Here is a 54,908-nt window from a genome sequence, read left to right on the forward strand (position 1 = left end):
GGCTCGACGAGCGCCTCGCTGATCGGCGCGGGCGGATTCTGCACGGGCAGCAGCCCGCAGCCGGACAGCAGTGCGGCGGCCGCGAGAGCGACCATGACCGTCGACGACGGGAACGACATGCGGGATGCGGGAAACGGAAGTCCGCCGCTCATTGACACTCACTCCATGGGTCGGGGGGCGGGCCGTCAGGCTCGCGTCTGGCGATGGATGGCGGGTGCGGGCGGCGCACCACGCGAGGTGAGAGTTTAACGTGTCTTCCTTTCAGCACCCGATTTCTGCCGAGGAATGGGAGCGGGGCGCGGGGATTGCGCCGAACGGCCGCAACGGGAAGGAGCGGGGAAGGGGGCGGAAGCGCGCCTGACCGCGTGGCGGCGGACAGGCGGCGTCGGTGGTGGACGGGCCGGGCGGCCCTTGGAACGTCAGGCGTCCGGGTACCACGCGTCGCTGAATTCGCTGACCTGCACGTCGGTCAGCTCGGCGCGGGCGGCGAGCCATGCGCGCACGGTCTCGCGGTCGGCGTCGGTGGTCGTGCCGCGCGGCGCGCCGGAGATCACGTATGCGCCGATGCCTTCGTCGGCGGATGCGACGGTCAGCAGGCCGTTCGCTTCGACGAAGTCGATGAAGGCATCGATCAGCTGGCCGCGCTCGAGGTCGGACAGCTCGGTGCGGTATTGCGCGGTCGCGTTGAACGCGAGCTCCTGGAATTCGCCGATGTGGAGCTTCTTGCGTTGGCGGCGGTTGTGGCTTTTGCTCATGGTGTAGGTGCTGAGTGAATGCGGGGTGGAAAAGCGCAGCGCACCGGCGGGTGCGGAACGATTTGAGGCGTGCTGCCGTGATGCGAGATGATACGGGAAGGTTAGCGCTGCCGTCCGCGCCGCCAAAGGAGCATCGTCGGTTTACCTAAACAAACCTCAATATTTCGGGGCGGCCGCTGTTCGTCGATTGCGGATCGTCATCGGGCGGGCCCCATCGGGACTGATCGGGCGCTCCTGTCGTGCTCCAGCGCTCCGATCGGGCGATGCTACTTGCCGGTGCAGCATTTGTTCGGGCAATCGGGTTCAAACGAGATTTCTACGCGCCGCCCGTTGTCCACATCGCCGTGCGAATAGACTCGCGCACTCGTTTTGACGGTGCCACGCAGGAAGCCCAGTTGCTCGAGCAACGTTCGCCCTGCTTCCAGGCGAGACCGAGCAAGTTTCGATGCCTGGTGCTCGGCTTCTTCAGCGTGGCCGCTGACGAGTGTTGCTTCGTCAGTGGTGTGATTGGCGTAAGTGATCTGCTGATCGATTATCCAATTCGTCAGGCGAACGATCTCTGCATTCGGAACCGTCGAGCTGTTCGCGGGAAAATAAATATCGAAATTCTCGCTTGCGGTGCATGCAAATGAGGAATTGGATAGGGCGAGAAGTAGCGGGGTAAGATATTTATGCATTGTAGATTACATATCCTGCGATGCTGTCGGCATTGTTGATTGCCTGTTCCGGATTTTCGGTTCCAAGAGTCAAACACTTGTCCATGAAGTAGCGGTGATCTTTGGTTCCCATGGTGTCGCTAAAGTGACTCGCTTCATGAATCAACGTAGAAAAGACGGAATCCTTTTCCCACGAGAAATCACGCATTGTGCAGAAATCGGCATGTATCGCGATTGTATGGGTTGCTGTGTCCGGCGAGCAAACCTCAGCGACGACACCGGACGTATTGGGATTCGGAACGCACCCGATATATTGGTATCGGGCACCGTCCCAGCGCATGAAGTTTGATCCGGTAAGCTTGTTTAAGACTCTGACGATTGCGCTCAAGCCGCTAATCAGCGTCGCCCGCGTTGCGTCGTCGCTTCTGCCAAACCATTGTTGGACGCGGGCTTTATCGGCAGTGGACCAGCGCTGGAGATCCTTCATCCTTGCCTCGACAAGCGCCACAGCCTGGTTGCGCTTGTTCAGCACCATTTCCCGAAATTCCTTGTTGGTCATGTTCGGGCATATTTGTTCGGTGTTGATCGTGACGTCGACCGTGGAGCCCGGATTCGTGTTGGTGACCGCGCCGGAATGAACGAGGAACCACTCGCCACCATCATTCACGTCGAACTTGTTCGGCATGTCAGTTTTCCTTCGTATAGATCTTCAAGGATGCCGCAGAGCCGGTCCGGATGCGGTTGGTTTGCCCATGCGCGTCGGTGATGCCCGTGAATTCCTGCCCGGTATCGGTCACGACTCGATAGCGGACGTTCTGCAGCGCGCGGCCCCACTGATCGCGCAGCGTGTATTGCTCGTCATGCACCGCAGCTCGCGCGATTTCAACGATCGACTGCTCAGCCGTCCTCGTCGCGGCCTGTCCGCCGCCGTCAGTCGAGTAGTAGAACGTCGTGGAGGGCGACGCGCGGACGCGGTTCTGTCGGCACGGACATAGGACCCAATCCAGATCCTTGACCATGGCCTTTCCATCATCCAGCCATGTGCTGGCGCTGCCTCGTATGGGAAACAGCCCTTTGCAGTTGCCGCAGGTTGCCTGGTCGCCATCGCGCGCCATGGTGTTGCCGCGCTCGTCGTAGTGCGTTGACGAACCGCTAGCGACATAGCCGCCGGTCGTCGTGAGGCTGCCTTTGACTACCAGTTGTTCGAACATGATCGTGATCGATGGGAGTTGAGGGGCTTTCCGCGAAACAACTCGCTGATGCTCGCGGTGACACGACAAATTTTCATGCGCAGCGAGGCGATATTCACGCTCGGAGGGCGGATTCAAACAAGTCTCGTTGTCGAGAAATTTGCACTTGCGCGTGTGCTTCGTCGACAAACTGAGTTCAATTCGGTCTTGGTTCATGGCTTAAATGGTCGTTTGCCCGTTAATTCTCGAAAAACAGATCAAAAGGGAGAATTACGCAGAGTATTGCCAAGTGTTAAGTGGCGAGCGGAACGGAAAATTCGGATCGAACGACGCCCGCGGCTCCAATTTCTCGGGCGCCCGATTCGTCGAATGCAATTTTTCTGCGACACGGCTCGACGACGCGCGTCTGGTCCGAACGTCGTTCGAGAACTGCGACCTGAGCGGCGTCGATTTCCGAGGGGCGAACCTGGAAGGCGTGGATTTTCACGGCGGCACGTTCTGGAGCGCACCCGACGGATCGGTGCTGGACCAAACGAAGTTCGACGACACGCCGGAGGCGCGCCGTACGATCGAACGGAGCACGATCGCGAGAAAGGACCGGATCGAATGGTGCCCGGTTGCCCCGCGCGCCGACGCAGAACCGGCTTCGCTCGTTTCACGCACGAGGCTGAAAGGCAGGCCGGGCGAAGTCGTGCCGCGGAGCGGCTGGTGGATCAGCCCGGCGCTCGGGAGCGAGCAGGGGCGGCGCTATTTCAGCGCCGGAGAGAAGTTTCCGGACATCGAGTCGACCAGCTGGGGGCGCGTGATCTGGAGTTACAACGCCGACGATCAACGTTGAGACCGACGCGCGCCCGTCCCGGACGAGACGGGCGTGCCATCAGCGCTACATCAGCACGATATCGTACTGCTCCTGACTCAGATTCGACTCGACCTGCAGCGACACCGGCTTGCCGATGAAGTCGATCAGCATCGCGAGATGCTGCGACTCCTCGTCGAGGAACAGGTCGATCACCTGCTGCGCGGCGATCACGCGGAATTCGCGCGGATTGAACTGGCGCGACTCGCGCAGGATTTCGCGCAGCACGTCGTAGCACACGGTGCGCGCGGTCTTGACCTGCCCCTTGCCCTGACAGGTCGGGCACGGTTCGCACAACACATGCGCGAGCGATTCGCGCGTGCGCTTGCGCGTCATCTCGACGAGCCCCAGTTGCGAGAAGCCGTTCACCGTCACGCGCGTGCGGTCGCGCGACAGCGCCTTCTTCAGCTCGGAGAGCACCGCGTCGCGATGCTCGGCGTTCTCCATGTCGATGAAGTCGATGATGATGATCCCGCCGAGGTTGCGCAGCCGCAGCTGGCGCGCGATCGTGTGCGCCGCCTCGAGGTTGGTTTTGAAGATCGTGTCGTCGAAGTTGCGCGCGCCGACGTAGCCGCCGGTGTTCACGTCGATCGTCGTCATCGCCTCGGTCTGGTCGATCATCAGATAGCCGCCCGACTTCAGGTCGACGCGGCGCGACAGCGCGCGCTGGATCTCCGTCTCGATGTTGTACAGGTCGAACAGCGGCCGCTCGCCGGTGTAGTGATGCAGCTTCGGGCTCACCGCCGGCGTGAACTCGGCCGCGAATTCCGCGAGGCGCTGGTACGTCTCGCGCGAATCGACCTGGATGCGCGTCGTCTGGTCGTTCGCGAAATCGCGCAGCACGCGCTGCGCGAGATCGAGATCCTGGTACAGCAGGCTCGTCGCCGGCAGCCGCTGCGCCTGCGCGACGATCGTCGCCCAGGTCTTGCGCAGATACGCGACGTCGCCGGCGAGCTCCTCGGAGCTCGCATCCTCGGCGATCGTGCGCACGATGTAGCCGCCTTTCTCGTCCGGCGGAACCACAGCGGTCAGCCGCGCACGCACGGCCTCGCGCTCGGCCTCGCTCTCGATCTTCTGCGAGATGCCGATGTGCGGCTCCTGCGGCAGGTAGACGAGCGTGCGGCCCGCGATGCTCACCTGCGTCGACAGGCGCGCGCCCTTCGTGCCGATCGGGTCCTTGATCACCTGGACCATCAGCGTCTGACCTTCGAACACGATCTTCTCGATCGGCTGGTGCGGCGCGCCCGACTGCGGCTCGCCCGCGAGCCGCGGATGCCAGATGTCAGCGACGTGCAGGAACGCCGCGCGCTCCAGGCCGATGTCGATGAACGCCGACTGCATGCCGGGCAGCACGCGCACGACCTTGCCGAGATAGATGTTGCCGACCCGCCCGCGCGACAGCGTGCGCTCGACGTGAAGCTCCTGCACCGCGCCTTGCTGCACGAGTGCGACCCGCGTTTCCTGCGGCGTGAGGTTGATCAGGATTTCTTCGTTCATGGTGGGATTCAGAAGGCGACGCGCGCGGCACGGAGCAACGCGGCTGTCTCAAAAAGGGGCAGACCCATGATACCCGAATGGGAACCGGCGATTCGCTCGACGAATTCGGCCGCACGGCCCTGGATCGCGTATGCGCCCGCCTTGCCGAACGGTTCGCCGGTTTCGACGTAGCGCTCGAACGCGTCGCGCGGCGCGGCCGCGAAGCGCACCGACGAGCGCGACAGCGCCGGCGGCAGCAGCGCGCCGTCGGCGCCGATCACCGCGACGGCCGTCAGCACTTCGTGTTCGCGGCCGGCGAGACGCGTCAGCATCGCGAGCGCGTCGTCGGCGTCGGCCGGCTTGCCGAGGATCGCGCCGTCGATCGTCACCGTGGTGTCGGCGACGAGCACGGGCGCGGCCGGCTTGCCGCTCGCGACGAGCCGCGCACGCGCGGCCTCGGCCTTCGCGACCGTCACGCGCTGCACGTACGCGTCGGCCGCTTCGCCGGCGAGTTCGGCTTCGAGCGCCTCGGCGTCTTCGTCGGGGCGCGGCAGCAGCAATTCGAAGCGCACGCCGATCTGCTGCAGCAGCTCCTGGCGGCGCGGGCTTTGGGATGCGAGGTAAAGGATCGGGAAAACTGCGGGGGACGTGCTGGACGGCATGGTGTCGTTATCTCGGTGAACGCGCGCGGCGCGCGTCCCGAGGACGACGCGTCATGCGCGGTGGTAGGGGTGATTCTGCGTGATGCTCCACGCGCGGTAAAGCTGTTCGGCAAGCAGCACGCGCACCATCCCGTGCGGCAGCGTCATGCTGGAGATGCGCAGCAGCAGATCGGCGCGCGCCTTCAGTTCCGGATCGAGCCCGTCGGCGCCGCCGATCACGAACGCGACGTCACGGCCGTCCTGCTGCCAGCCGGGCAGCGCCTGCGCGAGCTGCATCGTGGTCCAGTCGCGGCCGCGCTCGTCGAGCGCGACGATGCGCGCGCCCTTCGGCAGCGCGGCCTCGATCTTCTGCCGCTCGGCCGCCATCACGCTTTCCGCGCTGCGGCCGCCCGAACGCAGTTCGGGCTTGATCTCGCGCAGCTCGATGCGCAACTCCGGCGGCATCCGCTTCGTGTACTCGTCGAAGCCGGACGCGATCCAGCCGGGCATCTTGTGGCCGACAGCGAGGATGTAAAGCTTCATCGAAACGACCGACTGCGACTCAGCGGCGGCGGGCCGCCGTCTTGCGCGCCGGACGGGCGGGCGCTTCCTCTTCCTCGTCGTCGCCTTCGCTCGCGGTCGCGAAGCCGCTCTGGCCCTTGTCGCCGCCGAGCTTCATCCGCACCGGCTTGTCGCCCCAGATTTCCTCGAGGTTGTAGTACTGGCGCAGCGCGGGCTGCAGGATGTGGACGACCGCGTCGCCGCAATCGACCAGCACCCATTCGCCGGTGTCCTCTCCCTCGGAGCTGACGATCTCGCCGCCGGCTTCCTTGACCTTGTCGCGCACGCTCGAGGCGAGCGCCTTGGTCTGGCGGTTCGACGTGCCCGACGCGACGATCACGCGGTCGAACAGTTCGGTCAGATGGCTGGTGTTGAACACCTTGATGTCTTGCGCCTTGATGTCTTCGAGAGCGTCGACGATCACGCGCTGCAGTTTGCGGATATCCATGGAATCAGGAATGGTAGAGACGATGTTGAAGAATATAGGCCCAGACGGCGGCCGGCACATGCTCGGCCGACGCGTCGGGCATTTGCGCATGACGCGCGATGCATTCGCGCAGGTGCGCACGGATGTCGGTTGCGGCGATATCGAACGCGAGCGTCGTATCGATCAGCAGACGCCCGGATGGCGTCGCCTTCAACTGCTCGGCATCGGCCCGACGCCGCGCAATTTCGCGTGCGACGTCGGCCGACGCCGCGCCGAGGTCGAAGCCGGGGCGCGTCGACGCGCACACGTGCGCGTAGTCGAACAGCTTGCGCCAGTCGCGCCAGGTGTCGAGGCGCACGAGCTGGTCGGCGCCGATCAGCAGCGACAGCGATGCATCGGGGCCGATGCGCTCGCGCCAGCGCGCGAGCGTCTCGACCGTGTAGGTCGGCCCGGCGTGCTCGATCTCGTCGGTCGCGACGGTGACCGCGACGCCCGGCAGCGCCAGCGAGCCGGCCGCGGCGCGGGTCATCGCGAGCCGATGCTCGGCGGCCGACACGTCGCGCTTCTGATACGGCTGTCCGGCCGGCAGCAGCACGAGCTCGGTCAGCTGCAGCACGTCGGCGAACCGGCGCGCGAGTGCGAGATGGCCATCGTGGATCGGGTCGAACGTGCCGCCGAGCAGGCCGATACGTTGTGACGGCGGCTGCGACGGCGGCTGCGACGGCGGCTGCGGGGCGGGGCGGGCGGAGGTGTCCAGAAAAACGTGTCCTGTCGTTGAGGCGGTCGGTCAGACCCAGTCGCGCGGCACGAGGAATTCCGCGAGACGCGCTTCCGCCGAGCCGGGCGCCGGTTGCCAGTCGTAGCGCCAGGTGGCCACCGGCGGCATCGACATCAGGATCGACTCGGTCCGGCCGCCGCTTTGCAGCCCGAACAGCGTGCCGCGGTCGAACACCAGGTTGAATTCGACGTAGCGGCCGCGCCGGTACGCCTGGAACTCGCGCTCGTGCTCGCCGTACGGCAGCGCCGCGCGGCGCTCGACGATCGGCAGATACGCGTTCAGGAACGCGTCGCCGACGCTTTGCATCATCTCAAACGAGCGTTCGAAACCGGGTTCCGAGAAATCGTCGAAGAAGATCCCGCCGATGCCGCGCGTCTCGTTGCGGTGCTTCAGGAAGAAGTACTCGTCGCACCAGGTCTTGAAGCGCGGGTAGAGCTCGGCGCCGAACGGGTCGAGCGCGGCCTTGCAGGTCTGGTGGAAATGCCGCGCGTCGTCCTCGAACGGATAAACCGGTGTCAGATCCATGCCGCCGCCGAACCAGAAGACCGGCGCTTCGCCGGCCTTCGTCGCGATCAGCATGCGCACGTTCATGTGGACGGTCGGGCAGTACGGGTTGCGCGGGTGCAGCACCAGCGACACGCCGAGCGCCTCGAAGCCGCGGCCGGCCAGCTGCGGGCGCGCGGCGCTCGCCGAGGGCGGCAGCGCGTCGCCCGCGACGTCGGAAAAACCGATGCCCGCGCGCTCGAACACGCGGCCGCCTTCGAGAATCCGCGTGCAGCCGCCGCCGCGCAGCCGCTCTTCAGGGCCGCGCTGCCACGCGTCGGTCGCGAGCGGCGTGCCGTCGAGCGCGCCGAGCGCGTCGGCGATGCGTGTCTGCAGGCCCTGGAGATACGTGCGCACGCGCGCTACGTCGTAGGTCGAATCGGTCATGTCTGGACTGGGCGCTCCCGCCGCAGGCGGGAGTCGCAAAAAAGGACGTCTGCCGGCCATTCTAGCGAACCCGGCAGCAGGGGCCGCCGGCTGCTCGCGCAGCGCGGCGGTGGCGGCATCACGTGCTCTTGCGGTTCAGCGCGCGAAAGCCGATGTCGCGGCGGTACTGCATGCCTTCGAAATTGATCTGATTGATCGCGTCGTACGCATGCTGCTGCGCTTCGCGCACCGAATCGGCGAGGCCGACCACGCACAGCACGCGGCCGCCGGACGTGACGAGCTTGTCGCCGTCGAGCGTCGTGCCCGCATGGAACGTCACCGCCTGCTCGGTTTCGGCCGGGATGCCGTTGATGCGGTCGCCCTTGCGCGGCGCATCCGGATAGCCGTGCGCGGCCAGCACCACGCCGAGCGCGGTGCGGCGATCCCAGTCGAGCTCGACCGTGTCGAGCGTGCCCGCGATCGCCTGTTCGACGACCTTCGAGAAATCGCTCTTCAGGCGCGCCATGATCGGCTGCGTCTCGGGGTCGCCCATCCGGCAGTTGAATTCGAGCGTGCGCGGATTGCCGTCCTTGTCGATCATCAGGCCCGCATACAGGAAGCCCGTGAAGCGGATGCCGTCCTTCTCCATGCCGCGCACCGTCGGCATGATGATCTCGCGCATCACGCGCGCATGCATTTGCGGCGTGACGATCGGTGCGGGCGAATACGCGCCCATGCCGCCCGTGTTCGGGCCGCGGTCCTCGTCGAGCAGGCGCTTGTGGTCCTGGCTGGACGCGAGCGCGAGCGCATGCTTGCCGTCGACCATCACGATGAAGCTCGCTTCCTCGCCGTCGAGGAATTCCTCGATCACGACGCGCGCGCCCGCATCGCCGAGCTTGTTGCCCGACAGCATCATGTCGACTGCCGCGTGCGCCTCTTCCAGCGTCATCGCGACGACCACGCCCTTGCCGGCCGCGAGGCCGTCGGCCTTCACGACGATCGGCGCGCCCTTGGCGTCGAGGTACGCGTGCGCGGCGGCTGCATCGGAGAAGGTTTCGTAGTCGGCGGTCGGAATGCCGTGGCGCTTCATGAACGCCTTCGCGAAATCCTTCGAGCTTTCGAGCTGCGCGGCTTCGCGGGTCGGGCCGAACACCTTCAGGCCGCGCGCGCGGAACAGGTTGACGATGCCGGCCGCGAGCGGCGCTTCCGGCCCCACCAGCGTGAACGCGACGCCTTCGCTTTCCGCGAAATCGGCCAGCGCGTCGAGCGACGTGATGTCGACGTTCTTCAGACGCTCGTCCTGCGCCGTGCCGCCATTGCCCGGCGCGACGTAGACCATCTGGACGCGCGGCGATTGCGCGAGCTTCCACGCCAGCGCATGTTCGCGGCCGCCGGAACCGACGACGAGTAGTTTCATGGGATTCCCCGCAGACTAGAAAACAGGGCGGCCGGCACGCTCAGGCGCGCCGGCCGCGAAATCGGTCGGGCCGCCGTCGCCATGAGGCGCACGGCGGCCGGCATCTCATTCCTCGACGATGACGGCGTTCGTATACACCTCCTGCACGTCGTCGAGGTTCTCGAGCGCGTCCAGGAGCTTCTGCATCTTCGCCGCATCGTCGCCGGTGAATTCGACTTCGTTCTGCGGCTTCATCGTCACTTCGGCGAGTTCGGCCTTGAAGCCGGCGGCTTCGAGCGCATCCTTCACCGCCGAGAACGCCTGCCAGTCGCACAGCACTTCGATCGAGCCGTCGTCGTTGGTGCTGACGTCGTCCGCGCCGGCCTCGAGCGCCGCTTCCATCAGCGCGTCTTCCGACGTGCCGGGCGCGAACAGGAACTGGCCCACGTGATCGAACATGAACGCGACCGAGCCGTCGGTGCCCATGTTGCCGCCGAACTTCGAGAACGCGTGGCGGACTTCGGCAACCGTGCGCGTGCGGTTGTCGGTCAGCGTGTCGACGATGATCGCCGCGCCGTTGATGCCGTAGCCTTCGTAACGGATTTCTTCGTAGTTCGCGCCGTCCGCGCCGCCGACGCCGCGGTCGATCGCGCGCTTGACGTTGTCCTTCGGCATGTTCGCGTCGGCCGCCTTGTCGACCGCGAGACGCAGCCGCGGGTTCGAGCTCGCGTCGCCGCCGCCGAGGCGCGCCGCGACCTGGATTTCCTTGATCAGGCGGGTCCAGATCTTGCCGCGCTTCGCGTCGGCCGCTGCCTTCTTATGCTTGATGTTGGCCCATTTCGAATGACCAGCCATACCTTTCTCCGTGCCCGGGCGCGTGGCGCGGGCGATTGTGCCAATGTGTCGTTGAATCGGCGGCCGTATCGGCGGGCGTGATGCCGCGGGGCCGCGCGTGTCGAGTGGAACGGGATTTTATCACGCGCAGACCGTCGCTTCGGGGCCGCCGCGCTTGGCCGAACGGCCGGCGCGGGGCCGTGCGGCCCCGTGCGGCAATGCGGGTCAGTTCTTGGTGCCGAACAGGCGGTCGCCCGCGTCGCCGAGGCCCGGCACGATGTACGCGTGCTCGTTCAGGTGCGAATCGAGCGACGCGACGTACAGCTTCACGTCCGGATGGGCGTCCTGGAACACCTGCACGCCCTCGGGCGCGGCGACCAGCGCGACGAACACGATGTTCGCGGCCGGCACGTTGCGGCGCTTGAGCACGTCCACCGCATGCACGGCCGAATAGCCGGTCGCGACCATCGGGTCGCACAGGATGAACACGCGGTCTTCCAGGTCGGGCAGGCGCACCAGGTATTCGACCGGGCGGTGGTCGTCGGCGCGGTACACGCCGATGTGGCCGACGCGTGCCGACGGCACGAGGTCGAGCAGGCCGTCCGACATCCCGATGCCGGCCCGCAGCACCGGCACGATCGCGAGCTTCTTGCCCGCGATCACCGGCGCGTCGACCTCGACGAGCGGCGTGGCGACGCGCCTGGTCGTGATCGGCAGGTTGCGGGTGATCTCATAGCCCATCAGCAGCGTGATCTCGCGCAGCAGCTCGCGGAACGTGCGCGTGGACGTGTCCTTGTCGCGCATGTGGGTCAGCTTGTGCTGGATCAGCGGGTGATCGAGGATGAAGAGATTCGGGAAACGGCTGTCCTGTTTCATGACGGGGTGCCTTGACGGCAAAAGGGAATGGGGGGCGAAGCCGGCGCCGGGCCGGCCGTCGCCGATGGCCGCAATTTTACCAAGGCGGGCCAGCCAATCCGGATATTATCGACGTCTCACGACAATCCGCGCGCCGCACCGGCCGGCGGCCGCCCGTTCGCGACCGTTCGCCGGTCCGGCGCCGCGGGCCGGCCTACCGCGGCGCGCGTCGCCATGAAGGAATCGACGATGGATCTCGGCATCGCAGGAAAGACCGCGCTCGTCTGCGCGGCGAGCAAGGGCCTCGGGCGCGGCTGCGCGGAAGCGCTGGCCGCCGAAGGCGTGAACCTCGTGATCGTCGCGCGCACGCGCGACACGCTCGAGCGAACCGCGGACGAGATCCGCGCGGCGTCGAACGTGTCGGTCGCCACGGTCGCGTGCGACATCACGACGCCCGACGGCCGCGCGGCCGCGCTCGCCGCGTGCCCGCAGCCGGACATTCTCGTGAACAATGCCGGCGGCCCGCCGCCCGGCGACTTCCGCGACTTCTCGCGCGACGACTGGATCCGCGCGCTCGAGTCGAACATGCTGACGCCGATCGAACTGATCCGCGCGACCGTCGACGGGATGATCGCGCGCGGCTTCGGCCGCATCGTCAACATCACCAGCTCGGCCGTGAAGGCGCCGATCGACGTGCTCGCGCTGTCCAACGGCGCGCGCTCGGGGCTGACCGGCTTCGTCGCGGGCCTCGCGCGCAAGGTGGCCGGGCAGGGCGTGACGATCAACAACCTGCTGCCGGGGCTGTTCGACACCGACCGGATCGCGACCACGCTTGCCGCGGCGGCGAACGCGCAGGGCGTGACGGTCGACGAGCTGCGCGCGCGCCGCACGCGGGACATCCCGGCCGGGCGGCTCGGCACGCGCGCCGAATTCGGCGCGGCATGCGCGTTCCTGTGCAGCGTGCATGCCGGCTACATCACGGGCCAGAACTGGCTGCTCGACGGCGGCGCCTATCCGGGCACGTTCTGAGGCGCCGCGCCGCTTCTCCCCACGACGACAACCGAACCAAGAAGGAATCGCAGATGAGCAAACCCCGCATCGCATTGATCGCGCACGACGCGAAGAAGGACGAGATCGTCGCGCTCGCGGGCCAGTACCGCGACACGCTCGCGCAATGCCGGCTGGTCGCGACGGGCACGACCGGTGGGCGCATCGCCGCCGCGCACGGGCTCGAGGTCGAGCGCAAGCTGTCGGGGCCGCTCGGCGGCGATCTCCAGATCGGCGCGGAGCTGGCCGACGGCCGCGTCGACGTCGTGGTGTTCCTGCGCGACCCGATGACCGCGCAGCCGCACGATCCCGATATCACCGCGCTGGTGCGCGCGTGCGACGTGCACGACGTGCCGGTCGCGACCAACGTCGCCACCGCGCGGATGCTGCTCGACGATCTGGCGCGCAACATGCAGGACGTCTGCTAGGCGGCAACCTGCAGGATTGCCCCTGCTCGCGGCAGGGCCGTGCGCTGCGCGCGGCGACGCGCGAGAATCGGGCGTCGGGCGTCGGGCGTCGGCCGTCGACCGTCCACCGTCGGACTGCGCGACGGCCGCCGGCGCGTGCCAGCACCGGCCGTCGCCGGCCCGCGCGGCGGCGCGCGAACCTTCCCTTCAAGCATTCACCCACGAGGAGCGAAACGATGCCGAAAGCAATCCGATACGACCAGCCGGGCGGCCCGGAGGTGATGAAGTGGGTCGACGTCGAGGTCGGCGAGCCGAAGGCGGGCGAGGTCCGCATCCGGCAGCACGCGGTCGGCCTCAACTACATCGACGTGTATTTCCGCACGGGCCTCTATCCGCAACCGCTGCCCGGCGGCCTCGGCATGGAGGCGGCCGGCGAAGTGACGGCCGTCGGCGAGGGCGTGAGCGCGCTCAAGGCCGGCGACCGCGTCGCCTACGTCGGCCAGCCGCCCGGCGCGTATGCGCAGGAGCGCGTGATGCCGGCCGAGCGGCTCGTGAAGCTGCCCGACGCGATCGGCTACGACGACGCGGCGTCGGTGATGCTTCAGGGGCTCACCGCCCACTACCTGCTGCGCCGCACCTATCCGGTGAAGGCCGGCGACACCATCCTGATCCATGCGGCGGCCGGCGGGGTCGGGCTGCTCGTGTGCCAGTGGGCGAAGGCGCTCGGCGCGACCGTGATCGGCACGGTCGGCTCCGACGAGAAGGCCGCGCTGGCGAGCGCGCACGGCTGCGATCATCCGATCGTCTACACGCGCGAGAACTTCACGCAGCGCGTGAAGGAGATCACCAATGGCGCGGGCGTGCCGGTGGTCTACGACTCGATCGGCAAGGACACCTACATCGGCTCGCTCGACTGCCTCGCGCCGCTCGGCTACTTCGTCAGCTTCGGCAATGCGTCGGGGCCGCTGCCGCCGATCGACTCGAAGGAATTCTCGTCGCGCGGCTCGCTGTTCTTCACGCGCCCGACGCTGTTCTCGTACATCGCGAAGCGCGCCGATCTCGAAGCCGCGGCCGCCGAGCTGTTCGACGTGATCCTGTCGGGCAAGGTGAAGACCAGCATCAACCAGCGCTATCCGCTCGCGGAAGTCGGCCGCGCGCACGCCGACCTCGAGTCGCGCAAGACCACCGGCTCGACCGTCCTCGTGCCGTGACGCCGCGCCTGCGTGCCGGCGCTGCGCCGGCACGCAGCGTGGCGACGCTGGCGGCGGCCGAACGTGCGGCCGCCGGCGCCTCTTCGATTCCCTCGCTCCCGCGCGCCGGCCATCTCGCCGCTGCTGCGCCGGCCGCTCGCCGCGCGCCGCGTTTACGCGTTTTTTATACCGCCCCGATCACCTTTGACCCGTCCTTTACGCACGTTCCCATAAGGTTCTAGTCGTCCGATTACGACGACGGAGAACACAAAAATGGATGGGGTTTTCATCGGCGCACTGGTGCTGTTCACCGCGCTGATCCTCGGCTTGCTTGCCGGTTGCGAGAAGCTCGCGCAATCCGGCCGCGGGGGACGCGCATGACCTGGATGCTTTGGCTCGCGGGCGCCTCGACGGCCCTGCTGTTCGCGTATCTCGTGTTCGCGCTGCTGCGCGCGGAGGACATCGAATGAACGCGAACGACGTGTTTCAGATCGCGCTGTTCATCGTCGTGCTGCTCGCGGCCGCGGTGCCGGTCGCGCGTTACCTGACGGGCGTGATGGACGGCAGCTCGCGCGTGGTGCGCGTGTTCGGGCCGCTCGAGCGCGCGCTGTACCGCATCGCCGGCGTCGATGCGGGCACCGAGATGAACTGGAAGCAGTACGCGCTCGCGACGATCGCGTTCAACGCGCTCGGCGCGCTGTTCCTGTACGGGCTGCTGCGGCTGCAGGGCGTCCTGCCCGGCAATCCGCAGCAGTTCGGCGCGATGACGGCCGACGGCGCGTTCAACACCGCGGTCAGCTTCGTCACCAACACCAACTGGCAGGACTACACGCCCGAGCAGACCGTCAGCTATCTGACGCAGATGCTCGGCATGACCGTGCAGAACTTCCTGTCGGCCGCGACCGGGATCGTCGTCGTGATCGCGCTGATCCGCGGCTTCGCGCGCCATACGGCGCAGACGATCGGCAACTTCTGGGTCGACCTCACGCGCGTGACGCTGTACGTGCTCGTGCCGATGGCCGCGCTGGTCGCCGCGCTGCTGATGAGCCAGGGCGTGATCCAGAACATGAAGGCGTACCAGGACGTGCCGGTGCTGCAGGCGAGCACCTATGCGGCGCCGAAGCTCGACGCGCAGGGCAACGCGGTGAAGGACGACCACGGCAATCCGGTCACGGTGCCGACTCCGCTCGTCAAGCAGACGCTCGCGATGGGACCGGTCGCGTCGCAGGAAGCGATCAAGATGCTCGGCACCAACGGCGGCGGCTTCTTCAACGCGAACTCCGCGCATCCGTACGAGAACCCGACGCCGTTCGCGAACTTCGTGCAGATCTTCTCGATCCTGATCATCCCGGCCGCGCTGGCGCTGGTGTTCGGCCACATGATCGGCGATCGCCGGCAGGGTGTCGCGGTGCTCGCGGCGATGACGGTCGCGTTCGCGATCGCGCTCGGCGTCGAGGTGAGCGCCGAGCAGGCCGGCAATCCGACGCTCGCGGCGCTGCACGTCGACCAGCAGGCGAGCGCGCTGCAGCCGGGCGGCAACATGGAAGGCAAGGAGACGCGCTTCGGCATCGCGCAGACGGGCATCTTCACGGTCGCGACCACCGCCGCGTCGTGCGGGGCGGTCGACACGATGCACGATTCGCTGACGCCGCTCGGCGGCCTCGTGCCGATGCTGCTGATGCAGCTCGGCGAGGTGATCTACGGCGGCGTCGGCTCCGGCCTTTACGGGATGCTCGTGTTCGCGCTGCTGGCGGTGTTCGTCGCGGGCCTGATGATCGGCCGCACGCCCGAATACGTTGGCAAGAAGATCGAGTCGTATGAGATGAAGATGGTGTCGATCGTCGTGCTGCTCACGCCGCTGCTCGTGCTGGTCGGCACGTCGATTGCGGTGCTCGCCGACGCCGGCCGGGCCGGCATCGCGAACCCCGGCCCGCACGGCTTCTCGGAGATCCTGTACGCGTTCAGCTCGGCGGCGAACAACAACGGCAGCGCGTTCGCGGGCCTGACGGTCGGCACGCCGTTCTACAACTGGACGACCGCGATCGCGATGTGGTTCGGGCGCTTCGGCACGATCGTGCCGGTGCTGGCGATCGCCGGCTCGCTCGCCGCGAAGAAGCGCATCGCCGCGACGAGCGGCACGCTGCCCACGCACGGGCCGCTGTTCGTCGTGCTGCTGCTCGGCACCGTGCTGCTGGTGGGCGCGCTGACCTACGTGCCGGCGCTCGCGCTCGGGCCTGGCGTCGAGCACCTGATGATGTGGCTGGGCGCGTGACGCGCGCGCATCGCGACACGTTGACAAGACTGAAGAGATTGAAGAGATCGCCATGACTCAACATTCCGCAACACGGTCCATGTTCGATCCGGCGCTGCTGCGCCCGGCGATCGTGGATTCGTTCAAGAAGCTCACGCCGCGCACGCAGCTGCGCAATCCGGTGATGTTCTGCGTGTACGTCGGCAGCATCCTGACGACCATCCTGTGGATCGCGGCGCTCGCCGGCCAGGCCGAGGCGCCCGCGGGCTTCATCCTCGCGATCGCGCTGTGGCTGTGGTTCACGGTGCTGTTCGCGAACTTCGCCGAAGCGCTCGCGGAAGGGCGCTCGAAGGCGCAGGCCGCGTCGCTGCGCAGCGCGAAGAAGGACGTGATGGCCAAGAAGCTGAACGAGCCGCATCCGAAGTCGCCGATCCGCATCACGACCGCCTCGGACCTGCGCAAGGGCGACGTCGTGCTGGTCGAGACCGGCGACGTGATTCCGGCCGACGGCGACGTGGTGGACGGCGTCGCGTCGGTCGACGAATCGGCGATCACCGGCGAGTCCGCGCCGGTGATCCGCGAGTCCGGCGGAGATTTCTCGTCGGTGACGGGCGGCACGCGCGTGCTGTCCGACTGGATCGTCGTGAAGGTCACCGCGAACCCCGGCGAGGCGTTCCTCGACCGGATGATCGCGATGGTCGAGGGCGCGAAGCGCAAGAAGACGCCGAACGAGGTCGCGCTGACGATCCTGCTGGTCGCATTGACGATCGTGATGCTGCTCGCGACCGCGACGCTGCTGCCGTTCTCGATGTTCTCGGTCGAGGCGATGAAGTCCGGCCACGTGGTGACGATCACGGTGCTCGTCGCGCTGCTGGTGTGCCTGATTCCGACCACGATCGGCGGGCTGCTGTCCGCGATCGGCGTCGCGGGCATGAGCCGGATGATGCAGGCGAACGTGATCGCGACGTCGGGCCGCGCGGTGGAAGCGGCCGGCGACGTCGACGTGCTGCTGCTCGACAAGACCGGCACGATCACGCTCGGCAACCGTCAGGCGTCGGCGTTCGTGCCGGCGCCGGGCGTGACCGAGGAAGCGCTGGCCGACGCCGCGCAGCTGTCGTCGCTCGCCGACGAAACGCCGGAAGGCCGCAGCATCGTGGTGCTCGCGAAGGAGCGCTTCAACATCCGCCAGCGCGATCTCGCGCAGCTGCAGGCGACGTTCCTCGGCTTCTCCGCGCAGACGCGGATGAGCGGCGTCGATCTGCCCGGCCGCGAAATCCGCAAGGGCGCCGCCGATGCGATCCGCCGCTACGTCGAGCTGCACGGCAGCCGCTTTCCGGACGACGTGCGCCGCGCGGTCGACGAGGTCGCGCGCCGCGGCAGCACGCCGCTCGTGGTCGCGGAGCTGCACGACGGCGCCGCGCGCGTGCTCGGCGTGATCGAGCTGAAGGACATCGTGAAGGGCGGCATCAAGGAGCGCTTCGCGGAGCTGCGCAAGATGGGCATCAAGACGGTGATGGTGACCGGCGACAACCGGCTGACGGCCGCGGCGATCGCGGCGGAGGCGGGCGTCGACGATTTCCTCGCGGAAGCCACGCCGGAAACCAAGCTCGCGACGATCCGCGAACACCAGGCGGCCGGGCGCCTCGTCGCGATGACCGGCGACGGCACCAACGACGCGCCGGCGCTCGCGCAGGCCGACGTGGCGGTCGCGATGAACACCGGCACGCAGGCGGCGAAGGAGGCCGGCAACATGGTCGACCTCGACTCGAACCCGACCAAGCTGATCGAGATCGTCGAGATCGGCAAGCAGATGCTGATGACGCGCGGCTCGCTGACGACCTTCTCGATCGCGAACGACATCGCGAAGTACTTCGCGATCATCCCGGCCGCGTTCGTCACCACCTACCCGCAGCTGCGCGTGCTCGACATCATGCATTTGACGTCGCCGGCGTCGGCGATCCTGTCGGCGGTGATCTTCAATGCGCTGATCATCGTCGCGCTGATCCCTCTCGCGCTGAAGGGCGTCGCCTACCGGCCGCTCGGCGCCGCGACGCTGCTGCGCCGCAACCTGCTGGTGTACGGGCTGGGCGGCGTGCTGCTGCCGTTCCCGTTCATCAAGCTGATCGACCTGACGCTCGCCGCGCTCGGCTGGGCCTGAGCGCACCGGATTCGAAGGAACCCTCATGAAAACGTTGATTCGCCCGCTGGTCGTGATCTTTGCCGTGCTGACCGTCGTGACGGGCATGGCCTATCCGGCCGTGATGACCGCGTTCGGTCAGGCCGTGTTTCCGGCGCAGGCCGACGGCAGCCTGATCGAGCGCGACGGCCGGGCCGTCGGCTCCGCGCTGATCGGCCAGCCGTTCGATGCGCCGCGCTACTTCTGGGGCCGCTTGTCGGCCACCGCGCCGATGCCGTACAACGCGGCCGGCTCCGGCGGCTCGAACCTCGGGCCGCTCAATCCGTCGCTCGCCGAGCAGGTGAAGGCGCGCATCGCCGCGCTGCGCGACGCGGGCACCGATTTGTCGAAGCCGGTGCCGGTCGACCTCGTGACGGCGTCCGCGAGCGGTCTGGACCCCGACATCACGCCGGCCGCGGCCGCGTACCAGATCGAGCGCGTCGCCAAGGCGCGCAAGCTGACGGCCGACGCGGTCGCGCAGCTCGTCGCCGCGAACACGACGGGCCGCCAGTTCGGCGTGCTCGGCGAGCCGCGCGTGAACGTGCTGAAGCTGAACCTCGCGCTCGACGCGGCGCAGGGCGGGCATTGAGCCGGGCGGGCGCGCTGGGCGTGGCTTGCGGCGAGGTGAGTCGGAAGCTACGTCAATCGCAAGCCGCCCGCCACAGGCCGCAAGCCGCGCGCGCCGTGAGCCGCCAAGCCGCAAGCCGGTCTCGCCCTGAACGACGGCGCGTGCGCCGTCTTTGCCTTTTGCGGCGATTTGGAACAACAATGCCGGTACTCGCGCGCAGTCCGGCGCTTCGCCTTCCTCCCGGATGAACCGTCCCGATCCCGACCAACTCCTCGACAAGCTGCAGCGAGATGCGGCAAAGCAGCGGCGCGGCCAGCTCAAGGTCTTCTTCGGCGCGTCTGCCGGCGTCGGCAAGACCTACGCGATGCTGCAGGCCGCGCGTCAGCGCAAGCAGGACGGCGTCGACGTCGTCGTCGGCATCGTCGAGACGCACGGCCGCAGCGAAACCGCCGCGCTGCTCGACGGGCTCGACGTGCTGCCGCTCGCCCATATCGAGTATCGCGGCCGCACGCTCGCCGAATTCGATCTCGACGGGGCGCTCGCGCGTGCGCCGCAGCTGATTCTCGTCGACGAGCTCGCGCATTCGAACGTGCAGGGCGCACGCCATCTGAAACGCTGGCAGGACGTCCACGAGCTGCTCGATGCGGGCATCGACGTCTACACGACCGTCAACGTCCAGCATCTCGAGAGCTTGAACGACGTGGTGGGCGCGATCACCGGCATTCGCGTGTGGGAGACGGTGCCCGACCGTGTGTTCGACGCGGCCGACGAGGTCACGCTGGTGGACCTGCCCGCAGAGGAACTGCTCGAGCGGATGCGCGACGGCAAGGTGTATCTCGCGCAGCAGGCCGAGCGTGCGGTGCGCAACTTCTTCCGCAAGGGCAACCTGATCGCGCTGCGCGAGCTCGCGCTGCGGCGCACGGCCGACCGCGTCGACGCGCAGATGCGCGAGTACCGTGCCGATCGCTCGATCCAGCGCATCTGGCAGGCGCGCGAGCGGCTGCTCGTGTGCATCGGGCCGGGGCCGGAGGCGCCGACGCTGGTGCGCGCCGCCGCGCGGCTCGCCGCGAGCCTGAAGGCCGACTGGATCGCCGTGTACGTCGAGACGCCGCGGCTGCAGCGGCTGCCCGACGCGCGCCGGCAGCGCACGCTCGATGCGCTGAAGCTCGCGGCCGAGCTCGGCGCGGAGACGGCCACGCTCGCGGGCGACGACGCGGTCGCCGCGCTGATCGGCTATGCGAAGGTGCGCAACGTGTCGAAGATCGTCGCGGGCGGTTCGCCGAAGGTCGGCGTCGTGCGGCGCTTCGCGCGGCCGTTCGGCGAGCAGCTCGCCGAGCGCGCGGGCGACGTCGATCTGATGCTGATACGCGCGTCGGCGAGCGACGAGGTGCGCGCGGCGCCGCTCGACGCGCGCGCGCGCGACTGGCGCGACGCGTTCGCGCAGTTCGGCACGCGGCGCTCGCCGCCGCGCCACTACCTGTACGCGGCCGCGATCTGCGCGGCGATCACCGGCTTGGCGAGCGTCGTGTCGGGGCGGCTCGACCTGACCAACCTCGTGATGCTGTACCTGCTCGGCGTCGTGTTCTCGGCCGTGCGGCTCGGGCGCGGGCCGGGCGTGCTGCAGTCGTTCCTGTCGGTCGCGGCGTTCGACTTCTTCTTCGTGCCGCCGCGCATGTCGTTCTCGGTCAGCGACACGCAATACCTGCTGACCTTCTTCGGCATGCTGCTCACGTCGCTCGTGATCAGCCATCTGACGTCGACGCTCACGCGTCAGGCGAGCATCGCGCAGCGCCGCGAGCGGCGCACCGGCGCGATCTATGCGATGGCGCGCGAGCTGGGCGCCGCGCTGACGACCGAGCAGATCGTCGAGATCGGCAGCCGCCACGTGAGCGAGGTGTTTCGCGCGCGCGTCGCGTTCCTGCTGCCCGACAGCGCCGACCAGGTGCGCCAGAAGATCGAGGACCCGGACGCCGCCGTCACGCTGACGGGCGCCGAGCTCGACAGCGACGTCGGGCAATGGGTGTACGACCAGCAGAAGCCGGCCGGCCGCGGCACCGACACGCTGCCCGCGACGGCCGCGCTGTATTTGCCGCTGAAGGCGCCGATGCGCACGCGCGGCGTGCTGGCGGTCGTGTCGCGCGAGCCGCACGAGCTGGAGGTGCCCGAGCAGCAGCGGATGCTCGATGCGTTCGCCGCGCAGATCGCGCTCGCGCTCGAACGCGTGCATTACGTCGAGATCGCGCGCGATGCGCTCGTCAACATGGAGTCCGAGCGGCTGAGGAACTCGCTGTTGTCGGCGATCTCGCACGACCTGCGCACGCCGCTCACCACCATTGTCGGCTTCTCGTCGATGCTCGCGAACGGGCGCGCGGCGGCGGAGGGGGCGGCCGCGTCGACCGCGTCGCTTGCATCGCCGGCGTCGTCTGCGTCGGCAGAGTCGTCCGCTTCGCCGGCGTCATCAGCGACGTCAGCGACGTCAGCGACGTCAGCGACACCAGCGACACCAGCGACACCAGCGACACCAGCGACACCAGCGACACCGACGACACCCGCGCCACCCGCACCCCTCGACGCCGCCGCTGCCCAGCGCTTGGCGCAGCGCGAACGCGAGCTCGTCGACGCGATCCACGACGAGGCGCTGCGGATGACGGGCATCGTCACGAACCTGCTCGACATGGCGCGGCTGCAGGCTGGCAGCCTGCAGATCAAGCGTCAGTGGTCGCTGCTCGAGGAAACCGTCGGCGCGGCGCTCGCCGCGTGCAAGCGCGTGCTCGCGCGGCATCCCGCGCGCGTGTCGCTGCCGGCCGACCTGCCGCTGCTGCAGATGGATGCGGTGCTGATGGAGCGGCTGTTCACGAACCTGTTCGAGAACGCCGCGAAATACACGCCGGCCGACGCGCCGATCGAGATCGGCGCCGAGCGCGTGAGCGACGACGGCCAGCCGTTCGTGCGCGTGTACGTCGACGATCACGGCCCCGGTCTGCCGCACGGGATGGAGACGCGCATCTTCGACAAGTTCACGCGCGGCGAGAAGGAATCGGCGACGCCGGGCATCGGGCTCGGCCTCGCGATCTGCCGCGCGATCGTCGAAGCGCACGGCGGTAAAATCGGCGCGCTCAACCGCACCGCGCCCGACGGACGCGTGACGGGCGCGCGCTTCTGGTTCACGCTGCCGGTCGACACGCCGCCGGCGGTGCCGGCCCCACCCGATGACGACATCGACGACGACATCGACGCGCCCGGCGCATCGTTCCCCTCCGAGCCCTTGCCTGACCATGACTGAACCGAGCCTGACCGTCGTCCTGATCGAGGACGAGAAACAGATCCGCCGCTTCGTGCGCGCCGCGCTCGAAGAGGACGGCATCGCCGTATTCGACGCGGAGACGGGCAAGCAGGGGCTGATCGACGCGGCGACGCGCAAGCCCGATCTCGTGATCGTCGACCTCGGGCTGCCCGACACCGACGGCCTCGACGTGATCCGCGAGCTGCGCGGCTGGTCGGAGGTTCCGGTGATCGTCCTGTCCGCGCGCACGCAGGAAGACGAAAAGGTCGCCGCGCTCGACGCCGGCGCCGACGACTACCTGACCAAACCGTTCGGCGTATCGGAGCTGCGCGCGCGCATCCGTGCGCAACTGCGTCGGCGCAACCAGGGCGGCGCGAGCGAATCGCCGAAGGTCGCCTTCGGCGGCGTGAGCGTCGATCTCGCGCTGCGCCAGGTGTGGCGCGACGGCGAGATCGTGCATCTGACGCCGCTCGAATACCGGCTGCTCGCGACGCTGGTGCGGCATGCGGGGCGCGTGCTCACGCACCGCCAGCTGCTGCGCGACGTGTGGGGGCCGTCGCACGTCGAAAGCCATCACTATCTGCGCATCTACATGGCGCACCTGCGCCAGAAGCTCGAACGCGATCCCGCCCAGCCCGAGCACATCGTGACCGAGACGGGGGTCGGCTACCGGCTCGTCGGCGTCGCGTGATGCGCGGTGCGTGATGCGTGACGCAGCGAGCGGTGCCGCACACACGGCCCGATTCCCCGTTATGCTGAGCGCTGCATGAACGAAACCGAGGAGGGTGCCATGTCCGTCCGTCTGGTCGTCATCTGTGCGCTGGCGCTCGTCGGGCCCAGCGCGTTCGCGCAGCCGCTGCCGCCCGGGCAGGCGGCGGCGCAGCCGGTGCTCGCGAACCCCGCGACCGTCAATTGCGAGAAGCTCGGCGGCCGGCACGTGGTGCGCACGCTACCGCGCGGGCAGGTCGGGATGTGCGTGTTCAAGGACGGGCGCGTGTGCGACGAATGGGCGCTGTACCGCGACGACCGCTGCGTCGGCGACGCCGGCGCAGCGCGCGTCTCGAACTGAGCGCTCGGCCGCTGCGGCGAACTGGGCTGTGGTGTGGCCGCCGGCGTTCATCGGCTACACCTGGCCCAGCTCGGTCCCGACCGGTTCCCGCGGGTCGGGCAGTCCGCGCCGCCGTTGCTATACTCGGCGCCGCCCGGGGACGGCCCCGGGCCGTTCGCTTCAACGGGGACGACCCCATCCGATCCGGAGTACGTCGAGATGGCGTGGGTATTGCTGTTGATTGCCGGTTTGCTCGAAGTGGCGTGGGCGGCCGGCATGAAATCGTCCGAGGGCTTCACGAAGCTCGGACCGTCGGTGTTTACGATCGTGACGGCGCTGGCGAGCTTCGCGCTGCTCGCGATCGCGATGCGCCAGCTGCCGCTCGGCACCGCGTATGCGGTGTGGACGGGCATCGGCGCGGTCGGGGCGTTCGCGTTCGGCATCGTGATGCTGGGCGAGGCGCTGACGGTGGCGCGCGTGGCGAGCGCGGCGCTGATCGTGCTCGGGCTGGTCGGCCTGAAGCTGTCATCGGGCGCTTGACGCCCCTGATGCCCGTGACGCCGGCAGGCACGTCCCCATGCGCCTGCGCCACCCTGTGGAATTGCGCGGCGCTGCCGATAGCCTGTCTATAATGGAACGCATTCGGGCCTGAATGCCGGTGCGCCGTTCGCGGCCGGCGGCACCGGTCGCCACGCGCCGCGCGGCCGTCACACCGACTCGATCCGATCAATCGGCAAAGCGCACGCAACGTGCAAGGAGAGGCCCATGATCGAAGCCATTTCGCTCGGCGCGGGGCTCGCGTGGGCGAGCGGGCTGCGCCTTTATCTGACGGTCCTGATTGCCGGTGTGCTCGCGCGGGCCGGCTGGCTCCATCTGCCAGACACGCTCGCGGTGCTGACGTCGCCGTGGGTGATCGGCGCGGCCGGCGTGCTCGCGGTCACCGAATTCCTTGCCGACAAGATCCCCGCGTTCGATTCGCTGTGGGACGCCGTCCATACCTTCATCCGCATTCCGGCCGGCGCGGTGCTCGCCGCCGGCGCGCTCGGCCATGCCGATCCGACCGTGCTCGCGATCGCCGGGCTGGCCGGCGGCTCGCTCGCCGGCGCCGCGCACGTCGCCAAGGCCGGCACGCGCGCGCTGATCAACCTGTCTCCGGAGCCGATCTCGAACTGGGTCGCGTCGTCCACCGAGGACGGGCTCGTGTTCGGCGGCCTCGCGCTCGCATTCTTCGTGCCGCTCGCGTTCCTGGTGCTGCTGGCGGCGTTCATCGCGGCGTCCGCGTGGGCGCTGCCGCGTCTGTGGCGCGGCGTGTCGGGCGGGTTCCGCGGCATGGCCTACCACATGGTGTCGCGGCTCAATTCGATTGGAGGCAAGCGCGATTGAAGCCGCGCGCCTCGCTCGAACGTCAGCACGCTGACCCGTCGCCGGCCGGGCGGCCCGCGCATGCCGGCCGCTTCGGCTGGCGCGACCTGGTGCGCCAGGCCGCGCGGATGACCGCGCGCGACTGGCGCGCGGGCGAACTCACGTTGCTCGTGCTGGCGCTGGTGCTCGCGGTCGCCGCGCTGACGAGCGTCGGTTTTCTCGCAGACCGGCTGCGCCAGGGGCTCGAGCGCGACGCGCGACAGATGCTCGGCGCCGATTTCGTCGTGCGCGCCGATCATCCGGTCGATCCGTCGTTCGCGCGCGACGCACACGCGCTCGGCCTGCGCACCGCGACGACGGCCATCTTCCCGAGCATGATCGCGGCGGCCGCCGCGCCCCGGCCGGGCGACGCGGCGCCCGCGCGCCTCGCGGCCGTGAAGGCGGTGTCGGCAGGCTACCCGCTGCGCGGCGCGGTCGAGATCGTGCCGGCCGGCGCGTCCGCCGCGCGCCAGACGACCGACATCCCCGCGCCCGGCACCGTGTGGGCCGATCCGGCGCTGCTCGACGCGCTGCATCTGAAGGCCGGCGACACCGTGCGCGTCGGGCTGCGCACGTTCACGGTCGCCGCGTCGATTTCCCGCGAGCTCGATCGTGGCTTCTCGTTCGTCAATTTCTCGCCGCGGCTGATGATGCGCGCGGACGAACTCGCGGCGACGGGCCTCACGGGCTACGGCAGCCGTGTGATGTACCGGTTGCTGGTCGCCGGCGACGCGCGTGCCGTCGCGCGCTTCGAAGCGGATGCGCACGGACGCGTCGACGGCGGCAAGCTGCGCGGCGTCGGGCTCGAATCGCTGCAGGAAGGGCAGCCGCAGGTGCGGCAGACGCTCGATCGCGCCCGCCATTTCCTGACGCTGGTCGCGCTGCTCACCGCGCTGCTGGCCGCGGTCGCGATCGCGATGGCCGCGCAGCGCTACATGCGGCGTCATCTCGACGGCTGCGCGACGATGCGCTGCCTCGGCGTGAGCCGGCGCACGCTAGGCGCGCTGTTCGCGCTCGAATTCGCGGGGCTCGGCATCGTGTCGGGCGTGGCGGGCGCGGTGCTCGGCTACGGCGGCCACTGGGCGCTGCTCGGCGCGCTCGGCGGCCTGATCGAGGTGGCGCTCCCGCCGCCGACGCTGCAGCCCGCGCTGATCGGCATCGGCGCGGCGCTCGTGCTGCTGCTCGGCTTCGCGCTGCCGCCGCTCGCGCCGCTCACGCGCGTGCCGCCGGTGCGGGTGCTGCGGCGCGACTGGGGCGACGCGTCGCGCATCGCGTGGGCCGCGTATGCGGTCGGCGTCGTATTGTTCGCGGGGCTGCTGATCGTCGCGGCCGGCAACCTGAAGCTCGGGCTGATCGTCGCGGGCGGCTTCGTCGGCGCGCTGGTCGGCTTCGCGCTGATCGCGCGGCTCGTGCTGTACGCGGCCGCGCGCGCGGTGCGCAACGCGCGCGTGGCGGCGGGCGTCGGCTGGCGTTATGCGCTCGCGTCGCTGCATCGGCGCGGCACGGCCAGCGCGCTGCAGATCACCGCGCTCGCGCTGGGCCTGATGTGCCTGCTGCTGATCGCGATCACGCGCAACGACCTCGTGGCCGGCTGGCGGCAATCGACGCCGCCCGATGCGCCGAACCAGTTCCTGATCGACATCCAGCCGGACCAGCGCGCCGACGTCGCCGCGTGGCTCGCCGCGCACGGCGTGCGCGACGCGGTGCCGGCGCCGATGGTGCGCGGCCGGCTCGTCGCGATCAACGGCAAGCCGGTGAACCCCGACGCCTACCAGTCCGACGACGCGCGCCGGCTGGTCGATCGCGAATTCAACCTGTCGTATACGACCGAGCTGCCGGCCGACAATCGGGTCGTCGCCGGCGACTGGTTCGGCAGGTCGGCCGCGCCGCAGATCTCGATCGAGGCCGGCCTCGCGAAGACGCTGAACGTGAAGATGGGCGACACGCTGCGCTTCGACGTGACCGGGCTGACGGTCGATGCGCCGATCACCAGCGTGCGCAAGCTCGACTGGGGTTCGTTCCGCGTCAACTTCTTCGTGCTGATGCCGCCGCCGGTGCTGAAGGATTTCCCGGCCGTCTATCTGACGAGCTTCCATCTGCCGGCCGCGCAGGCGTCGTTGCTCGATCCGCTGATCGCGCGCTATCCGAACCTGACGGCGATCGACGTCGCGCCGATCCTCGCGCAGCTGGAGCGGATGATGCTGCAGGTGGTCGGCGCGGTGCAGTTCCTGTTTGCGTTCACGCTCGCGGCGGGCGTGCTGGTGTTGTACACGGCGCTCGCCGGCTCGCGCGACGAGCGCGTGCACGAGGCCGCGCTGCTGCGCGCGCTCGGTGCGTCGCGCGCGCAGGTTCGCGCGGTGCAGCGCGCGGAATTCGTGGTCGTGGGCGCACTGGCGGGCGCGCTCGCGTCGGCGGGCGCGATCGCGGTCGGCTGGGTGCTCGCCGCGCGCGTGTTCGACTTTCGGCTCGCGGTCGATCCGTGGCTCGTGCCGGCCGGCATCGCCGCCGGCATCGCGTGCGCCGCTGCAGCGGGCTGGCTGAGCCTGCATAATGTGTTGCGGCGCCCTGCGCTGCAGTCGCTGCGCGACGCGTGAGCGTCGCCGGCGGCCCCGATCATCCCGTTTCCGACTATTCGTATGACCGATGTGAATGACGAAGCGCCGTCGCAGCCGACGGCGTTCGAACTCGTGGGCGGCGAAGCCCGCGTGCGCGAAATGGTGGACCGCTTCTACGATCTGATGGACCTCGAGCCGGAATTCGCCGAGCTTCGCGCGCTGCATCCGACCTCGCTCGACGGCTCGCGCGACAAGCTGTTCTGGTTCCTGTGCGGCTGGCTCGGCGGTCCCGACCACTACATCAGCCGGTTCGGCCACCCGCGCCTGCGCGCGCGCCATCTGCCGTACCCGATCGCATCGGACGGCCGCGACCAGTGGCTGCGCTGCATGGCTTGGGCGATGGAGGACATCGGCTTGCCCGAGCCGCTGCGCGTGCGCCTCATGCACTCGTTCTACGAAACGGCCGACTGGATGCGCAACCGGCCCGGTTGATCGACCGGTACGCCGCAGCGGCGCGCGCGCACGAGGTGGATCTGGGCGCGCGCCGGATGCGGCGCGACACTGGCCGTCTCCCCATTGCTGCGAGGCTGCTCGATGACGACCCACGCGCTGTTCCGTGAAGACGCCTACCTGACACGATGCGAGGCCGTCGTCGCTGCCGTCGGCGACGACGGCATCCGGCTCGACCGCACCGTGTTCTATCCGCTCGGCGGCGGCCAGGCCGGCGACGCCGGGACGCTCACGCTGCCCGACGGCGGCACGATCGCGATCGCCGACACGCACAAGGCGCGCTTCGACGGCGCCACGCCCGACGACGCCGTGCACGTGCCGGCGCCCGGCCAGGAGGCGCGCATCGCCGCGCTGCGGCCCGGCGCGCGCGTGGTGGCCGACATCGACTGGGCGCGCCGCTACCGGCACATGCGGCTGCACACGGCCGCGCACCTGATGTGCGCGGTGCTGCCGTATCCGGTCGACGGCTGCAGCGTGACGGCCGACTACGTGCGGCTCGATTTCGCGACGTCGGACGCGATCGAGCGCGCCGACGTCGAACAGCGGCTCGCGGCGCTGGTGCACGGCGCGCATGCGGTCACGACCGAATGGATCACCGACGCCGAAATGGCCGAGCGCCCCGAACTCGTCCGCACGATGAGCGTGAAGCCGCCGATGGGGCTCGGCCGCGTGCGCTTGCTGCGCATCGAAGGCGTCGATCTGCAGCCGTGCGGCGGCACGCACGTGCGCAACACGGCGGAAATCGGCGCGCTGCGGGTCACGAAGCTCGAGAAGAAGAGTGCGCGGACACGGCGCGTGGTGCTGGCGTTCGCATGACCTTCGACGGCCCCACCGATCGCACGGATCGCGCCGATCCCGCCGCGAGGCTCGATCCGCAAGCGCGCGAGATACTGGATTTCTGGTTCGGCGCGCCGGGTTCTGCGACGTTCGGCCGCGCGCGCAAGATCTGGTTCAACGGCGGCGCGGCATTCGACGATCTGCTGCGCACGCGCTACGGCGCGCTGCACGATGCCGCGTGCGACGGCGCCTGCGATCACTGGGCCGGTACGCCGCTCGGCGCGCTGGCGCTGATCGTCGTGCTCGACCAGTTCTCGCGCAACATCCTTCGCGGCACGCCGCGCGCATTCGCCGCCGATCCTCAGGCGCTGGCGCTCGCGCGGCGCGTCGTCGCGGCCGGCTGGGACGCGCAACTGCCGAGCGGCCATCATCGCGCGTTCGTTTATCTGCCGTTCGAGCACGACGAATCGGAGCACAGCCAGCGCGAGGCCGTGCGGCTCTGCGCGGGCATTCGCGACGAGGCCGGTTGCCGCGGCTATCACGACCACGCGTTGCGCCATGCGGCGGTGATCCGGCGCTTCGGCCGCTTTCCGCACCGCAACGCGATCCTCGGCCGTGTTTCGAGCGACGAAGAAGTCGCGTTCCTGCGCGAGCGCGGCGCGTCGTTTTGACGCGTGAAGCCGGGTTCACGCCGTTCGCGGAGCCGGCCGCGTCAGGCGGCCGCGCCGCGTACGGCGCTCACTGCAGCGCGTGCTGGTCGGGCGTGCGCACGTAGACGCGCAGCAGTTCTTCGTTGTCGCCCGGGCGCGCGCCGGTCCAGAACAGCTTCCATTCGCTGCCCGGCGCCGGATCGACGGCCCGCACGCCCTGGACGATCATCCACGTGCAGCGCGTCGTCGTCGCGTCGTCGATCGGCATGTGGCGGATCCCGGAGAAGTAGTACAGCATCGGCGCTTCCGATTCGCCGAGCCCGTGCAGGCTCGCCATGCAGTCGCCGTCGTTCCATTCGAGCGCTAGATGCGCGTTCAGGTCTTCGAACACCGACCGGTAGCTTTTCGCGACGTCCAGCCACGGCAGCAGCAGCGTATACACGAGCCCCCATGCGACCAGCGCGCCCGCGCCCCACGACAGCGCGCCGCGCCACGGGCCGGTCGTGCGCAGCTTCGGCAGCAGCCACAGCCAGCCCACCGTCAGCGCGAGCGCGCCGATCACGAATCCCGGCACGAGCGGCATCGTCCAGTCGAGCGGCAGCCAGCGGCCGAGCACCGCGACGCCGGCGCGCGACGCGTTCGGATCGGCCATCACCGCCCAGATCGCCCACGCGAGCATGACGACCGTGCCGAACAGCGCGCGGCTCAGGTAATCCCAGGCGAGATGCAGCGCGCGCGGCAGACGCTCGATCGCCTGCGCGGCGACCAGCGCGAGCGGCGCGAAGAACGGCAGGATGTAGAGCTGGCGGGACGTGGCGGACACCTGCAGCACGGCCAGCCCGATGCCGGCGAACAGCACGGGCAGCGCAATGCGCGGCGTGCGCCATTCGCGCCACGCGCCGCGGGCGAGCGCGGCGATCGCGAGCGGCGCGACCGGGAAGCCGAGCAGCACGAACGCACGCAGAATGAAGAACGGCTTGTCGTTTTCCGCGCCGAGCTCGGGCACGGAGAAGCCGAAGAAGCGGCCGACGTTGTTGTCCCAGAACCACGTCATGAACAGCGTTTCGGAGCGCAGGAACAGCGCGATCGGCCAGATCAGCGCGAATGGGGCGAACACGAGCGCCGCGAGCCCGAGCGAGCTCGCGAACGCGCGCGTGCGGCACGCGGGGTAGAGCGCCATCGCGGCCACGAGCGTCGCCGCGAACACCAGCGGCACGAACAGTCCCTTCGACATCAGTGCGATACCGACGCCGGCGCCGAACAGCGGCGCAGCCCAGGGGCCGGACGGCCGCACCGGCAGCCCGTGCTGCAATTGGCGCCCGCGCGCGACGTGCTGCATCACCAGTTCGAGCAGTCCGCAAAAGCCCATCGCGGTGCCGGCGAACAGCGCGACGTCGGTCATCATGTCGTGCACGTGCTTGACGACGACGAGCGTGCCCGCGCTGAGCACCACGGGGCCGAGCACGCGCAGGTCGAGCCAGCGCTCGGCGCGGCTCGCGCTGCGCGCCGCGCGCGCGATGAAGCCGAACGCCAGCGCGGCGAACAGCGCGCTCGCGAGGCGCGCCGCATCGTGCAGCGGCATCACGCGCTGCAGCAACCATGCGAGGCTGGTCGCGACCGCCGCGTAGAGCGGCGGCTTCTCCATGAAGGGCTGGCCGGCGTTGGTCGGCACGACGAAGTCGCCGGTCTCCAGCATGTGCTGGATGATGCCGAACGTATAGGTTTCGTCCTGCTTCCACGGATCGTGGCCCACTATGCCGGGCAGCAGGTACGCAGCCGCCAGTGCCGCGACCAGCAGCCACGCGCGCCAGGCCAGCCGCAGCGCGCGGTCGCGGGGCGCGTCGGCGACGCTCACGGCCACCGTCACGGCCGCAGCCGCGGCCGCGGCTGCCGCCCCGGACGGCGAGCCGGCGGTATGAAGCGTCGTATCGAGGTCGGGATCGGCGGCCGATCGGGTGTGGTGTGCCGAGGCGGGCACGGGCGTGCGTCGCCGGCCGGGCGCTGCGGTTCCTGGCATGGAAAAGATCTCGGTCTGGTGAAGCCGGGCCGGCGACATTGGCCGGGCCGTTTTGGCTTGCATCGACGCGACCTGGCAGCCGGATGGCCGGTTGCGTCGCTGGGCGCTAGTAGACCACGGAACTGTTACGAATGTTTACTGGGAGCGCCACGATATTGTGGAGATTTGTGGTGTTGTGACCACCGGGCGAGTCGGGCGGCGGCCGGGGCGGCCGCCCTGGGGCCGGATCAGCGGCCGCCGCCGACGTCCAGTAGCGCGCCGGTCGTGTACGACGCCGCGTCGCTGATGAGCCACACGATCGCTTCGGCGATCTCATGCGCTTCGCCCGCGCGGCCGAGCGGCGTCTGCGCGCCGAGCCGGGCCGCGCGGTCGGGCTGGCCGCCGCTCGCATGGATCTCGGTCTCGATCAGGCCGGGGCGCACCGCGTTGACCCGCACACCATGCGGACCCAGTTCCTTCGCGAGGCCGATCGTCAGCGCATCGACCGCCCCTTTCGAGCCGGCATAGTCGACGTACTCGTTCGGCGAGCCGAGCCGCGACGCGATCGACGACACGTTGACGATCGCGCCGCCGCGCCCGCCGCGGTCGGTGGACAGTCGGCGCGCGGCTTCGCGCGCGCACAGATACGCGCCGAGCACGTTGGTATCGAACATGCGCCGCAAGCGGTCGACCGACATGTCGGCGAGCGGCATCGACGGCGCGACGATGCCTGCGTTGTTGACCAGCGCGTCGAGGCGGCCGAACGCGGTCGCGACGGCGTCGAACATCGCGATGACGTCCGCTTCGTTCGACACGTCGCCCGCGACCACGCACGCGCGGCCGCCGGCGTCGCGCACGGCTCGTGCGGTCAGTTCGGCGGCCGCCGCGTCGCGCGTGTAGTTGATGCCGACGTCCCAGCCGCGCGCCGCCGCGAGCACGGCGCTCGCGCGGCCGATGCCGCGGCTCGCGCCGGTGATGAGAACGGTCTTGCGGTCGGACGGCGAGGGCATCATCTGCGGACTCGGGTGAGTGCTCGGGCGGCCGAGCGTTGGAGCGTTGTCGGCGCGTTATTTGGCGGCGTCGGGCGCCCACTTGTCGCGCGCGGGCGGCTGGTAGCGGCGTAGCTGCTCGATCAGCGCGACCGGTTCGGCGCCGATGCACAGGGTGTCGAAATAGGTCGGCCGCATGAAGCCTTCGTCGACCGTATGGCGCAGCATCGCGATCAGCGGGTCGTAGAACGAATCGATGTTGTACAGCGCGACCGGCTTGCGGTGATAGCCGAGTTGCGCCCAGGTGTAGACCTCGAACAGCTCCTCGAGCGTGCCGGCGCCGCCGGGCATCGCGACGAATGCGTCGGCGAGATCGGCCATCATCTTCTTCCGGTGATGCATGTCCGGGACGACGTGCAGCTCGGACAGCCCCGTATGGCCGACTTCCTTGTCGACCAGCAGTTCGGGAATCACGCCGACCGCACGGCCGCCGGCCGCCATCACTTCGTCGGCGATCGTGCCCATCAGGCCGACGCGCCCGCCGCCGTAGACGAGCGTGAGGTCCGCCGCGACGAGCGCACGGCCGAACGCGCGCGCGGCGTCCGCATAGACGGGCCGCACGCCGGACGACGAGCCGCAATACACGCAGACAGCCTTCATTGCTTCACGTCCTTCGCGGCCGGCTTCGTGGCGGCGGCGGCGCTGCTGCCGGCGGCGCGCGGCGACCCGTCGCGCGGCGGCAGGTAGTCGGTGAACTCGCGCTTGGGCAGCTTGCCGGACACCAGATCGTCGAACAGCTGACGCGAGCGGCCGCGCAGGTACGGGGCCATGATCGAGATCACGTGCATGCTGACCTGGTGCAGCTCTTCGCGGATCGCGTCCTGGTCGTTGTACTTGCGCGGATGCATCACGTACTGATACGACAGCCAGTACGTCGAGATCACGGCCATGTTGGTGGCGATGACTTCGATTTCGGCAGGCGTCGCGACCATCTCGGCGTCGGACACGAGCAGCTCGCACATGTCGTGCGCGAAGCGCACCTTGTGGCTGATGATCTGCTTGAAGTGGGTTTCGAGCGTGCGATTGCGCGCGAGCAGGTCGTTGAGGTCGCGATACAGGAACCGGTAGGTCCACATGAAATCGGCCATGTACTGCAGGTACGACCAGGTCTCGTCGATGGTGGGACGGTGATCTTCGGGAAAGCGCAGCCGCCGTTCGATCTGCTGCTCGAACTGCGCGAAGATGCTGTTGATGATGTCGTCCTTGTTGCGGAAATGGTAGTACAGGTTGCCTGGACTGATTTCCATTTCCTCGGCGATCGTCGTGGTCGTGACGTTCGGCTCGCCGATCTCGTTGAAGAGTTTCAACGACAACTCGAGAATCCGTTCGCGGGTGCGGCGGGGAGGTTTCGCTTCCATGTCGTCCGGCCCTTTGTATGCCGGACTGGCGGGCGCTGCAATCGATGCTGCGAGATTCGTCCGGCGCGGGTTGCTGTTCTAAGTCTGGCGGACGATTATAAACCGCTGTTTCCCCGCGTCGCGCGCATTTCGTCATCGCAATGCGCGCGACGCATGGTGCGCCGCCGCACCGGCGCGCCGGCGTGTTCGGCTAGAAGCCCAGCCAGCCCGCCACCACCGGCCCCAGCACGAAGCCCCAGGTCGTCACGCAGGCGAACAGCGCGATCGTCACGGCCGCACTGCCGAAGTCCTTGGCGCGTTTGGACAGCTCGTGGCGCTCGAGCGAGATGCGGTCGATCGCGGCCTCGACGCTCGAATTCAGCAGTTCGACGATCAGCACCAGCAGCACCGACGCAATCAGCAGCGCGCGCGATGCGGCCGGCACCGGTGCGAACGCGCCGGCCGGCAGCATCACCGCGGCGAGCGTGAGCTCCTGCCGGAACGCGCTCTCCTCGCGGATCGCGACGCGCAGGCCGTTCAGCGAATGACGCAGCGCGTACCACGCGCGCGTGATGCCGCGATGGCGCTTGTACGGGTTCGGCGGCAGCGGCGCGAGGCCGTCGTCGGGGCCGAGCGGCTCGGACGCGTGCGCGTCGGTGTCGGCGTGCGGCTCTTCTTCGTCGAACGGGCGATGCGTGGGTGCCGTTGCGGCAGTCGGTGAGGTGTGGTCGTTCAGGTCTCGTTTCAAATGGCAGCACCTTCGGCGGGCGAGTACGCAGTCTTCGGCAGCGGCTGCAGATGCGACGCGAACTGCTCGGACGCCGCGCGCCACGAGAAGCGCTCGGCCCACGCGCGCGCGGTGTCGCGTTCGATCTTCAGCGCCTCGAGGCAGGCTTCCTGCAGGTCCTCGTGCATCGCGCCCGCATTGCCGCCGCCGAGCACGTCGATCGGGCCGGTGACGGGGTACGCGGCAACCGGCGTGCCGCACGCGAGCGCCTCGAGCAGCACGAGGCCGAACGTGTCGGTGCGACTCGGGAACACGAACACGTCGGCCGCAGCATACACCTTCGCGAGCTCGGCTTGCGACAGGACGCCGAGATAGTTCGCTTCCGGGTAGCGCGATTTCAGCTCCGCGAGCGCCGGGCCTTCGCCCGCGACCCACTTCGAGCCCGGCAGATCGAGACGCAGGAACGCCTCGACGTTCTTCTCGATCGCGACGCGCCCGACGTACAGGAAGATCGGCCGCGCCGTGTTGAGCACCTTCGAGTCCATCGGCCGGAAGATGTCGAGGTCGACGCCGCGGGTCCACAGCACGACGTTCGTGAAGCCGAACTTCTCGAGATCCTGCTTCACGACCGGCGTCGGCGCCATCACCGCGCGCGACGGCGCGTGGAACCAATGCAGGAAGCGGTAGGTCGCCGCCAGCGGGATGCCGAAGCGCGCCTGCACGTATTCGGGAAAGCGCGTGTGATACGCGGTCGTGAACGGCAGCTTGCGCGCGCGCGCGTAGCGGCGCGCGGCGAGACCGAGCGGGCCTTCGGTCGCGATGTGCAGCGCATCGGGCGCGAACGCGTCGATCCGCGCGCGCAGCTTGCGGTACGGCAGGATCGACAGACGGATCTCCGGGTAGGTCGGGCAGGGCACCGTACGGAATTCGAGCGGCGTCAGCATCTCGACCCGATGGCCGAGCGCGGCGAGCTCGCGCGACGTGCTCTTGAGCGTGCGTACGACGCCGTTGACCTGCGGTTCCCACGCGTCGGTGACGAGCATGATCTTCATCGCGGCTGTGTCCTGTAAGTTGGGTTGTGTCAGGCGGCCGCCTTGGCCTTGCGCGACGGGGCTGCGGACGGTGCGGCGCGCATCGCCGTCCAGTAGACGACCTTCAGTTCGCCCTCCGTCGTCTCGACGAGCGCGGACAGGCTTTCGACCCAGTCGCCGTCGTTGCAGTACAGGACGCCGTCGATGTCGCGGATTTCGGCCTTGTGGATGTGTCCGCACACGACGCCGTCGCAGCCGCGGCGGCGCGCTTCGTCGGTCATCACGTTCTCGAACTTCGAGATGAAATTGACGGCGTTCTTCACCTGGTGCTTCAGGTACTGCGACAGCGACCAGTATTGGAAGCCGAGCCGGCTGCGGATCCGGTTGAACCACCGGTTCAGCACGAGGATCAGCGTGTACAGCGTGTCGCCGAGGTACGCGAGCCACTTCGCGTGCTGGATCACGCCGTCGAACAGGTCGCCGTGCACGATCCACAAACGTTTGCCTGCGAGCGTCGTGTGGAACGCTTCGCCGCGCACCTGGATGTCGCCGAACGCGAGATCGCAGAACTGCCGCGCGCCTTCGTCGTGATTGCCGGGGATGTAGACGACCTGCGTGCCCTTGCGCGCCTTGCGCAGGATCTTCTGCACGACGTCGTTGTGCGCCTGCGGCCAGTACCAGCCCTTCTTCAGCTGCCAGCCGTCGATGATGTCGCCGACCAGGTACAGGTATTCCGAATCGTTGTGGCGCAGGAAGTCGAGCAGGTACGGCGCCTGGCAGCCGCTCGAGCCGAGGTGGATGTCCGACAGCCAGATCGTGCGGTAGCGATGCATCGACGATTCGGAATCGTCGTGCTGCGTCGCGTGCGCAGCGGGCGGCTCATGCGGCGACAGCGCGCCGGCCGCGGCGGCGCCGGACAGGAAGGCGGTGGCGGCGCGGGCGCCGATCGGTTGACGGAACAGTGAGGTCGCGGACGTTTTCTGGCCCATGCATGACTCGCGCCGGTTGACATTACCGGCATTGCGCCACGCGGGCGTGACCATGCCATGACAGTCACGAGACGTTCTTATTACTGTCGTGATTGCTTGTTTAGTCGGGGGTGGGGTGGTGTTGCGTGATCGGGCGCCCGGTTTGGGGTGCTGGCTCGCGGGTGGCGGGACGGCCGGGCGTTTGCGGAGACCGCGTGCGGTTTCGTCAGCGGAATGTGAAGCCGGCCGCTAGCGGCGACGGAGCAGCGGGGAAGCAAAGCAGGCCGAGGAAGCGGCCCGAGCAGCTCAGCGCATCAACGCGAAACCGCGACGACGCGCGTGCGCGCGAGTCGATCGTGCGGAAATTGCCGCCCCGCGTGCAGACGGGCGGCGCCGGCCCAGGCCGCGATCCACGCGGCCGCGAGCGCGAGCGTGACGGGCACCGACAGCCCGAGCAACGGATGCAGCGCGAGCGGCGGCAGGAACCACAGCCAGGCGAGCGCATAGCGCACGAGCGCGTGACCGGCGGTCAGCGGCTGGCCGTTCGACGATTCGAGCCGCAGCCGCCAGGTCTTCATCGGCAACGTCTGACCGCCGTGGGTCCAGAACCACAGGAAGTACGCGCCGACCACGAGCGCGATCCACGCGGCGAGCAGGTTGTGATGGACGAGGCCGTTGCGCTGTTGCAGCACGACGCTGAAGGCGAGCGCGGCGAAGAACACCACGCCGAACAGCAGGACGGCTTCATACAGCATCGCGGCGAGGCGCCGGCGCACGGATGGCACGGCGTCGCTCGAGTCTTGGGTGGCTGCGGGAGCGCTCGCCACGGCAGTTCAGGAACCCTTGAACAGTGACGGGGCGTCGACGGGCGACACCGGCGTGGCGGCCGGTGGTGCGCCGGAGGTGGCCGAGGCGGCGGGCGGCACGCCCGCGCCGGCCGAAGCGGGTACCGCGGCGGCCGGGTTGCTGGCCGGATGCTCGCGCGCATGCACGAGGCGGCGCACGTCGCGGTCCGCGCCGGTCGGCGGCGCGCTGACGACGCTCGGCCGGCGCCGGCGTTCGGTCGCGGCGAGCCGCTCCTTCTGTTCCTCGGGCAATTGCTGATAGGCCTTCCACGCGCGTTCGCGCGCCTGCGCGGACAGTTCCTTCGCGCTCTGATAGTTCTCGCGCGCGACGCGTCGCTGCTCGGGCGTCATGTGCGCCCATTCGGCCATTCGCTCCTGCAGCTGTTTCTGCGCTTCGGGTGTCAACTTCGCGAAACGTGACGCGATCCTCAGCCATTTTCGCTTGCGAGCGTCGCTGAAGCCGTCCCACTGATCGGCAAACGGCGCGAGCGCCGCGCGCTGGGCCGCGCTCAGGCGCGCCCACGACAGCGGGCCGTTGGCGGCCGGCAGCGGAAGCGGAAGTGGCGCGAGATCGGCGGTTAGCCCGACGGCGGAGGAGGTCGGCGCGGGCGCACTGGTGGCCGCGGGCGAGACCGCCGCGGGCGGCGGGTTGAATCGGGAGTAGGTGGCGACGTACGAAACGGCGATCGCGATCACGCATCCGAAAAATACGGCCAGGCCGCGTTTCTGACTCACCCGTGCGATCCCCTCGTTTATTGTCTGTTAGCGTGCGCGCGAAAGATACGCGTTGAACCCGTGATCGAGATACGCGTTGAGCGGCAGGTCATCGCTGAGCATCGCCGCGTCAATGTCGGCGAGTTCTGCGGTGCGCTGCATGTCTTCCCAGTAAGCAATGCCGACGAGTCCCGCGAGCAGCAGGGCGAGCGGCCACGCGCGCAGCAGCCGACGCGCGAACGACGCGCGCGGGCGGCTCGCGGGCGGCGTGCCGTAGGCACCGGCCGCACCGGCGAAGGCCGGCACGAACACCGGCGCGCTGGCCGCTTCCGGCTTCTTGCGCGCGAGCGCGGCGCGGCGCGCGGCGGCCAGGCGATCGGTGGTCGCGGCAGGCAGCGCCGCGGCACGTTCGTCCAGCGCGCGGCGAACCTTCAGCGCGAATTCGTGTTCTCGATTTACGGGGGCGGAGCTCATAGCGTGATTCCTTTGGCCTTGAGCGCGTGCGCCAGCGTGTGGGTGGCTCGCGAGCAGTGCGTCTTGACGCTGCCTTCGGAGCACCCCATTGCGGCGGCAGTCTCGGCGACATCCATATCTTCCCAATAACGCATCAGGAACGCTTCCCGTTGACGCGTCGGGAGTTTCTGGATTTCCTCGTCGATGAGGGCCAGGACCTGCTCGCGCTCGAGGCGGTGCTCGGTGCTTTCGACTCCTGCATTGTCGTCCGCGGATTCGAGCGTTTCCAGCGGATCGAAGTCTTCGTCGTCGCCGCTGTTGAGCGACGAGAACAGCGTGACCCACGTATTGCGGACTTTCTGCCGGCGGAACCAGTCGTGGATCGCGTTCTGCAGGATCCGCTGGAACAACAGCGGCAACTCGGCCGCCGGCCGGTCGCCGTATTTCTCCGCCAGCTTGATCATCGCGTCCTGCACGATGTCGAGCGACGCATCGTCGTCGCGCACGGCGTACGCAGCCTGCTTGAACGCGCGCCTTTCGACGCCCGCCAGAAAGTCGGCGAGTTCCTTGTCTGATGCCATTCCGTAAAGGTATGCGCTGCGGACTGCGGCGTGTGAAAGGTCGAAAAATTTCGTAAAACCCGCGGATGCTAACAAATTTTCGCGCGGCTTGGCACCGGTTGCGGCGCGGCACGTTGCGCGCGAGCACCGGGCACGGGCCGGCGGCCGCGGCGATTGATGCGGCGCGGGATATTTTGCTTGACGACCCTTTCGCGACCGGATATCGTCAGCGATTCGCAACATGAAGTGATGGTCTCATTTGAGGCTGGCCCATGAAGCCCGCCCTTCAAACTAGACGCGCCGCTTGAACCCGAGCCACAAGCCCGGCAGAGAGCACCCGATCAATTTTTTGCCGAAAATTCGAAAGGTCAAAATGAACATGCCCAGCGCGGAATTCTCCACGTCGGAACCCCTTTCCCCTCCCGATAGCGACTCCATCGGCGCCACCGTGCTCATGAAGGCACTGGCCGACGAAAAGGTCGAATTCATCTGGGGTTATCCCGGCGGCTCGGTACTCTACATCTACGACGAGCTCTACAAGCAGGACAAGATTCAGCATGTGCTGGTGCGCCACGAACAGGCGGCCGTGCACGCAGCCGATGCGTATGCGCGTTCCACCGGCAACGTCGGCGTCTGTCTCGTCACGTCCGGCCCCGGCGTCACCAATGCGGTGACCGGCATCGCGACGGCCTACATGGATTCGATCCCGATGGTCGTGATCAGCGGCCAGGTGCCGACTGCCGCGATCGGTCAGGACGCGTTCCAGGAGTGCGATACGGTCGGCATCACGCGTCCGTGCGTGAAGCACAACTTCCTCGTGAAGGACGTGCGCGACCTCGCCGAGACGGTCAAGAAGGCGTTCTACATCGCCCGCACCGGCCGTCCGGGCCCCGTGCTGATCGACATCCCGAAAGACATCTCCAAGACGCCGTGCCCGTACGAGCCGGTCAAGAGCGTGTCGCTGCGCTCGTACAACCCGGTCACGAAGGGGCATTCGGGCCAGATCCGCAAGGCCGTGTCGCTGCTGCTGTCCGCGAAGCGTCCGTATATCTACACGGGCGGCGGCATCATCCTCGCCGATGCGTCGCGCGAGCTGAACCAGTTCGCCGACCTGCTCGGCTACCCGGTCACGAACACGCTGATGGGCCTCGGCGGCTATCGCGCGTCGGACAAGAAATTCCTCGGCATGCTCGGCATGCACGGCACGTACGAAGCGAACATGGCGATGCAGCACTGCGACGTGCTGATCGCGATCGGTGCGCGCTTCGACGACCGCGTGATCGGCGACCCGGCGCACTTCGCGTCGCGTCCGCGCAAGATCATCCACATCGACATCGATCCGTCGTCCATTTCCAAGCGCGTGAAGGTCGACATTCCGATCGTCGGCGACGTGAAGGAAGTGCTGAAGGAACTGATCGAGCAGCTGCAGACGGCCGAGCATGGCCCCGACACCGAAGCGCTCGCGCAGTGGTGGAAGGACATCGAAGGCTGGCGCGGCAAGAACTGCCTGAAGTTCGACCGCGAAAGCGAGATCATCAAGCCGCAGTACGTGGTCGAGAAGGCGTGGGAGCTGACGGACGGCAACGCGTTCGTGTGCTCGGACGTCGGCCAGCACCAGATGTGGGCCGCGCAGTTCTACCGTTTCAACAAGCCGCGTCGCTGGATCAACTCCGGCGGCCTCGGCACGATGGGCTTCGGCCTGCCGGCAGCGATGGGCGTCAAGATGGCGCACCCGGACGACGACGTGCTGTGCATCACGGGCGAAGGCTCGATCCAGATGTGCATCCAGGAACTGTCGACCTGCCTGCAGTACGACACGCCCGTGAAGATCATTTCGCTGAACAACCGCTATCTCGGCATGGTCCGCCAGTGGCAGCAGATCGAATACAGCAAGCGCTATTCGCATTCGTACATGGATGCGCTGCCCGACTTCGTGAAGCTCGCCGAGGCGTACGGCCATGTCGGCATGCGGATCGAAAAGACTTCGGATGTGGAGCCGGCGCTGAAGGAGGCGCTGCGCCTGAAGGACCGCACCGTGTTTCTCGACTTCCAGACCGATCCGACCGAAAACGTCTGGCCGATGGTACAGGCCGGCAAGGGCATCACCGAGATGCTACTCGGCTCGGAAGACCTGTAACGGCGCGACGCGCGCTTGGTCCGGAGCGGCCGCCTTCACGAAGGGCGGCGGGGTACCGGGCGGCGCGCGGCGCGAGTGAATCGACACGGACACATTCTGGAAGAAGCGAACATGAGACACATCATTTCCGTCCTGCTGGAAAACGAACCGGGCGCGCTGTCGCGCGTGGTCGGTCTGTTTTCCGCACGCGGCTACAACATCGAAACCTTGACGGTGGCGCCGACCGAAGACCAATCGCTGTCGCGGCTGACCATCGTTTCCATTGGCTCGGACGACGTGATCGAACAGATCACGAAGCATCTGAACCGCCTGATCGAGGTGGTGAAAGTGGTGGACCTGACCGACGGTGCCCACATCGAACGCGAGCTGATGCTGATCAAGGTACGTGCAGTGGGCAAGGAGCGCGAAGAAATGAAGCGGATGTCGGATATTTTCCGCGGCCGCATCATCGACGTGACCGAAAAGACCTACACGATCGAATTGACGGGCGCGAGCGACAAGCTCGACGCATTCATCCAGGGGCTGGACGCGAGCGCGATCCTCGAGACCGTGCGCACCGGCAGCTCCGGCATCGGACGCGGCGAGCGCATCCTGAAGGTGTGATGCCGACCAGGTGGCAACCAGCACGCCGGGTGCGCCGTCATGTCCCGGCTCGCAGTATCCAATCCGAACGAATTGTTGAATTTTTGAATTAGCGAAGGAACCATCATGAACGTTTTCTACGACAAAGACGCCGACCTCTCCCTCATCAAGGGCAAGCAAGTCACGATCATCGGCTACGGCTCGCAAGGCCATGCGCACGCGCTGAACCTGAAGGACAGCGGCGTAAACGTGACGGTCGGCCTGCGCAAGGGCGGCGCGTCGTGGAGCAAGGCCGAGAACGCCGGCCTGTCGGTCAAGGAAGTCGCCGAAGCGGTGAAGGGCGCTGACGTCGTGATGATGCTGCTGCCCGACGAGCAGATCGCCGACGTGTACGCGAAGGAAGTCCACGCGAACATCAAGCAAGGCGCGGCGCTGGCATTCGCACACGGCTTCAACGTCCACTACGGCCAGGTGATCCCGCGCGCCGACCTCGACGTGATCATGATCGCGCCGAAGGCACCGGGCCACACCGTGCGCGGCACGTACTCGCAAGGCGGCGGCGTGCCGCACCTGATCGCGGTCGCGCAGAACAAGTCGGGCGCAGCACGCGACATCGCGCTGTCGTATGCGGCGGCGAACGGCGGCGGCCGTGCCGGCATCATCGAAACGAACTTCCGCGAAGAAACCGAAACCGACCTGTTCGGCGAGCAGGCCGTGCTGTGCGGCGGTACCGTCGAGCTGATCAAGGCTGGTTTCGAGACGCTGGTGGAAGCCGGCTACGCGCCGGAAATGGCGTACTTCGAATGCCTGCACGAGCTGAAGCTGATCGTCGACCTGATCTACGAAGGCGGCATCGCGAACATGAACTACTCGATCTCGAACAACGCCGAGTACGGCGAGTACGTGACGGGCCCGCGCGTCGTCACCGAAGAGACGAAGAAGGCGATGAAGCAGTGCCTGACCGACATCCAGACGGGCGAGTACGCGAAGAGCTTCATCCTCGAAAACAAGGCCGGCGCACCGACGCTGCAATCGCGCCGCCGCCTGACGGCCGAGCACCAGATCGAGCAGGTTGGTGCGAAGCTGCGCGCGATGATGCCGTGGATCGCGAAGAACAAGCTCGTCGACCAGACGAAGAACTAAGCTCCGCGTGCTGTTCCGGCCCTCCGAGTGGAGGGTCGGTAGCAAAAAGCCGCCCGAAGGCAACGGTGCCCCGGGCGGCTTTTGCTATCCTACGGGCTTTGCAATTCACCGAACACCGAACGAACCCATGAACTATCCTCATCCGATCATCGCGCGCGAAGGCTGGCCGTTCATCGCGATTGCAGCCGTCATCGCGTTGTTGATCCACGCCATCGGGGGCTTCGGCTTCGCATGGCCGTTCTGGCTGCTGCTCGTCTTCGTGGTCCAGTTCTTCCGTGATCCGCAGCGCCCGATTCCGGCGCAGCCGAACGCGGTGCTGTGCCCGGCGGACGGCCGTATCGTCGCGGTCGAAACCTCGCACGATCCGTATGCGAACCGCGAAGCGCTGAAGATCAGCGTGTTCATGAATGTCTTCAACGTCCATTCGCAGCGCTCGCCGGTCGATGGCGCGATCTCGAAGGTCGAGTACTTCCCGGGCGCGTTCCTGAACGCGGCGATCGACAAGGCGTCGACCGAGAACGAGCGCAACGCGGTCGTGATCCAGACGGCGAGCGGCAAGACCGTCACCGCCGTGCAGATCGCCGGCCTCATCGCGCGCCGGATCCTCTGCTACGTGCGCGCGGGCGAGCCGCTGTCGCGTGGTCAGCGTTACGGTTTCATCCGCTTCGGTTCGCGCGTGGACGTCTATCTGCCGCTCGGCAGCCGCGCGAAGGTGTCGATCGGCGAGAAGGTGTACGCATCGTCGACGATCCTCGCCGAACTCGAACAGTAAACGGCGGGACGCACGATGGCCGCATTCAAACCGCGCCGGCCGCGCAACGGCACCAGCCAGACGCCGCGCCCGTTTCGCCGCAACAAGGTGATGGCATCGGATCCGGTGCCGAGCGAAAGTCGCCGCGCCGCGCGCCAGCGGTTCCTGAAGACGCGCGGCATCTATCTGCTGCCGAACGCGTTCACGACCGCTGCGCTGTTCTGCGGCTTCTTCGCGGTCGTGCAGGCGATGAACGTGCGCTTCGAGATCGCCGCGATCGCCATCTTCGTCGCGATGGTGCTCGACGGGATGGACGGGCGCGTCGCGCGCATGACGCATACGCAGAGCGCGTTCGGCGAACAGTTCGACAGCCTGTCCGACATGGTGTCGTTCGGCGTGGCGCCCGCGCTCGTGATGTACGAATGGGTGCTGAAGGATCTCGGCCGCTGGGGCTGGCTTGCCGCCTTCGTCTACTGCTCGGGCGCGGCGCTGCGGCTCGCGCGCTTCAACACCAACATTGGCGTCGTCGACAAGCGCTTCTTCCAGGGGCTGCCGAGCCCGGCCGCCGCCGCGCTGATCGCCGGCTTCGTGTGGCTCGCCACCGACAACCGCGTGCCGATGAAGCTCGGCTGGCTGCCGTGGGTCGCGTTCGTGCTGACGATCTACGCGGGCGTGACGATGGTGTCGAACGCGCCGTTCTACAGCGGCAAGGCGCTCGACGTGCGGCATCGCGTGCCGTTCGCGGCGATCCTCTTGGTGGTGGTGGCGTTCGTGCTGGTGTCGTCCGATCCGCCGCTGATGCTGTTCTGCCTGTTCGTGCTGTACGGGCTGTCCGGCTACGTGTTCTGGGCGTACATGGCCGTGCGCGGCCGTGCCAACCCGGCGCGCTCGTCGCAGCGCGAGCACTGACGCACATCTGCACCGAACCACGGAACGACGGCGGCCATGAGGCCGCCGTTTTCATTTGTCCCTTATCCTGCTGCGCGCCCGCGCATCCCGGGTGCGGGCGGATTGCACACCCGGCGGATTGTCGCTATAGTCGTCGGCATGACCGCATTTTCCCGCCTCTCCCTCCTTCTAGCCGGTGCGCCGCTACGCGCGCTAGCTTTGGCGCGCCTGCCGCGCTGACCGTTCTCGCCCCCCGTCAAGCTTCGTCTGTTGTTGAGCGTCGCCAGCGGTGGCGCGATCTCATTACGTTTGATTCCCGCATAAAGAGCCCTGGAGCCCCCCATGACAGACAAGCTGATCATTTTCGATACGACGTTGCGTGACGGTGAACAATCGCCCGGCGCGTCGATGACGAAGGAAGAGAAAATCCGCATCGCGAAGCACCTCGAGCGGATGAAGGTCGACGTGATCGAGGCCGGTTTCGCGGCCAGCTCGAACGGCGACTTCGACGCGATCCACACGATCGCCGGGCTCGTGAAGGACAGCACGATCTGCTCGCTCGCGCGCGCCAACGACAAGGACATCCAGCGCGCAGCCGATGCACTGAAGCCGGCCAGCAGCGCGCGGATCCACACGTTCATCGCGACGTCGCCGCTGCACATGGAAAAGAAGCTGCGCATGACGCCGGACCAGGTGTTCGAGCAGGCGCGGCTCGCGGTGCGCTTTGCACGCAAGTTCACCGACAACGTCGAGTTCTCGCCGGAAGACGGCAGCCGCTCGGATCTCGACTTCCTGTGCCGCGTGCTGGAAGCGGTGATCGCCGAAGGCGCGACGACGATCAACATCGCCGATACGGTCGGCTACGGCGTGCCGGAGCTTTACGGCAACCTGGTGAAGACGCTGCGCGAACGCATTCCGAATTCGGACAAGGCGATCTTCTCCGTGCATTGCCACAACGACCTCGGGATGGCGGTCGCGAACTCGCTCGCGGGCGTGAAGATCGGCGGCGCGCGTCAGGTCGAATGCACGATCAACGGTCTCGGCGAGCGCGCGGGCAATACGTCGCTCGAAGAAATCGTGATGGCCGTGAAGACGCGCAAGGACTACTTCGGCCTCGACGTCGGCATCGACACGACGCAGATCGTGCCGACCTCGAAGCTCGTGTCGCAGATCACCGGTTTCGTCGTGCAGCCGAACAAGGCCGTGGTCGGGGCGAACGCGTTCGCGCACGCTTCCGGCATCCACCAGGACGGCGTGCTGAAGGCGCGCGACACCTACGAGATCATGCGCGCGGAAGACGTGGGCTGGACCGCGAACAAGATCGTGCTCGGCAAGCTGTCGGGCCGTAACGCGTTCAAGCAGCGGCTGCAGGAGCTCGGCGTGTCGCTCGACAGCGAAGCCGAACTGAACGCCGCGTTCATGCGCTTCAAGGATCTCGCCGACCGCAAGGCCGAGATCTTCGACGAGGACATCATCGCGATCGTCTCCGAAGAATCGGCGCTCGCGCAGGAGCAGGAGCACTTCAAGTTCGTGTCGCTGTCGCAGCATTCGGAAACCGGCGAGCAGCCGCAGGCGAAGGTCGTGTTCGCGGTCGAAGGCAGCGAGGTGACCGGCGAGGCGCGCGGCAACGGCCCGGTCGATGCGACGTTCAACGCGATCGAGGGCGAAGTCGGCAGCGGTTCCGAGCTGCTGCTGTATTCGGTGAACGCGATCACGACCGGCACGCAGGCGCAGGGCGAAGTGACGGTGCGGCTGTCGAAGAACGGGCGCATCGTGAACGGCGTCGGCACCGACCCGGACATCGTCGCGGCTTCCGCGAAGGCGTACATCGCCGCGTTGAACAAGCTGCACTCGAAGGACGACAAGCTCAACCCGCAACGCGCGTAAGCGTCGCGCGCCGGTAACACCTGAAATGCCCCGTGCGGCCATACGCCGCACGGGGCATTTTTCATGGGCCGGTCATTCGGCGGCCGGCGCACGCCACGACCAGCGGCGGGCAGCCGCGGCGGCGGCCGGCTTGCGGCGCCGGAACTCGACCGTGATCGCGCGCCGCGGCGCCTCGGCGATGAACGCGTCGAGCAGTTCGAGCACGTCGTGATCGATGTAGTCGGCGCGCGTCGCGTCGATGATCACGGCAGCCCGATCGGGGATGTGGCGCAGGTGATGCTTGACCTGCACCTTGCCGAGGAACGACACGTCCTTGCGGAACGACAGCAGGAAGTGGTCGTCGTGCTGCGCGAGCGTGACGGGGCTCTTCAGGTTCGCGACCGCGACGGCCAGCACGCTGCAGGCGAGGCCGAGCGCGATGCCGAACAGCAGGTCGACGGCCAGCACGCCCGCGATCGTCGCGGCGAACGGCACGAACGCCGCGGGGCCCTGGTTCATCACCGAGCGGAACAGCGCGGGTTTCGCGAGCTTGATGCCCGTATGGATCAGGATCGCGGCGAGGCTCGCGAGCGGGATCAGGTTGATCAGGCCGGTGAGCGCGAACACGCTGGCGAGCAGCAGGATGCCGTGCACGATCGCCGACATCCGGCTTTGCGCGCCGGCGTTGACGTTGGCCGAGCTGCGCACGATCACCGACGTGATCGGCAGGCCGCCGAACGCGCCCGCGACGAGGTTGCCGACGCCCTGCGCCTTCAACTCGCGGTCCGGCTGCGCCGGCCGCCGCTTCGGATCGATCTGCTCGACCGCTTCGAGGCACAGCAGCGTCTCGAGGCTCGCGACGACCGCCAGCGTGATCGCGACGCGCCACACGTCCGGATTGACCAGTTGCGCGAAGTTCGGGCCGAGTTCCGCGTGCTTGAGCGACGCCGCGAGCGCGGCGAACGAGTCGAATTCCGGCAGCGTCACGCGATGCGCGGCGCCCGGCGCGGCCGACGGCGCCAGCGCGCCGAGCACGAGCGTCGCGCCGATGCCGAGCACGACGACCGCGAGCGGCGCGGGCACCGAGCGCACCCATGCGAAGCGGCGCAGCGCGGGCGTGTCCCAGGCGAGCAGCAGCGCAAGCGACGCGATCGCGATGGCGGTTGCCGCCCACGCGGTCGGCAGCGCCATCCACGAGCCAAGCGCTGGTGAGCCCGCGCCGCCGATGCCGAGCGCATACGGAATCTGTTTGACGATCAGCAGGATGCCGATCGCGGCGAGCATGCCCTTGATCACGGGCGACGGGACGTAAGCGGCGAAGCGGCCGGCGCGCAGCATGCCGAAGCCGAACTGCAGCACGCCGGACAGCAGTACGGCGAGCAGGAACGCGGAGAAGCTGCCGAGCTGCGCGATGCCTTCGACGACGATCACGACGAGGCCGGCCGCGGGGCCGCTCACCGACAGCGACGAGCCGCTGAGCAGCGCGACGACGATCCCGCCGACGATGCCGGACACGAGCCCGGCGAACGGCTCGACGCCGGATGCACTCGCGATACCGAGGCAAAGCGGCAGCGCGACGAGGAACACGACGATGCCGGCGACCATGTCGCGCGGCAGGGTGGATAGATGCTCGTTCAGTTTCATGATGAGGGCGATGTCATTGGCGTGGAAGAAGGCGCGGATCAGCCGACTGCCGCGGCCGTGGCGGCGTGCTCGAGGTCGGATTCGGCCGGCTCGGGCGCCGTATAGCCGGAGTCGAGCTCCTTCAGGCGGCCGTCGGCGAGCGAAAAGATCCAGCCGTGCACGAGCGGCGGGCGCTCGCGGCCGCGCACGATCGGCGACGCGCGCAGCAGCCGCACCTGTTCGAGGACGTTCAATTCGGCCAGACGATCGGCGGCAGCCGTTTCGTCGAGGCCGCCGAGCGTGTCGCGATGGCGTCGTGCGAGCGCGCAGAGCGGAGCGATGCGCCGCGCCACGTGCGGCAGGTCGGCCGGCGGCGGCAGCAGCGACGCGCGCACGCCGCCGCAACCGTAGTGACCGCAGACGATCACATGGTCGACCTTCAGCACGCGCACGGCGTACTCGAGCACGCTCGCGGAATTGTCGTCGTCGGGATGGAACAGGTTCGCGATGTTGCGATGGACGAACAACTCGCCGGGCACGCTGTGCGTGATGGTTTCGGCGGGCACGCGGCTGTCGGAGCAGCCGATCCACAGCACGCGCGGATTCTGACCGCGCGCGAGCGTATCGAAGAAGCCGGGCGTGTGTTCGCGCGTCTCGCGGGCCCAGGCGATGTTGGCAACCAGCATGCTCTTCGGGCGGTTCATGAGGACTCCTTTTCGACAGAAACGAATAGACACCGCACAAAACGTGAGCGGTCAGATGCTTTCTAAATTGAAAGGTTTGATTCGACCGATATTAGGGGTACGCCCTAGTGCCAGGGGTCATTGATACAAATTGTTTCAACTCGATTCGGCAAGGTGCATCAATTGCACCAATTCAACGCACGGAACGGATAGTCCATGCGCGGGGCTGCTGGCATTGCGCCACAAGCGATTCGGCATGTCGCCACGCGAGCGTTGTGGCATCGGAAAGCATTACCGCGGAGGAATCGCGATTAATGAACCAGGGCGGAAAAAACGAAATGGCCATTTACGCATCGATACGTAAATGGCCATTGTGAAAATTGCGCGAAAATGCGCAATCGAAGCTCAGAACAGATTACGACGATCGGGGTCGTGCAGCGGATCGGGGGTTTTCTGCGTCGTGCGCAGGATGCCCTGCGGATCGAAATAGAAGCTGTACATCATGTACCAGACGTTGTCCTCGAGATACCGGTACGTCCACACCTCGCGCTTCATCAGCGGGAAGTATGAGGTTTCGACCGGGCGGCCGAAGTTGACGAGCACGTCGGTCTTGGTCCACTTGCCGATTTCGGCGCGATAGAACTCGCTCGGCTGCAGCACCTGGCGCACGTTGACGATCCGATGGGCCGCGTCGATGTCGGCCGCGATCGTGATCTCGCCCATCGGCTGGGTCGGCCACATCATCCGCTTGCCGCCGCCGGGGAGATCGTAGATCTCGCGCGGCGGGCCCATGCGCGCGACGATCGCCGACTCGTCCTGGCCGGCCTGGTATTGCTGCCACGGTTGGGCGCAGCCGGCGACGAGCGTCGCCGCGCAGGCGATCAGCACCGGCAGGCGCATGGGAATGCGAATGCGCATGGGTTTCTCCAGAACTCGCTAACCGTTCAGTTGTATCACGGACCGCGCGTGCCCGCGCACGCGCGCGCAAAAATCGGTGCGGATCGCCGGCCGGCGCCGCGTCGCGCGATGCTTGCGGGCGGCGGCGCGGGCGGCCTATGATCCGCGCTTTCCCCGGACAGATTCAGCGGCAGGTAACGGATGCAATCATGGAAGCGATGGGCGCTCGCGTGGAGCGCCGGATGGATGCTGGCGTCGTGCGCGCAGGCGGCAGGCGAGCCGGTGCGGATCGCCTTGATCGAAGGGATGTCGGGCCCGTTCGCGAATGCGGGCGCGGCAGTCGAGCGCAACCTGCGGTTCGGCGTCGAGCAGGTCGATGCGGCGGGCGGCGTGAAGCTGCGCGACGGCAAGCATCCGCTCGAACTCGTCGTGCTCGACAGCAAGGGCAGCCCGGAAGATGCGCTCGTGCAGTTGCGCGCGGCGGCCGACCGTCACATCGGCTTCGTCGCGCAGGGCAACAGCTCGGCGGTGGCGGCCGCGCTGGTCACCGCGCTCGACAAGCTGAACGCGCGCACGCCGGACAACCGGATGCTGCTCCTTAATTATTCGGCCGACGATCCGGCGCTCACCGGCGCGCGCTGCAGTTTCTGGCATTTCCGTTTCGACGCGCACGCCGGGATGCGGATGGCCGCGCTCGCCGACGTGATGGCGCGCGACCGCGCGCTGCGCAAGGTCTATCTGCTGAACCAGGACTACAGCTTCGGCCATGACGTCAGCACGCTCGCGCGGCAGGCGCTGGCCGAGCGGCGCCCCGACGTGACGATTGCCGGCGACGAATTCCATCCGATCGGCCGCATCAAGGATTTCTCGCCGTATATCGCGAAGATCCGCGCGAGTGGCGCGGACGCCGTCGTGACCGGCAACTGGGGCAACGACCTCACGCTGCTCGTGAAGGCGGCGCGCGAGCAGGGGCTGAACGCGAAGTTCTACACGTTCTACGGCAACAGTCTCGGCGCGCCGGCCGCGCTCGGCGACGCGGGCGTCGGACGGGTCGTGGCCGTCGCCGACTGGCACCCGAACGCGGGAGGCGCGAAGTCGGACGCGTTCTACCGTGCGTTCCGCACCCGTTTCCCCGCCGCGCAGGACGACTATCCGGTGCGGCGCATGAGCCTGATGATCGAGATGCTGGCGGCCGCGATGGAGCGGGCCGGTTCGGCCGACCCGGTCGCGGTGGCCCACGCGCTGGAAGGGCTGTCGTTCGACGACGGCTTCCATGCGTCGACGATGCGCGCCCAGGATCATCAACTGATCCAGCCCCTTTACGTGATGGAGATGGACAAGGCCGGCACGCCGGGCGTTCGCTTCGACAACGAGGGCTCGGGCTACGGCTTCCGGACGATTCTGGCGGTGCCGGCGCAGCGCACGTCGCTGCCGTCCGCGTGTTCGATGACGCGCCCGTGACGGGCGGCGGTAGGAGCGGCGCGTAGTTGTGCTACAATGCGCGCCGGTTGTAAGTCACGGCACGGCCATTCTTCCGTGTCCGCGTGTACAGTTGGAAAGTCGAAATCAAGGAAATCACATGTCTGTTGCAGATATCAAGAAGTCGGAAGTCGTTGCTCAGTTCGCCCGCGGTACCAACGACACGGGTTCGCCCGAAGTCCAGGTCGCACTGCTGACCGCACGTATCGTCGAACTGACGGGTCACTTCAAGACCCACGCGAAGGATCACCACAGCCGCCGCGGCCTGCTGCGCATGGTGAGCCGCCGCCGCAAGCTGCTCGACTACCTCAAGGGCAAGGATGCCGACCGTTACCGCGCGCTGATCGAGAAGCTGGGTCTGCGTAAGTAATCGAGGCGATTGCCGCCAGCAAGATGCCTGTGTCAGTCCGCTGATGCAGGCATTTTGTTTTTGCGCGGTGCGCAGCGTCACACGCATCGCAGGTAGTCCGGCACATCGCGGCCGGGCTGCCGGAACGGCTGATACCGGGGTCGGGATTTGTGTCATTCCAGCGCGCCGCTCGACGAGCGTCGCGCTGGAATGGCATAAAAAACACACCTTGCTCCGGGTGATTCGGTCGGGACGCCGCCGCGCGGGATGGCCCACGCGGCGAATGAAACGAATGAGTTCAAAGGAGCAACCATGTCCATGTTCAACAAGGTCGTGAAGGAATTCCAGTGGGGCCAGCACAAGGTGCGCCTCGAAACCGGTGAAGTCGCCCGTCAGGCGAGCGGTGCCGTCATCGTCGACGTGGAAGACACCGTCGTGCTGGCGACCGTCGTCGGCGCCAAGTCGGCGAAGCCGGGCCAGGATTTCTTCCCGCTGACCGTCGACTACCTCGAAAAAACCTACTCGGCCGGCAAGATCCCCGGCGGCTTCTTCCGTCGCGAAGGCCGTCCGTCGGAGCATGAGACGCTGACGTCGCGCCTGATCGATCGTCCGCTGCGCCCGCTGTTCCCGGAAGGCTTCTACAACGAAGTGCAGGTCGTGATCCACGTGCTGTCCGTGAACCCGGACATCCCGGCCGACATTCCCGCGCTGATCGGCGCGTCGGCCGCGCTGGCCGTGTCGGGCCTGCCGTTCAACGGCCCGGTCGGTGCCGCGCGCGTCGCGTACATCGACAACGCCTACGTGCTGAACCCGACGCGTGACCAGATCAAGGCATCGAGCCTCGACCTCGTCGTTGCCGGTACGGAGCGCGCGGTGCTGATGGTCGAATCGGAAGCCGACCAGCTGCCGGAAGACGTGATGCTGGGCGCGGTCGTGTTCGGCCACGAACAGATGCAGATCGCGATCGACGCGATCCACGAACTCGTGCGCGAAGGCGGCAAGCCGGAGTGGGACTGGCAGCCGGCCCCGAAGAACGAAGCGCTGATCGCGCGCGTGACGGAACTGGCGCACGGCGATCTGCTCGCCGCTTACCAGCTGCGCGACAAGCAGGCGCGCTCGACGAAGCTGAAGGAAGTCTACGCGGCGACCTCGGCGAAGCTCGAAGAAGACGCGCTGGCGGCCGGCACGGTCGCGGCCGACAAGGCCACCGTCGGCAACATCCTGTTCGACATCGAAGCGAAGATCGTCCGCTCGCAGATCCTGAACGGCGAGCCGCGCATCGACGGTCGCGACACGCGCACCGTGCGTCCGATCGAGATCCGCACCGGCGTGCTGCCGCGCACTCACGGTTCGGCGCTGTTCACGCGTGGCGAGACGCAGGCGCTCGTCGTCGCGACGCTCGGCACGAAGGGCGACGAGCAGATCATCGACGCGCTCGAAGGCGAATACCGCGAGCGCTTCATGCTCCACTACAACATGCCGCCGTTCGCGACGGGCGAAACGGGCCGCGTCGGCTCGCCGAAGCGTCGTGAAATCGGCCACGGCCGTCTCGCGAAACGCGCGCTGGTCAAGTGCCTGCCGAGCGCCGACGAATTCGGCTACTCGATCCGCGTCGTGTCGGAAATCACCGAATCGAACGGTTCGTCGTCGATGGCGTCGGTGTGCGGCGGCTGCCTCGCGCTGATGGACGCCGGCGTGCCGATGAAGGCGCACGTCGCCGGTATCGCGATGGGCCTGATCCTCGAGGGCAACAAGTTCGCGGTGTTGACCGACATCCTCGGCGACGAAGATCACCTCGGCGACATGGACTTCAAGGTGGCCGGCACCGAGCACGGCGTGACCGCGCTGCAGATGGACATCAAGATCCAGGGCATCACGAAGGAAATCATGCAGGTCGCGCTCGCGCAGGCGAAGGAAGGTCGCATGCACATCCTCGGCAAGATGACGTCGGCAGTGTCGGGTGCGAACACGCAACTGTCCGAGTTCGCGCCGCGCATGATCACGATCAAGATCAACCCGGAAAAGATCCGCGACGTGATCGGCAAGGGCGGTTCGGTGATCCGCGCGCTGACCGAAGAAACCGGCACGACGATCGACATTTCGGACGACGGCGTCGTGACGATCGCGAGCACGAGCAGCGAAGGCATGGCCGAAGCGAAGAAGCGCATCGAGAACATCACGGCCGAGATCGAAGTCGGCCAGGTGTACGAAGGCACGGTGCTCAAGCTGCTCGATTTCGGCGCGATCGTGAACCTGCTGCCGGGCAAGGATGGCCTGCTGCACATCTCGGAAATCGTCAACGAGCGCGTGAAGGACATCAACGACTACCTGAAGGAAGGCCAGCAGGTTAAGGTCAAGGTGATCCAGACGGACGAGAAGGGTCGTGTGCGTCTGTCGGCGAAGGCGCTGCTGAACGAAGCGGCTGCCGCGTCGCAGTCGGACACGCCGCCGCAGCAGTAAGCGGACCCGCGTGAGAACGGCCGGCAGCGCGAAAGCGCGCCGGCCGTTTTTTCTGTAGCATCGTTGTGCGGCGCAGCAGCGCCGGCGCAGCATCCGCGCCGCGCGCGGGCGCCTCATTCGCCATCCGATTCCGAGCCTGGAGCCATCACCATGAAAGCTATTGAAATCACCGAATTCGGTGCCCCCGACGTGTTGAAGCTGACGGAGCGCGTGCGCCCCGAACCGGCGCGCGGCGAGGTGCTGATCAAGGTGGCGGCTTCGGGCGTGAACCGGCCCGACGTGTTCCAGCGCAAGGGCGCGTATGCGCCGCCGCCCGGTGCGTCCGACCTGCCGGGCCTCGAGGTCGCGGGCGAGATCGTCGGCGGCGACCTGTCCGATCCGGCGCTGAACCCGTTCGGGCTGAAGCTGGGCGACCGCGTCTGCGCGCTGCTCGCCGGCGGCGGCTACGCCGAATATGCGGTCGCGCCGCTGCCGCAATGCCTGCCGGTGCCCGACGGGCTGACCGACATCGAAGCCGCGTCGTTGCCCGAAACGTTCTTCACGGTGTGGAGCAACGTGTTCGACCGTGCGCTGCTCGGCGCGGGCGAGGGCGGCGAGCAGGAAACGCTGCTGGTGCAGGGCGGCTCGAGCGGGATCGGCGTGACGGCCATCCAGATCGCGCATGCGCTCGGTTTCCGCGTGTTCGCGACGGCCGGCACGGCGGACAAATGCCGGGCATGCGAGGCGCTCGGCGCCGAGCGTGCGATCAACTACAAGACCGAGGATTTCGTCGAGGTCGTCAAGTCGCTGACGCACGACCGCGGCGTCGACGTGATCCTCGACATGGTCGGCGCGGCGTACCTGCCGCGCGAACTCTCCGCGCTGGCGGACGGCGGCCGGATCGTGCTGATCGCGCTGCTCGGCGGCGCGAAGGCCGAGATCAACCTGGGCGAGATCCTGCGCCGCCGCCTGACGGTGACGGGCTCGACGCTGCGTCCGCGTCCGGTCGAGTTCAAGGCGCGCATCGCCGCCCAGCTGAAAGCGCGCGTGTGGCCGCTGCTCGCGGACGGCCGCATCAAGCCGGTCATCTACCGCGTGCTGCCTGCCGGCGACGCCGCCCAGGCGCATGCGCTGATGGAAAGCGGCGAGCACATCGGCAAGATCGTGCTGGATTGGGGCACGATCGCCTGACGG

Annotated in this window: 54 protein-coding genes and 1 pseudogene; 27 read left to right on the forward strand and 28 right to left on the reverse strand. The window is 67.9% G+C overall.

Annotated features, from left to right (window positions below; all coding sequences use genetic code 11):
• The 5 genes and pseudogenes from C3Y15_RS13535 to C3Y15_RS13555 form a co-directional block, all read right to left on the reverse strand.
• A pseudogene (locus C3Y15_RS13535) lies at window positions 1-152 on the reverse strand (PRC-barrel domain containing protein); the annotation flags it as partial.
• A 267-nt stretch (window positions 153-419) separates the two neighbouring features.
• Entirely contained in the window at window positions 420-755 is a 336-nt protein-coding gene (locus C3Y15_RS13540; protein ID WP_011885587.1) for a 50S ribosome-binding protein YggL, read from the reverse strand.
• A gap of 266 nt (window positions 756-1,021) precedes the next feature.
• Window positions 1,022-1,432 carry a hypothetical protein gene (locus C3Y15_RS13545; protein WP_011885586.1) on the reverse strand — a complete coding sequence of 137 codons (411 nt, stop codon included), beginning with the start codon at window positions 1,430-1,432 and terminating at the stop codon, window positions 1,022-1,024.
• Window positions 1,425-2,096 carry a M35 family metallo-endopeptidase gene (locus tag C3Y15_RS13550; protein WP_069238594.1) on the reverse strand — a complete coding sequence of 224 codons (672 nt, stop codon included), beginning with the start codon at window positions 2,094-2,096 and terminating at the stop codon, window positions 1,425-1,427. The genes C3Y15_RS13545 and C3Y15_RS13550 overlap by 8 nt, the downstream gene beginning before the upstream one ends.
• Window position 2,097: 1 nt before the next feature.
• On the reverse strand, window positions 2,098-2,622 hold the full coding sequence (locus C3Y15_RS13555; RefSeq protein ID WP_051974443.1) for a PAAR domain-containing protein: 525 nt from the start codon (window positions 2,620-2,622) through the stop codon (window positions 2,098-2,100).
• A 202-nt stretch (window positions 2,623-2,824) separates the two neighbouring features.
• On the opposite strand from C3Y15_RS13555, the gene C3Y15_RS13560 reads away from it, so the two are divergent.
• Complete coding sequence (locus C3Y15_RS13560) at window positions 2,825-3,439, forward strand: pentapeptide repeat-containing protein (protein ID WP_069238595.1); 615 nt, start codon at window positions 2,825-2,827, stop codon at window positions 3,437-3,439.
• A gap of 45 nt (window positions 3,440-3,484) precedes the next feature.
• Here C3Y15_RS13560 and rng read toward each other — a convergent pair whose 3' ends face one another.
• From rng to upp, 9 genes are all read right to left on the reverse strand, one after another.
• Complete coding sequence (rng, locus tag C3Y15_RS13565) at window positions 3,485-4,954, reverse strand: ribonuclease G (RefSeq protein ID WP_011885582.1); 1,470 nt, start codon at window positions 4,952-4,954, stop codon at window positions 3,485-3,487.
• A gap of 8 nt (window positions 4,955-4,962) precedes the next feature.
• Window positions 4,963-5,595 (reverse strand): Maf family protein, encoded by a 633-nt coding sequence (locus C3Y15_RS13570; RefSeq protein ID WP_045578914.1) that lies wholly within the window; start codon window positions 5,593-5,595, stop codon window positions 4,963-4,965.
• A gap of 51 nt (window positions 5,596-5,646) precedes the next feature.
• Window positions 5,647-6,117, reverse strand: a complete 471-nt coding sequence (gene rlmH, locus C3Y15_RS13575) for a 23S rRNA (pseudouridine(1915)-N(3))-methyltransferase RlmH (RefSeq protein WP_011885580.1) — start codon at window positions 6,115-6,117, stop codon at window positions 5,647-5,649.
• 19 nt (window positions 6,118-6,136) lie between these two features.
• Complete coding sequence (gene rsfS / locus C3Y15_RS13580) at window positions 6,137-6,583, reverse strand: ribosome silencing factor (protein ID WP_011885579.1); 447 nt, start codon at window positions 6,581-6,583, stop codon at window positions 6,137-6,139.
• 4 nt (window positions 6,584-6,587) lie between these two features.
• Window positions 6,588-7,319: a nicotinate-nucleotide adenylyltransferase gene (locus C3Y15_RS13585; RefSeq protein WP_081055568.1), complete on the reverse strand. Its 732-nt coding sequence runs from the start codon at window positions 7,317-7,319 to the stop codon at window positions 6,588-6,590.
• A gap of 30 nt (window positions 7,320-7,349) precedes the next feature.
• Entirely contained in the window at window positions 7,350-8,270 is a 921-nt protein-coding gene (gene hemF, locus C3Y15_RS13590; protein ID WP_059457326.1) for an oxygen-dependent coproporphyrinogen oxidase, read from the reverse strand.
• A 118-nt stretch (window positions 8,271-8,388) separates the two neighbouring features.
• A complete protein-coding gene (gene purD / locus C3Y15_RS13595; protein ID WP_011885576.1) occupies window positions 8,389-9,666 on the reverse strand; it encodes a phosphoribosylamine--glycine ligase in 1,278 nt (425 codons plus the stop codon).
• Between the two features lie 105 nt (window positions 9,667-9,771).
• Window positions 9,772-10,500, reverse strand: coding sequence for a YebC/PmpR family DNA-binding transcriptional regulator (locus tag C3Y15_RS13600; RefSeq protein WP_011885575.1), 729 nt, complete (start codon window positions 10,498-10,500; stop codon window positions 9,772-9,774).
• A gap of 204 nt (window positions 10,501-10,704) precedes the next feature.
• On the reverse strand, window positions 10,705-11,355 hold the full coding sequence (gene upp / locus C3Y15_RS13605) for a uracil phosphoribosyltransferase (RefSeq protein WP_011885574.1): 651 nt from the start codon (window positions 11,353-11,355) through the stop codon (window positions 10,705-10,707).
• A gap of 228 nt (window positions 11,356-11,583) precedes the next feature.
• On the opposite strand from upp, the gene C3Y15_RS13610 reads away from it, so the two are divergent.
• The 16 genes from C3Y15_RS13610 to C3Y15_RS13685 all read left to right on the forward strand — a co-directional run bounded on the left by C3Y15_RS13610 (window position 11,584) and on the right by C3Y15_RS13685 (window position 29,218).
• Window positions 11,584-12,363 (forward strand): SDR family oxidoreductase, encoded by a 780-nt coding sequence (locus tag C3Y15_RS13610; protein ID WP_034194082.1) that lies wholly within the window; start codon window positions 11,584-11,586, stop codon window positions 12,361-12,363.
• A gap of 53 nt (window positions 12,364-12,416) precedes the next feature.
• A complete protein-coding gene (locus tag C3Y15_RS13615) occupies window positions 12,417-12,809 on the forward strand; it encodes a methylglyoxal synthase (protein WP_014723386.1) in 393 nt (130 codons plus the stop codon).
• A 215-nt stretch (window positions 12,810-13,024) separates the two neighbouring features.
• Window positions 13,025-13,999 (forward strand): quinone oxidoreductase, encoded by a 975-nt coding sequence (locus C3Y15_RS13620; RefSeq protein WP_059579176.1) that lies wholly within the window; start codon window positions 13,025-13,027, stop codon window positions 13,997-13,999.
• A gap of 356 nt (window positions 14,000-14,355) precedes the next feature.
• Window positions 14,356-14,448 (forward strand): K(+)-transporting ATPase subunit F, encoded by a 93-nt coding sequence (gene kdpF, locus C3Y15_RS13625; protein WP_006752209.1) that lies wholly within the window; start codon window positions 14,356-14,358, stop codon window positions 14,446-14,448.
• Window positions 14,445-16,250: a potassium-transporting ATPase subunit KdpA gene (gene kdpA, locus C3Y15_RS13630; RefSeq protein WP_034194054.1), complete on the forward strand. Its 1,806-nt coding sequence runs from the start codon at window positions 14,445-14,447 to the stop codon at window positions 16,248-16,250. Before kdpF ends, kdpA begins: the two co-directional genes overlap by 4 nt.
• A gap of 52 nt (window positions 16,251-16,302) precedes the next feature.
• Window positions 16,303-18,387: a potassium-transporting ATPase subunit KdpB gene (gene kdpB / locus C3Y15_RS13635; RefSeq protein ID WP_059461280.1), complete on the forward strand. Its 2,085-nt coding sequence runs from the start codon at window positions 16,303-16,305 to the stop codon at window positions 18,385-18,387.
• A 25-nt stretch (window positions 18,388-18,412) separates the two neighbouring features.
• Window positions 18,413-18,994 carry a potassium-transporting ATPase subunit KdpC gene (gene kdpC / locus C3Y15_RS13640; RefSeq protein ID WP_014723380.1) on the forward strand — a complete coding sequence of 194 codons (582 nt, stop codon included), beginning with the start codon at window positions 18,413-18,415 and terminating at the stop codon, window positions 18,992-18,994.
• A 223-nt stretch (window positions 18,995-19,217) separates the two neighbouring features.
• A complete protein-coding gene (locus tag C3Y15_RS13645) occupies window positions 19,218-22,256 on the forward strand; it encodes a sensor histidine kinase KdpD (protein WP_124260093.1) in 3,039 nt (1,012 codons plus the stop codon).
• Window positions 22,249-22,947, forward strand: a complete 699-nt coding sequence (kdpE, locus tag C3Y15_RS13650; protein ID WP_011885566.1) for a two-component system response regulator KdpE — start codon at window positions 22,249-22,251, stop codon at window positions 22,945-22,947. The genes C3Y15_RS13645 and kdpE overlap by 8 nt, the downstream gene beginning before the upstream one ends.
• Before the next feature lie 99 nt (window positions 22,948-23,046).
• The gene (locus tag C3Y15_RS13655; RefSeq protein WP_045579438.1) at window positions 23,047-23,325 is read left to right on the forward strand and encodes a DUF333 domain-containing protein; all 279 of its coding nucleotides are present in this window, start codon (window positions 23,047-23,049) and stop codon (window positions 23,323-23,325) included.
• Between the two features lie 198 nt (window positions 23,326-23,523).
• Window positions 23,524-23,844, forward strand: coding sequence for a quaternary ammonium compound efflux SMR transporter SugE (sugE, locus tag C3Y15_RS13660; RefSeq protein WP_011885564.1), 321 nt, complete (start codon window positions 23,524-23,526; stop codon window positions 23,842-23,844).
• Between the two features lie 225 nt (window positions 23,845-24,069).
• On the forward strand, window positions 24,070-24,687 hold the full coding sequence (locus C3Y15_RS13665; protein WP_011885563.1) for a DUF4126 domain-containing protein: 618 nt from the start codon (window positions 24,070-24,072) through the stop codon (window positions 24,685-24,687).
• A gap of 107 nt (window positions 24,688-24,794) precedes the next feature.
• Window positions 24,795-27,299 (forward strand): FtsX-like permease family protein, encoded by a 2,505-nt coding sequence (locus C3Y15_RS13670; RefSeq protein ID WP_231129476.1) that lies wholly within the window; start codon window positions 24,795-24,797, stop codon window positions 27,297-27,299.
• A 42-nt stretch (window positions 27,300-27,341) separates the two neighbouring features.
• Window positions 27,342-27,752, forward strand: a complete 411-nt coding sequence (locus C3Y15_RS13675; protein ID WP_011885561.1) for a group II truncated hemoglobin — start codon at window positions 27,342-27,344, stop codon at window positions 27,750-27,752.
• Between the two features lie 102 nt (window positions 27,753-27,854).
• Complete coding sequence (locus tag C3Y15_RS13680; protein WP_014723374.1) at window positions 27,855-28,586, forward strand: alanyl-tRNA editing protein; 732 nt, start codon at window positions 27,855-27,857, stop codon at window positions 28,584-28,586.
• Window positions 28,583-29,218: a DUF924 family protein gene (locus C3Y15_RS13685; RefSeq protein ID WP_046424365.1), complete on the forward strand. Its 636-nt coding sequence runs from the start codon at window positions 28,583-28,585 to the stop codon at window positions 29,216-29,218. The genes C3Y15_RS13680 and C3Y15_RS13685 overlap by 4 nt, the downstream gene beginning before the upstream one ends.
• A gap of 67 nt (window positions 29,219-29,285) precedes the next feature.
• Here the strand turns inward: C3Y15_RS13685 and C3Y15_RS13690 are convergent, their stop codons facing one another.
• From C3Y15_RS13690 to C3Y15_RS13740, 11 genes are all read right to left on the reverse strand, one after another.
• The gene (locus C3Y15_RS13690; RefSeq protein ID WP_059461288.1) at window positions 29,286-31,214 is read right to left on the reverse strand and encodes a hypothetical protein; all 1,929 of its coding nucleotides are present in this window, start codon (window positions 31,212-31,214) and stop codon (window positions 29,286-29,288) included.
• A gap of 227 nt (window positions 31,215-31,441) precedes the next feature.
• Window positions 31,442-32,203, reverse strand: coding sequence for an SDR family oxidoreductase (locus C3Y15_RS13695; protein WP_034194084.1), 762 nt, complete (start codon window positions 32,201-32,203; stop codon window positions 31,442-31,444).
• A gap of 57 nt (window positions 32,204-32,260) precedes the next feature.
• Window positions 32,261-32,842 (reverse strand): TIGR00730 family Rossman fold protein, encoded by a 582-nt coding sequence (locus C3Y15_RS13700; RefSeq protein ID WP_034194062.1) that lies wholly within the window; start codon window positions 32,840-32,842, stop codon window positions 32,261-32,263.
• On the reverse strand, window positions 32,839-33,600 hold the full coding sequence (locus tag C3Y15_RS13705) for a TetR/AcrR family transcriptional regulator (protein WP_014723369.1): 762 nt from the start codon (window positions 33,598-33,600) through the stop codon (window positions 32,839-32,841). The genes C3Y15_RS13700 and C3Y15_RS13705 overlap by 4 nt, the downstream gene beginning before the upstream one ends.
• 190 nt (window positions 33,601-33,790) lie before the next feature.
• The gene (locus C3Y15_RS13710; protein ID WP_011885554.1) at window positions 33,791-34,327 is read right to left on the reverse strand and encodes a diacylglycerol kinase; all 537 of its coding nucleotides are present in this window, start codon (window positions 34,325-34,327) and stop codon (window positions 33,791-33,793) included.
• The gene (locus C3Y15_RS13715) at window positions 34,324-35,358 is read right to left on the reverse strand and encodes a glycosyltransferase family 1 protein (protein ID WP_011885553.1); all 1,035 of its coding nucleotides are present in this window, start codon (window positions 35,356-35,358) and stop codon (window positions 34,324-34,326) included. The genes C3Y15_RS13710 and C3Y15_RS13715 overlap by 4 nt, the downstream gene beginning before the upstream one ends.
• A gap of 29 nt (window positions 35,359-35,387) precedes the next feature.
• Window positions 35,388-36,326 carry a UDP-2,3-diacylglucosamine diphosphatase gene (locus C3Y15_RS13720; protein ID WP_011885552.1) on the reverse strand — a complete coding sequence of 313 codons (939 nt, stop codon included), beginning with the start codon at window positions 36,324-36,326 and terminating at the stop codon, window positions 35,388-35,390.
• A 293-nt stretch (window positions 36,327-36,619) separates the two neighbouring features.
• Window positions 36,620-37,132, reverse strand: a complete 513-nt coding sequence (locus C3Y15_RS13725) for an RDD family protein (RefSeq protein ID WP_041493867.1) — start codon at window positions 37,130-37,132, stop codon at window positions 36,620-36,622.
• A gap of 6 nt (window positions 37,133-37,138) precedes the next feature.
• Window positions 37,139-37,885 carry a DUF3106 domain-containing protein gene (locus C3Y15_RS13730; RefSeq protein WP_011885550.1) on the reverse strand — a complete coding sequence of 249 codons (747 nt, stop codon included), beginning with the start codon at window positions 37,883-37,885 and terminating at the stop codon, window positions 37,139-37,141.
• Window positions 37,886-37,912: 27 nt separating this feature from the next.
• Complete coding sequence (locus C3Y15_RS13735; protein ID WP_011885549.1) at window positions 37,913-38,338, reverse strand: DUF3619 family protein; 426 nt, start codon at window positions 38,336-38,338, stop codon at window positions 37,913-37,915.
• Complete coding sequence (locus C3Y15_RS13740) at window positions 38,335-38,898, reverse strand: RNA polymerase sigma factor (protein ID WP_011885548.1); 564 nt, start codon at window positions 38,896-38,898, stop codon at window positions 38,335-38,337. Before C3Y15_RS13740 ends, C3Y15_RS13735 begins: the two co-directional genes overlap by 4 nt.
• 352 nt (window positions 38,899-39,250) lie before the next feature.
• On the opposite strand from C3Y15_RS13740, the gene C3Y15_RS13745 reads away from it, so the two are divergent.
• The 6 genes from C3Y15_RS13745 to C3Y15_RS13775 all read left to right on the forward strand — a co-directional run bounded on the left by C3Y15_RS13745 (window position 39,251) and on the right by C3Y15_RS13775 (window position 46,265).
• Window positions 39,251-41,014 (forward strand): acetolactate synthase 3 catalytic subunit, encoded by a 1,764-nt coding sequence (locus C3Y15_RS13745; RefSeq protein ID WP_014723366.1) that lies wholly within the window; start codon window positions 39,251-39,253, stop codon window positions 41,012-41,014.
• A gap of 111 nt (window positions 41,015-41,125) precedes the next feature.
• The gene (ilvN, locus tag C3Y15_RS13750) at window positions 41,126-41,617 is read left to right on the forward strand and encodes an acetolactate synthase small subunit (RefSeq protein WP_006750445.1); all 492 of its coding nucleotides are present in this window, start codon (window positions 41,126-41,128) and stop codon (window positions 41,615-41,617) included.
• Between the two features lie 105 nt (window positions 41,618-41,722).
• Window positions 41,723-42,739, forward strand: a complete 1,017-nt coding sequence (gene ilvC / locus C3Y15_RS13755; protein ID WP_006478252.1) for a ketol-acid reductoisomerase — start codon at window positions 41,723-41,725, stop codon at window positions 42,737-42,739.
• A gap of 127 nt (window positions 42,740-42,866) precedes the next feature.
• Entirely contained in the window at window positions 42,867-43,511 is a 645-nt protein-coding gene (locus C3Y15_RS13760) for a phosphatidylserine decarboxylase (RefSeq protein ID WP_011885546.1), read from the forward strand.
• 15 nt (window positions 43,512-43,526) lie between these two features.
• Window positions 43,527-44,399 (forward strand): CDP-diacylglycerol--serine O-phosphatidyltransferase, encoded by an 873-nt coding sequence (pssA, locus tag C3Y15_RS13765; protein WP_011885545.1) that lies wholly within the window; start codon window positions 43,527-43,529, stop codon window positions 44,397-44,399.
• Between the two features lie 321 nt (window positions 44,400-44,720).
• A complete protein-coding gene (locus C3Y15_RS13775) occupies window positions 44,721-46,265 on the forward strand; it encodes a 2-isopropylmalate synthase (RefSeq protein ID WP_045578922.1) in 1,545 nt (514 codons plus the stop codon).
• 72 nt (window positions 46,266-46,337) lie between these two features.
• Here C3Y15_RS13775 and C3Y15_RS13780 read toward each other — a convergent pair whose 3' ends face one another.
• The 3 genes from C3Y15_RS13780 to C3Y15_RS13790 form a co-directional block, all read right to left on the reverse strand.
• Complete coding sequence (locus C3Y15_RS13780; protein WP_069246281.1) at window positions 46,338-47,888, reverse strand: SulP family inorganic anion transporter; 1,551 nt, start codon at window positions 47,886-47,888, stop codon at window positions 46,338-46,340.
• 38 nt (window positions 47,889-47,926) lie between these two features.
• Window positions 47,927-48,571, reverse strand: coding sequence for a carbonic anhydrase (locus C3Y15_RS13785; RefSeq protein WP_014723363.1), 645 nt, complete (start codon window positions 48,569-48,571; stop codon window positions 47,927-47,929).
• Between the two features lie 384 nt (window positions 48,572-48,955).
• Window positions 48,956-49,468 (reverse strand): hypothetical protein, encoded by a 513-nt coding sequence (locus C3Y15_RS13790; RefSeq protein ID WP_011885541.1) that lies wholly within the window; start codon window positions 49,466-49,468, stop codon window positions 48,956-48,958.
• 180 nt (window positions 49,469-49,648) lie between these two features.
• Here C3Y15_RS13790 and C3Y15_RS13795 point away from each other — a divergent pair, with 180 nt between their 5' ends.
• The 4 genes from C3Y15_RS13795 to C3Y15_RS13815 all read left to right on the forward strand — a co-directional run bounded on the left by C3Y15_RS13795 (window position 49,649) and on the right by C3Y15_RS13815 (window position 54,905).
• The gene (locus tag C3Y15_RS13795) at window positions 49,649-50,908 is read left to right on the forward strand and encodes a branched-chain amino acid ABC transporter substrate-binding protein (protein ID WP_011885540.1); all 1,260 of its coding nucleotides are present in this window, start codon (window positions 49,649-49,651) and stop codon (window positions 50,906-50,908) included.
• Window positions 50,909-51,026: 118 nt separating this feature from the next.
• Complete coding sequence (gene rpsO, locus C3Y15_RS13800; RefSeq protein WP_006398792.1) at window positions 51,027-51,296, forward strand: 30S ribosomal protein S15; 270 nt, start codon at window positions 51,027-51,029, stop codon at window positions 51,294-51,296.
• A gap of 291 nt (window positions 51,297-51,587) precedes the next feature.
• Window positions 51,588-53,735 carry a polyribonucleotide nucleotidyltransferase gene (pnp, locus tag C3Y15_RS13810; RefSeq protein WP_011885539.1) on the forward strand — a complete coding sequence of 716 codons (2,148 nt, stop codon included), beginning with the start codon at window positions 51,588-51,590 and terminating at the stop codon, window positions 53,733-53,735.
• A 150-nt stretch (window positions 53,736-53,885) separates the two neighbouring features.
• Entirely contained in the window at window positions 53,886-54,905 is a 1,020-nt protein-coding gene (locus C3Y15_RS13815) for an NAD(P)H-quinone oxidoreductase (protein ID WP_059474986.1), read from the forward strand.
• Window positions 54,906-54,908 lie beyond the last annotated feature (3 nt).

This window comes from Burkholderia sp. B10, from assembly GCF_004368385.1.
In the GTDB taxonomy this organism is placed as follows: domain Bacteria; phylum Pseudomonadota; class Gammaproteobacteria; order Burkholderiales; family Burkholderiaceae; genus Burkholderia; species Burkholderia vietnamiensis.

Excerpts from the sequence above, each read along its gene's own strand:
- C3Y15_RS13540 (WP_011885587.1), bottom strand. The coding sequence starts at position 755 with ATGAGCAAAAGCCACAACCGCCGCCAACGCAAGAAGCTCCACATCGGC.
- C3Y15_RS13545 (WP_011885586.1), bottom strand. The coding sequence starts at position 1,432 with ATGCATAAATATCTTACCCCGCTACTTCTCGCCCTATCCAATTCCTCA.
- C3Y15_RS13550 (WP_069238594.1), bottom strand. The coding sequence starts at position 2,096 with ATGCCGAACAAGTTCGACGTGAATGATGGTGGCGAGTGGTTCCTCGTT.
- C3Y15_RS13555 (WP_051974443.1), bottom strand. The coding sequence starts at position 2,622 with ATGTTCGAACAACTGGTAGTCAAAGGCAGCCTCACGACGACCGGCGGC.
- C3Y15_RS13560 (WP_069238595.1), top strand. The coding sequence starts at position 2,825 with ATGGTCGTTTGCCCGTTAATTCTCGAAAAACAGATCAAAAGGGAGAAT.
- rng (WP_011885582.1), bottom strand. The coding sequence starts at position 4,954 with ATGAACGAAGAAATCCTGATCAACCTCACGCCGCAGGAAACGCGGGTC.
- C3Y15_RS13570 (WP_045578914.1), bottom strand. The coding sequence starts at position 5,595 with ATGCCGTCCAGCACGTCCCCCGCAGTTTTCCCGATCCTTTACCTCGCA.
- rlmH (WP_011885580.1), bottom strand. The coding sequence starts at position 6,117 with ATGAAGCTTTACATCCTCGCTGTCGGCCACAAGATGCCCGGCTGGATC.
- rsfS (WP_011885579.1), bottom strand. The coding sequence starts at position 6,583 with ATGGATATCCGCAAACTGCAGCGCGTGATCGTCGACGCTCTCGAAGAC.
- hemF (WP_059457326.1), bottom strand. The coding sequence starts at position 8,270 with ATGACCGATTCGACCTACGACGTAGCGCGCGTGCGCACGTATCTCCAG.
- purD (WP_011885576.1), bottom strand. The coding sequence starts at position 9,666 with ATGAAACTACTCGTCGTCGGTTCCGGCGGCCGCGAACATGCGCTGGCG.
- C3Y15_RS13600 (WP_011885575.1), bottom strand. The coding sequence starts at position 10,500 with ATGGCTGGTCATTCGAAATGGGCCAACATCAAGCATAAGAAGGCAGCG.
- upp (WP_011885574.1), bottom strand. The coding sequence starts at position 11,355 with ATGAAACAGGACAGCCGTTTCCCGAATCTCTTCATCCTCGATCACCCG.
- C3Y15_RS13610 (WP_034194082.1), top strand. The coding sequence starts at position 11,584 with ATGGATCTCGGCATCGCAGGAAAGACCGCGCTCGTCTGCGCGGCGAGC.
- C3Y15_RS13615 (WP_014723386.1), top strand. The coding sequence starts at position 12,417 with ATGAGCAAACCCCGCATCGCATTGATCGCGCACGACGCGAAGAAGGAC.
- C3Y15_RS13620 (WP_059579176.1), top strand. The coding sequence starts at position 13,025 with ATGCCGAAAGCAATCCGATACGACCAGCCGGGCGGCCCGGAGGTGATG.
- kdpF (WP_006752209.1), top strand. The coding sequence starts at position 14,356 with ATGACCTGGATGCTTTGGCTCGCGGGCGCCTCGACGGCCCTGCTGTTC.
- kdpA (WP_034194054.1), top strand. The coding sequence starts at position 14,445 with ATGAACGCGAACGACGTGTTTCAGATCGCGCTGTTCATCGTCGTGCTG.
- kdpB (WP_059461280.1), top strand. The coding sequence starts at position 16,303 with ATGACTCAACATTCCGCAACACGGTCCATGTTCGATCCGGCGCTGCTG.
- kdpC (WP_014723380.1), top strand. The coding sequence starts at position 18,413 with ATGAAAACGTTGATTCGCCCGCTGGTCGTGATCTTTGCCGTGCTGACC.
- C3Y15_RS13645 (WP_124260093.1), top strand. The coding sequence starts at position 19,218 with ATGAACCGTCCCGATCCCGACCAACTCCTCGACAAGCTGCAGCGAGAT.
- kdpE (WP_011885566.1), top strand. The coding sequence starts at position 22,249 with ATGACTGAACCGAGCCTGACCGTCGTCCTGATCGAGGACGAGAAACAG.
- C3Y15_RS13655 (WP_045579438.1), top strand. The coding sequence starts at position 23,047 with ATGTCCGTCCGTCTGGTCGTCATCTGTGCGCTGGCGCTCGTCGGGCCC.
- sugE (WP_011885564.1), top strand. The coding sequence starts at position 23,524 with ATGGCGTGGGTATTGCTGTTGATTGCCGGTTTGCTCGAAGTGGCGTGG.
- C3Y15_RS13665 (WP_011885563.1), top strand. The coding sequence starts at position 24,070 with ATGATCGAAGCCATTTCGCTCGGCGCGGGGCTCGCGTGGGCGAGCGGG.
- C3Y15_RS13670 (WP_231129476.1), top strand. The coding sequence starts at position 24,795 with ATGACCGCGCGCGACTGGCGCGCGGGCGAACTCACGTTGCTCGTGCTG.
- C3Y15_RS13675 (WP_011885561.1), top strand. The coding sequence starts at position 27,342 with ATGACCGATGTGAATGACGAAGCGCCGTCGCAGCCGACGGCGTTCGAA.
- C3Y15_RS13680 (WP_014723374.1), top strand. The coding sequence starts at position 27,855 with ATGACGACCCACGCGCTGTTCCGTGAAGACGCCTACCTGACACGATGC.
- C3Y15_RS13685 (WP_046424365.1), top strand. The coding sequence starts at position 28,583 with ATGACCTTCGACGGCCCCACCGATCGCACGGATCGCGCCGATCCCGCC.
- C3Y15_RS13690 (WP_059461288.1), bottom strand. The coding sequence starts at position 31,214 with ATGCCAGGAACCGCAGCGCCCGGCCGGCGACGCACGCCCGTGCCCGCC.
- C3Y15_RS13695 (WP_034194084.1), bottom strand. The coding sequence starts at position 32,203 with ATGCCCTCGCCGTCCGACCGCAAGACCGTTCTCATCACCGGCGCGAGC.
- C3Y15_RS13700 (WP_034194062.1), bottom strand. The coding sequence starts at position 32,842 with ATGAAGGCTGTCTGCGTGTATTGCGGCTCGTCGTCCGGCGTGCGGCCC.
- C3Y15_RS13705 (WP_014723369.1), bottom strand. The coding sequence starts at position 33,600 with ATGGAAGCGAAACCTCCCCGCCGCACCCGCGAACGGATTCTCGAGTTG.
- C3Y15_RS13715 (WP_011885553.1), bottom strand. The coding sequence starts at position 35,358 with ATGAAGATCATGCTCGTCACCGACGCGTGGGAACCGCAGGTCAACGGC.
- C3Y15_RS13720 (WP_011885552.1), bottom strand. The coding sequence starts at position 36,326 with ATGGGCCAGAAAACGTCCGCGACCTCACTGTTCCGTCAACCGATCGGC.
- C3Y15_RS13735 (WP_011885549.1), bottom strand. The coding sequence starts at position 38,338 with ATGAGCTCCGCCCCCGTAAATCGAGAACACGAATTCGCGCTGAAGGTT.
- C3Y15_RS13740 (WP_011885548.1), bottom strand. The coding sequence starts at position 38,898 with ATGGCATCAGACAAGGAACTCGCCGACTTTCTGGCGGGCGTCGAAAGG.
- C3Y15_RS13745 (WP_014723366.1), top strand. The coding sequence starts at position 39,251 with ATGAACATGCCCAGCGCGGAATTCTCCACGTCGGAACCCCTTTCCCCT.
- ilvN (WP_006750445.1), top strand. The coding sequence starts at position 41,126 with ATGAGACACATCATTTCCGTCCTGCTGGAAAACGAACCGGGCGCGCTG.
- ilvC (WP_006478252.1), top strand. The coding sequence starts at position 41,723 with ATGAACGTTTTCTACGACAAAGACGCCGACCTCTCCCTCATCAAGGGC.
- C3Y15_RS13760 (WP_011885546.1), top strand. The coding sequence starts at position 42,867 with ATGAACTATCCTCATCCGATCATCGCGCGCGAAGGCTGGCCGTTCATC.
- pssA (WP_011885545.1), top strand. The coding sequence starts at position 43,527 with ATGGCCGCATTCAAACCGCGCCGGCCGCGCAACGGCACCAGCCAGACG.
- C3Y15_RS13775 (WP_045578922.1), top strand. The coding sequence starts at position 44,721 with ATGACAGACAAGCTGATCATTTTCGATACGACGTTGCGTGACGGTGAA.
- C3Y15_RS13780 (WP_069246281.1), bottom strand. The coding sequence starts at position 47,888 with ATGAAACTGAACGAGCATCTATCCACCCTGCCGCGCGACATGGTCGCC.
- C3Y15_RS13785 (WP_014723363.1), bottom strand. The coding sequence starts at position 48,571 with ATGAACCGCCCGAAGAGCATGCTGGTTGCCAACATCGCCTGGGCCCGC.
- C3Y15_RS13790 (WP_011885541.1), bottom strand. The coding sequence starts at position 49,468 with ATGCGCATTCGCATTCCCATGCGCCTGCCGGTGCTGATCGCCTGCGCG.
- C3Y15_RS13795 (WP_011885540.1), top strand. The coding sequence starts at position 49,649 with ATGCAATCATGGAAGCGATGGGCGCTCGCGTGGAGCGCCGGATGGATG.
- rpsO (WP_006398792.1), top strand. The coding sequence starts at position 51,027 with ATGTCTGTTGCAGATATCAAGAAGTCGGAAGTCGTTGCTCAGTTCGCC.
- pnp (WP_011885539.1), top strand. The coding sequence starts at position 51,588 with ATGTCCATGTTCAACAAGGTCGTGAAGGAATTCCAGTGGGGCCAGCAC.
- C3Y15_RS13815 (WP_059474986.1), top strand. The coding sequence starts at position 53,886 with ATGAAAGCTATTGAAATCACCGAATTCGGTGCCCCCGACGTGTTGAAG.